41 protein-coding genes (1 of these 41 only partly in view) are annotated in these 49190 nt (G+C 54.7%); 21 read left to right on the top strand and 20 right to left on the bottom strand.

The window, feature by feature from the left end:
• Window positions 1-184: 184 nt before the first annotated feature.
• Entirely contained in the window at window positions 185-1174 is a 990-nt protein-coding gene (gene moaA, locus JUJ53_RS13780) for a GTP 3',8-cyclase MoaA (protein ID WP_204152602.1), read from the bottom strand.
• Window positions 1175-1845: 671 nt separating this feature from the next.
• On the opposite strand from moaA, the gene JUJ53_RS13775 reads away from it, so the two are divergent.
• Complete coding sequence (locus JUJ53_RS13775) at window positions 1846-2049, top strand: hypothetical protein (RefSeq protein WP_204152601.1); 204 nt, start codon at window positions 1846-1848, stop codon at window positions 2047-2049.
• 185 nt (window positions 2050-2234) lie between these two features.
• Here the strand turns inward: JUJ53_RS13775 and mutS are convergent, their stop codons facing one another.
• Window positions 2235-4865 carry a DNA mismatch repair protein MutS gene (gene mutS / locus JUJ53_RS13770; protein ID WP_343327957.1) on the bottom strand — a complete coding sequence of 877 codons (2631 nt, stop codon included), beginning with the start codon at window positions 4863-4865 and terminating at the stop codon, window positions 2235-2237.
• 607 nt (window positions 4866-5472) lie between these two features.
• Here mutS and JUJ53_RS13765 point away from each other — a divergent pair.
• Together JUJ53_RS13765 and JUJ53_RS13760 are read left to right on the top strand one after the other, a co-directional pair.
• Window positions 5473-6837 carry a gluconeogenesis factor YvcK family protein gene (locus tag JUJ53_RS13765; RefSeq protein ID WP_204152599.1) on the top strand — a complete coding sequence of 455 codons (1365 nt, stop codon included), beginning with the start codon at window positions 5473-5475 and terminating at the stop codon, window positions 6835-6837.
• Window positions 6838-6955: 118 nt separating this feature from the next.
• Complete coding sequence (locus JUJ53_RS13760) at window positions 6956-8341, top strand: TIGR04283 family arsenosugar biosynthesis glycosyltransferase (RefSeq protein WP_343327954.1); 1386 nt, start codon at window positions 6956-6958, stop codon at window positions 8339-8341.
• Window positions 8342-8367: 26 nt separating this feature from the next.
• On the opposite strand, the gene JUJ53_RS13755 is transcribed toward JUJ53_RS13760, so the two are convergent.
• Together JUJ53_RS13755 and JUJ53_RS25120 are read right to left on the bottom strand one after the other, a co-directional pair.
• Window positions 8368-9090, bottom strand: coding sequence for a 16S rRNA (uracil(1498)-N(3))-methyltransferase (locus JUJ53_RS13755; RefSeq protein ID WP_204152598.1), 723 nt, complete (start codon window positions 9088-9090; stop codon window positions 8368-8370).
• Between the two features lie 6 nt (window positions 9091-9096).
• On the bottom strand, window positions 9097-9222 hold the full coding sequence (locus JUJ53_RS25120; RefSeq protein WP_275415769.1) for a hypothetical protein: 126 nt from the start codon (window positions 9220-9222) through the stop codon (window positions 9097-9099).
• A gap of 356 nt (window positions 9223-9578) precedes the next feature.
• Here JUJ53_RS25120 and JUJ53_RS13750 point away from each other — a divergent pair, with 356 nt between their 5' ends.
• A complete protein-coding gene (locus tag JUJ53_RS13750) occupies window positions 9579-11102 on the top strand; it encodes a DUF3370 domain-containing protein (RefSeq protein ID WP_204152596.1) in 1524 nt (507 codons plus the stop codon).
• A 230-nt stretch (window positions 11103-11332) separates the two neighbouring features.
• Here JUJ53_RS13750 and JUJ53_RS13745 read toward each other — a convergent pair whose 3' ends face one another.
• The 7 genes from JUJ53_RS13745 to JUJ53_RS13715 all read right to left on the bottom strand — a co-directional run bounded on the left by JUJ53_RS13745 (window position 11333) and on the right by JUJ53_RS13715 (window position 19962).
• Window positions 11333-11980, bottom strand: a complete 648-nt coding sequence (locus JUJ53_RS13745) for a class I SAM-dependent methyltransferase (protein ID WP_204152595.1) — start codon at window positions 11978-11980, stop codon at window positions 11333-11335.
• A 25-nt stretch (window positions 11981-12005) separates the two neighbouring features.
• Window positions 12006-13571, bottom strand: a complete 1566-nt coding sequence (gene kaiC, locus JUJ53_RS13740) for a circadian clock protein KaiC (protein ID WP_204152618.1) — start codon at window positions 13569-13571, stop codon at window positions 12006-12008.
• A 290-nt stretch (window positions 13572-13861) separates the two neighbouring features.
• Window positions 13862-14176 (bottom strand): circadian clock protein KaiB, encoded by a 315-nt coding sequence (kaiB, locus tag JUJ53_RS13735; RefSeq protein ID WP_204152594.1) that lies wholly within the window; start codon window positions 14174-14176, stop codon window positions 13862-13864.
• 152 nt (window positions 14177-14328) lie between these two features.
• Window positions 14329-15234 (bottom strand): circadian clock protein KaiA, encoded by a 906-nt coding sequence (locus tag JUJ53_RS13730; protein ID WP_239125043.1) that lies wholly within the window; start codon window positions 15232-15234, stop codon window positions 14329-14331.
• Window positions 15235-15517: 283 nt separating this feature from the next.
• Window positions 15518-17248, bottom strand: coding sequence for an ABC transporter ATP-binding protein (locus JUJ53_RS13725; RefSeq protein WP_204152593.1), 1731 nt, complete (start codon window positions 17246-17248; stop codon window positions 15518-15520).
• Between the two features lie 33 nt (window positions 17249-17281).
• Complete coding sequence (locus JUJ53_RS13720) at window positions 17282-19060, bottom strand: serine/threonine-protein kinase (RefSeq protein WP_204152615.1); 1779 nt, start codon at window positions 19058-19060, stop codon at window positions 17282-17284.
• A gap of 371 nt (window positions 19061-19431) precedes the next feature.
• Complete coding sequence (locus tag JUJ53_RS13715) at window positions 19432-19962, bottom strand: GIY-YIG nuclease family protein (RefSeq protein WP_204152592.1); 531 nt, start codon at window positions 19960-19962, stop codon at window positions 19432-19434.
• Between the two features lie 297 nt (window positions 19963-20259).
• On the opposite strand from JUJ53_RS13715, the gene JUJ53_RS13710 reads away from it, so the two are divergent.
• Both JUJ53_RS13710 and JUJ53_RS13705 read left to right on the top strand, forming a co-directional pair.
• The gene (locus tag JUJ53_RS13710; RefSeq protein ID WP_204152614.1) at window positions 20260-21402 is read left to right on the top strand and encodes a hemolysin family protein; all 1143 of its coding nucleotides are present in this window, start codon (window positions 20260-20262) and stop codon (window positions 21400-21402) included.
• 77 nt (window positions 21403-21479) lie between these two features.
• Window positions 21480-22211 (top strand): WecB/TagA/CpsF family glycosyltransferase, encoded by a 732-nt coding sequence (locus JUJ53_RS13705; protein WP_343327953.1) that lies wholly within the window; start codon window positions 21480-21482, stop codon window positions 22209-22211.
• A gap of 129 nt (window positions 22212-22340) precedes the next feature.
• On the opposite strand, the gene JUJ53_RS13700 is transcribed toward JUJ53_RS13705, so the two are convergent.
• Window positions 22341-24317 carry an adenylate/guanylate cyclase domain-containing protein gene (locus JUJ53_RS13700; protein ID WP_204152590.1) on the bottom strand — a complete coding sequence of 659 codons (1977 nt, stop codon included), beginning with the start codon at window positions 24315-24317 and terminating at the stop codon, window positions 22341-22343.
• A gap of 562 nt (window positions 24318-24879) precedes the next feature.
• Here JUJ53_RS13700 and JUJ53_RS13695 point away from each other — a divergent pair.
• From JUJ53_RS13695 to JUJ53_RS13685, 3 genes are all read left to right on the top strand, one after another.
• Window positions 24880-26466, top strand: a complete 1587-nt coding sequence (locus JUJ53_RS13695; RefSeq protein ID WP_204152589.1) for a rhomboid family intramembrane serine protease — start codon at window positions 24880-24882, stop codon at window positions 26464-26466.
• 196 nt (window positions 26467-26662) lie between these two features.
• Window positions 26663-27232: a pantetheine-phosphate adenylyltransferase gene (gene coaD, locus JUJ53_RS13690; RefSeq protein WP_204152588.1), complete on the top strand. Its 570-nt coding sequence runs from the start codon at window positions 26663-26665 to the stop codon at window positions 27230-27232.
• Window positions 27124-27831, top strand: a complete 708-nt coding sequence (locus tag JUJ53_RS13685; RefSeq protein WP_204152587.1) for a hypothetical protein — start codon at window positions 27124-27126, stop codon at window positions 27829-27831. Before coaD ends, JUJ53_RS13685 begins: the two co-directional genes overlap by 109 nt.
• 180 nt (window positions 27832-28011) lie before the next feature.
• On the opposite strand, the gene JUJ53_RS13680 is transcribed toward JUJ53_RS13685, so the two are convergent.
• Entirely contained in the window at window positions 28012-28797 is a 786-nt protein-coding gene (locus JUJ53_RS13680) for an RNA polymerase sigma factor SigF (RefSeq protein WP_204152586.1), read from the bottom strand.
• A gap of 526 nt (window positions 28798-29323) precedes the next feature.
• On the opposite strand from JUJ53_RS13680, the gene JUJ53_RS13675 reads away from it, so the two are divergent.
• A complete protein-coding gene (locus JUJ53_RS13675) occupies window positions 29324-29728 on the top strand; it encodes a hypothetical protein (protein ID WP_204152585.1) in 405 nt (134 codons plus the stop codon).
• On the opposite strand, the gene JUJ53_RS13670 is transcribed toward JUJ53_RS13675, so the two are convergent.
• Complete coding sequence (locus JUJ53_RS13670; protein WP_204152584.1) at window positions 29725-31194, bottom strand: ATP-dependent DNA helicase RecQ; 1470 nt, start codon at window positions 31192-31194, stop codon at window positions 29725-29727. The two genes, JUJ53_RS13675 and JUJ53_RS13670, sit on opposite strands and share 4 nt — an antisense overlap.
• A 275-nt stretch (window positions 31195-31469) precedes the next feature.
• On the opposite strand from JUJ53_RS13670, the gene JUJ53_RS13665 reads away from it, so the two are divergent.
• Window positions 31470-31685: a hypothetical protein gene (locus JUJ53_RS13665; protein ID WP_204152583.1), complete on the top strand. Its 216-nt coding sequence runs from the start codon at window positions 31470-31472 to the stop codon at window positions 31683-31685.
• Here JUJ53_RS13665 and JUJ53_RS13660 read toward each other — a convergent pair.
• Entirely contained in the window at window positions 31682-33613 is a 1932-nt protein-coding gene (locus tag JUJ53_RS13660; RefSeq protein ID WP_204152582.1) for a tetratricopeptide repeat protein, read from the bottom strand. The two genes, JUJ53_RS13665 and JUJ53_RS13660, sit on opposite strands and share 4 nt — an antisense overlap.
• A gap of 436 nt (window positions 33614-34049) precedes the next feature.
• Between JUJ53_RS13660 and grpE the strand changes: the two genes are divergently transcribed.
• The 7 genes from grpE to trxA all read left to right on the top strand — a co-directional run bounded on the left by grpE (window position 34050) and on the right by trxA (window position 41989).
• Window positions 34050-34826, top strand: coding sequence for a nucleotide exchange factor GrpE (gene grpE / locus JUJ53_RS13655; protein WP_204152581.1), 777 nt, complete (start codon window positions 34050-34052; stop codon window positions 34824-34826).
• Window positions 34827-35148: 322 nt separating this feature from the next.
• Complete coding sequence (dnaK, locus tag JUJ53_RS13650) at window positions 35149-37116, top strand: molecular chaperone DnaK (protein ID WP_204152580.1); 1968 nt, start codon at window positions 35149-35151, stop codon at window positions 37114-37116.
• Between the two features lie 229 nt (window positions 37117-37345).
• Window positions 37346-38494: a molecular chaperone DnaJ gene (gene dnaJ / locus JUJ53_RS13645; protein WP_204152579.1), complete on the top strand. Its 1149-nt coding sequence runs from the start codon at window positions 37346-37348 to the stop codon at window positions 38492-38494.
• Window positions 38491-38754 (top strand): sulfurtransferase TusA family protein, encoded by a 264-nt coding sequence (locus JUJ53_RS13640; protein ID WP_204152578.1) that lies wholly within the window; start codon window positions 38491-38493, stop codon window positions 38752-38754. The genes dnaJ and JUJ53_RS13640 overlap by 4 nt, the downstream gene beginning before the upstream one ends.
• Window positions 38751-39875 (top strand): small ribosomal subunit biogenesis GTPase RsgA, encoded by a 1125-nt coding sequence (gene rsgA / locus JUJ53_RS13635; protein ID WP_204152577.1) that lies wholly within the window; start codon window positions 38751-38753, stop codon window positions 39873-39875. The genes JUJ53_RS13640 and rsgA overlap by 4 nt, the downstream gene beginning before the upstream one ends.
• A 101-nt stretch (window positions 39876-39976) precedes the next feature.
• A complete protein-coding gene (gor, locus tag JUJ53_RS13630; RefSeq protein WP_204152576.1) occupies window positions 39977-41350 on the top strand; it encodes a glutathione-disulfide reductase in 1374 nt (457 codons plus the stop codon).
• Window positions 41351-41665: 315 nt separating this feature from the next.
• Complete coding sequence (gene trxA / locus JUJ53_RS13625; protein WP_204152575.1) at window positions 41666-41989, top strand: thioredoxin; 324 nt, start codon at window positions 41666-41668, stop codon at window positions 41987-41989.
• Window positions 41990-42330: 341 nt separating this feature from the next.
• Here the strand turns inward: trxA and JUJ53_RS13620 are convergent, their stop codons facing one another.
• Together JUJ53_RS13620 and ureC are read right to left on the bottom strand one after the other, a co-directional pair.
• Window positions 42331-43671: a HAMP domain-containing sensor histidine kinase gene (locus JUJ53_RS13620; RefSeq protein WP_204152574.1), complete on the bottom strand. Its 1341-nt coding sequence runs from the start codon at window positions 43669-43671 to the stop codon at window positions 42331-42333.
• A gap of 88 nt (window positions 43672-43759) precedes the next feature.
• The gene (gene ureC, locus JUJ53_RS13615) at window positions 43760-45469 is read right to left on the bottom strand and encodes an urease subunit alpha (protein ID WP_204152573.1); all 1710 of its coding nucleotides are present in this window, start codon (window positions 45467-45469) and stop codon (window positions 43760-43762) included.
• A gap of 286 nt (window positions 45470-45755) precedes the next feature.
• Between ureC and JUJ53_RS13610 the strand changes: the two genes are divergently transcribed.
• The gene (locus tag JUJ53_RS13610; RefSeq protein WP_204152572.1) at window positions 45756-46148 is read left to right on the top strand and encodes a hypothetical protein; all 393 of its coding nucleotides are present in this window, start codon (window positions 45756-45758) and stop codon (window positions 46146-46148) included.
• Between the two features lie 75 nt (window positions 46149-46223).
• On the opposite strand, the gene JUJ53_RS13605 is transcribed toward JUJ53_RS13610, so the two are convergent.
• Window positions 46224-46634, bottom strand: coding sequence for a DUF1257 domain-containing protein (locus tag JUJ53_RS13605; protein ID WP_204152571.1), 411 nt, complete (start codon window positions 46632-46634; stop codon window positions 46224-46226).
• A gap of 126 nt (window positions 46635-46760) precedes the next feature.
• Window positions 46761-47444 carry a DUF6629 family protein gene (locus tag JUJ53_RS13600; RefSeq protein WP_204152570.1) on the bottom strand — a complete coding sequence of 228 codons (684 nt, stop codon included), beginning with the start codon at window positions 47442-47444 and terminating at the stop codon, window positions 46761-46763.
• Window positions 47445-47700: 256 nt separating this feature from the next.
• Here JUJ53_RS13600 and JUJ53_RS13595 point away from each other — a divergent pair, with 256 nt between their 5' ends.
• Window positions 47701-48081, top strand: a complete 381-nt coding sequence (locus tag JUJ53_RS13595; protein WP_204152569.1) for a type II toxin-antitoxin system RelE/ParE family toxin — start codon at window positions 47701-47703, stop codon at window positions 48079-48081.
• A complete protein-coding gene (locus tag JUJ53_RS13590) occupies window positions 48078-48401 on the top strand; it encodes a transcriptional regulator (protein WP_204152568.1) in 324 nt (107 codons plus the stop codon). Before JUJ53_RS13595 ends, JUJ53_RS13590 begins: the two co-directional genes overlap by 4 nt.
• Before the next feature lie 109 nt (window positions 48402-48510).
• Here JUJ53_RS13590 and JUJ53_RS13585 read toward each other — a convergent pair whose 3' ends face one another.
• Window positions 48511-49190, bottom strand: the 3' portion of a protein-coding gene (locus JUJ53_RS13585) for an AAA family ATPase (protein ID WP_204152567.1). Its footprint extends 922 nt past the window's final position; only the last 680 of its 1602 coding nucleotides appear in the window; its start codon lies beyond the right edge, outside the window; it ends in the stop codon at window positions 48511-48513.

Genomic DNA, 49190 nt, shown 5'->3' with positions numbered 1-49190 from the left:
TAGCACTCAAACCCCATAAACGGCTCTATTTTCAGCGTGGGTTTCATGCGCTATCCCTGTTGCAGCAAGACTTCTAGGGACGTTGTCACCCGTTCAGTCGGGGATCTTGGCCCCAGTTTAAGAAACATCGGGGATCTTGGCCCCCAGTTTGAGAAACAGGGGATCTTGGGCTCAGGTCTGTCACTTAACCGCCAATTTGAGACATGGTGCGGCTATAGCGGCCGGTGGTGCCCGATTCCCGTTGCTTGTAGTTAATCTCGGGTTTGTAGTCCACCAGGGCCTGCACCTGATCCCGCAGATGCGCTAGGGGAACGCCTTCACGGAGAGCAGTGCGTAGGTCAAGCTGCCCGGTTTCATTCAGCAAACAGGGGCGCAGCCAGCCGTCGGCCGAGAGGCGCATGCGATTGCAGCGATCGCAAAAGCATTCCGACATTTGGCTAATAAACCCTAGCGTGCCCTTGGCTCCAGGAATTTGGAAGATATCTGCCGGGCCATTGCCTCGCACTGCGCCATCGGTTAATCCCCAGCGATCGCGGATGCGCTGCCGTAGTTCTTCGGAAGCCACCCAGCCTCGGTGTTGAAACAGATCGCCGTTGCCGATGGGCATAAATTCAATAAACCGTACGTGCCAGTCCCGATCGATGCTGAGGGCTGCTAAGTCCAGCACTTCATGGTCATTGAGTCCTGGAATCACCACCACGTTCAGCTTGAGGGGGCTAAAGCCCACCCGATGGGCCGCCAAGATGCCATCCCACACCTGCTGCCAGCGCGATCGCCCCCGGTTACCAATAATCTGATCAAAAATCTCCGGCGTCAGGGAATCGAGGCTAATGTTTACCCGGCGCAATCCCGCCTGGTAGAGATCCTCGGCCAAGTCGGCCAGCAGAAAGGCGTTGGTGGTCAGGGCCAGATCTTGGGTGTCGGGCAGGGAGGCGATCGCCCCCACCAGATCCACCACCCCCGGTCGCAGCAGCGGTTCGCCGCCCGTCAGCCGAAAGCGGGTGAAGCCAGCGGGGATAAACACCTGGGTCAGCAGCGTCATCAGTTCATCGTTGGTCAGCACATCTTGCTGTAGCGCATACTGCAGGTCTTCGCCCTCGGGCATACAGTATTGACAGCGGAAATTGCACCGGTCAATCAGACTAATGCGCAAATAATCAATCACGGGACTCATGGGCAATACTCGTGCATAGAACTCAGGCGATCGCCCTTCCCTCACGGGAAATCTCAACGGCGACATCCAGACCTTAGCGCCTTGGACTGTTTTGATGCTAGCGGATTCACGGACGGATCACACGCCCAAGGGCTGATATAGAGCCTGTCTGGGGCAGTTGATGGGCTAATCTCTATCACCGTAGCGCTTCTGCGTTTTCTACGGGCCTGCCCATAGTGGCGGGGGCATGACCTGATGGCCAAGCCTCAGAATTTCCACGGAGAGATGTCGGCATGGTTCACAAGAGCCCGAAGTCGTGAACTCTCATGATCGTAGGATTACGTATATAGCGCCTAAAATGAGTAACTAATAATACTTTGTATGCCCGTAGAATCGATGGAGTAATGCTGCCGTAGCTGCCTCAATTTTAAGGAGGGGACAGGGGCGATCGCCCCTCATACGGATCCTGAAGAAATTCGGTAGAGTGGAGCTACGGAATACGGAGCAACGGATTGCAACCTTAGAGTACAGAGCGCGTTTAGCCTAGACAGGTTGAATGCGTTCGTTTCGCTGTGACGAATATCACAGGTTCTTTGTATAGAGATCACAAAGATTTGGTATAAAATTGGGCACACTATAAAGGAACGGTGAAGCCCCTCCGCTTCAGTTGTGTCTACCGCTGTGAGTGACCTATGCAAAGTCAGCTGAGTCTACCCGTTTCCTCCCTTGAGGACGTCATCCGTCGCATCTTTGAAACCCATCGCATTACCCGAGCCGATCAAGAGCAGCTCATGGCCTTGATGTTGTCGAAGTCGGCGCTGAGCGATATTGACAAGAACCACGTCAACCGCATTTTTGATGGACTAAGTAGTGGGCTAGTGCGTGTGATTGACTGAGCCAGCGGCTCGGTCAGCGCCTGAGTTAAGTCGATGGACTTAACTCAATGAACTTAATTCAATGAAGCTGAGTTGCCAGGTTTCGATGCCGCCCAACCCTCTTCATATCGCTCAACCCTCTTGGTATAGGGATTTGAGCATGAAGCAGAGCTGAAATGCTTCAATGGTTACGCCCTCCTGCTTAGCTAGGTATCTGCTCTGTAGACGGCTTGTCCGTCAGATGTCAAACCTTGAGATGATTGGGGCGATCGCCCAAAAATATCCAGTTGTTCAATCGGGGTCGCTTCTTTAACCCGACGACGCTTCCGAGGTTCCGGCGCGTCGGTTCCCTGGCGCAGACCCACGGCAATGTGGGAATGCTGTTCGATCTGCGCCATGACTTGTTTTGCCCGTTGAATCACCGACGGGGGCAGCCCCGCCAAGCGTCCCGCCTCGATGCCGTAGGAGCGATCGGCTCCGCCGGGGCGCACCTGGTGCAGAAAAATGATCTGATCCGGCATTTCCTTCACCGTCACCTGGTAGTTGGCTACGTTGGGCTGTAAAGATGCCAGTTCGTTGAGTTCGTGGTAGTGGGTGGCGAAGATGGTGCGGGACTGCAGCTCGGCGGCTAGGTGTTCGGCCACGGCCCAGGCAATGGACAACCCATCAAAGGTGGCCGTACCTCGGCCAATTTCATCCAGCAGCACCAAGGATCGCGGCGTGGCGTGGTTCAAGATATTGGCGGTTTCGTTCATTTCTACCATAAAGGTCGATTGCCCCGTGGCCAGGTCATCCACCGCCCCCACGCGGGTGAAGATGCGATCGCAAATGCCTAAACTCGCTGTCCGGGCCGGCACGAAGCTACCCACCTGGGCCATGAGCTGGATTAAACCGACCTGCCGTAGATAACAGCTTTTGCCGCTGGCATTGGGGCCGGTGAGGATAATTAAATCTGGGGCGATCGCCTCTGTGGGCAAGGATGCATCAGCCGGGCGATCGCTGCCTAGGTGGCTGGAATTGGGCACGAAAAATCCCGCCGGGAGCGACTGTTCCACCACGGGATGGCGACCGTCCTCGACGTAAATAATCCGATCCTCGCGAATCTCCGGGCAGCAATAGCCTTGATATACCGCCACATCCGCCAGACCCACCAAAGCATCCACCGCCGCGATCGCTTGGGCCACGGCACGAATCGCCTCTGCCTCCGCCGCCACCTGCTGGCGCAGTTCCACAAACACCTCATACTCCAAGCGGTTCAGGTCATCTCGGGCGTTAAAGATCCGCGATTCCCGCTCCTTGAGTTCCAGGGTGACGTAGCGCTCTTCGTTGGTGAGGGTCTGCTTGCGAATGTAGTCATCGGGGGCCTGGTCTGCCTTGGATCGCGATAGACCCAGGTAGTAGCCAAAGGTTTTGTTGAACCCCACCTTCAAATTCGAGATGCCCGTACGCTGCCGTTCGGTGACCTCAAGCTGGGCAATCCACTGCTGATCGGCCTCCACCTGCTGTCGCAAGCTATCCAGCCGCGCGTCGATGCCCGGACGAATGAGGTTGCCCTCGGTGAGAGACAGGGGCGGATTGTCTTGCAGGTGCGATCGCAAGATCTGACCCAACTGGTCTAACTGGGGCGGCACCTGCTGCAGCGCTGTTAGATATGACGACTTGGCCGATGCCACCACCGCGGCCAGATCCGGCAGCTTTTCCAAGGATTCTGCCAAGGCCACCAAGTCCCGCGCGTTGGCCGTTCCCGACCCGGCTCGGCCAGTGAGCCGTTCAATATCGTAGATTTGCTTCAGCAGCACCTGCAGGGTTTGCCGCAAACTGCCGCGATCGCACAGTTCTTGAATCGTGGCTTGGCGATCGCGAATGGCCGTCCCATCCAGCAGCGGTTGCAGCAGCCAGCGGCGCAGCAGTCGCCCGCCCATGGAGGTCACCGTGCGGTCTAGGGCCCAGAGCAGGGAGCCGGTATAGGTGCCGTCCCGCGCCGTTTGGGTAATTTCCAAATTGCGACGAGTTTGATGATCCAGCACCAAAAATTCCGTCAGCGCATAGGTACAAAGCGGCTGTAAAAGTAACGGATTCTCCTTCTGGGTATCTTCTAAATAGTGCAGCAGACCGCCCGCCGCCCGTACCGCAAGGGGAAGATGGTTACAGCCCAGCCCTTCCAGCGATCGCAGGCGAAAGGTTTGCAGCAGCCGTTGGCGGGCCTCCTGGGTTTCAAACGCCAGTTGCGATCGCAGGGTATAGCAAAACTGCCGGGGTAGACAGTCGGGTAAGTGGGGCGATGATTGTCCCGGTCGCAGCAGGCCGCCTAGATCGGGCGCATTGGTGGGCACCAGCACCTCGGAGGGCTGCAGCCGCATGAGTTCCTGAGCTAACTGATCTAAGTCCTGGGACTGGGTGGTGAGAAATTCTCCGGTAGACACATCGGCGTAGGCCAGCCCCCAGTGATTGCCCGCGATCACCACTGCCGCCAGGAAATTATTCTGCCGCGCCGTCAGCATGCCCTCTTCCAGCAGCGTCCCCGGCGTAATCACCCGAGTCACTTCCCGTTTCACCAACCCCTGGGCCAGGGCCGGATCTTCGACTTGATCACAGATGGCGATCGCAAACCCTTTTTCCACCAACTGGGTGCAGTAGCGTTCGAGGGCATGGTAGGGAATGCCGGCCAGGGGAATCCGTCCCACATCCTTCCCGGCATCTTTGCTGGTGAGCACCAGTTCTAGCGCTCGGGCAATGGTGATCGCATCTTGGAAAAAGGTTTCAAAAAAATCCCCCACCCGATACATCAGCAGCGCATGGGGATACTGATCCTTGGTTTCCGCATACTGACGGAACATCGGCGTAAACAACTCCCGGTCTACCTGCCGATAGTCGCTATAGCGCACCGTATGTTTGAGCAACCGCTCTGGCAAGTCCACCGCTTGCTCTGGGGGCAGGTTTGGGAGAGGCTCGCTGGGTAGCTCTGGACTCGATGGGGGGAACGGCTCACTCATGCGACGAATACCTGAAAATGCTCACAACCCTGATTGCTGGGTCTACTTAACAGCTTAAAGCAGCCCGGGGTCGGCGGGGGGCGTTTCCAAGTATTCCAGGAAACCCGCAGTTGCACAGTACCGCTTCGGGGCCGCTGTCTAGTAGGATTTACCCATTAGTTGTTCTATGGTTAGGCATTGCGCAATACGTTCCTCGTGGGAGGGGGTTGCTTAGCATGAATAGAGCTATGTTCTCTTCCAAACACCGCGCGTTGATGGTGACCGGGCAAGAGTTCACCGGAGCTATGCGGATTCTTCTCCTTTCGCTCTGGAAAGTAACGATAACAGAGCCGCTGCTTTCCTAGCACCATCGTGGCGATCGCAAGTTTAGATGGGGGATTGAGTCCCTAGGGGGCGATCGCCTGTTGTCTAGTAGTCTTTTCAACCGTTGCGTTGAGGTTGCGAATCTCGAATGTCCACTGCCAATCGCTGGAAAAAAGCGCTGACCATGCTTCAGCAAGAATCCCGTTCCCGTACTCCGCATCGGGTTAGTCGGTGGTTCCAGTGGCTGGCTCCCGGTCTCTTCGTCAAGCGTTGGCTGATGTTGAGTGTGGCGGGGGTGCTGCTAGCGGCCTTGGGCATTGCCATCTGGACGAAACGCACGCCGGTGTTTTACATCACCCGGTTCATTGGCGATGCCCTGGATTTCATTACCGACTGGGTGCCTAGCTACATCAGTGGCCCCATGGTGATCTTGATTGGGGTTTTACTGGTCTTTTTGGGGCAAATGCGAACCCTGGGGGCGATCACCGAAGTGCTGATGCCCAATGGGGATGAAGAACTAATTGAGGTGCTCACGGCCCATCGGCGTTTACAGCGCGGCCCCAAAATTGTGGTGTTGGGCGGCGGCACGGGATTGTCCAACCTCCTGCGGGGGCTGAAGATTTACAGCGCTAATATTACGGCCATTGTCACCGTGGCGGATGATGGTGGTTCCTCTGGTCGGCTGCGGCGGGAGATTGGCGTGTTGCCGCCGGGGGATATTCGCAATTGTTTGGCGGCCCTGGCTGATGAGGAAAAGTTGCTGACCGAGCTATTCCAATATCGCTTTCGGGCTGGGGATGGGCTGGTGGGCCATAGTTTTGGCAACCTGTTTCTCACGGCCATGAGCGAGGTGACCGGAGATTTAGAGCAGGCCGTGGCGGCCAGTTCAAAGGTTCTGGCGGTGCGGGGGCAGGTGTTGCCCGCCACCCTCAGTGATGTGGAGCTTTGGGCAGAATTTGCCGATGGTCGCATCATCAAAGGGGAATCCAATATTCCCGAAGCCGACGGTAAGATTATCCGCGTGGGCTGTATTCCCGAGAATCCGCCTGCCCTGCCCCGAGCCCTGCAGGCTATTCGTGAAGCCGACTACGTGATTATTGGGCCGGGTAGCCTCTATACCAGCGTGATTCCCAACCTGCTGGTGCCCGACATTCGGGAGGCGATCGCTTCCCTGACGGTGCCGCGTATTTATGTGTGCAATATCATGACCCAGGCGGGTGAGACCGAGGGCTATACCGTGGCGGATCATATTCGCGCTATCGATCAGTTGTGCGATCGCCCCTTGTTTGATGCCGTTTTGGTGCATCGCAAAACACCGTCCGCCGAAGCGATGATTCACTATGCCCAAGAGCGATCGCATCCTGTGTACTTCGATCGGGAAGAGGTGATTCACCTAGGACGGCGGGTGGTGATGGCCAATGTGATGGCCGAGAATCCTCAAACCCATCGGATTACCCATGATAGCGATCGCCTTGCCCGTGTCTTACTGCGCTGGTATGGTCGGATGCAATGATGGTCAAGATCCATAGGCTTAGAGCAGGCGCTGGATCGAGACACCGTGACGGCGTTAGTCCTGCGTCAAAACTTCGGTATGCCCCTGATGCCTTCCCTGATGTTTGAGGAGTATCTGCGTGAGTTTGCCTCCCCATTCGCAATTACCCCATCAATTACCCGATCTGCACCTGTCTCAGCACCTGATTGTCTTCACGCGCTACCCCGTGCCCGGTACGACGAAGACCCGCCTGATAACGGCTCTGGGGGCTGAGGCGGCGGCCGATCTGCAGCGGCAGATGACCGAGCATACCCTACGGCAGGTGGCTCGCTGGCAAACTCGTTATGGTGTTCCCTTACTCCACAGAACCGTTGATGTGCGCTTTAGCGGGGGCGATCGCTCTCAGATGGAAGCGTGGCTGGGAGCGAGCTGGCGGTATACCTCCCAGGGCGAGGGGGATTTGGGCGATCGCCTGCAGCGGGCTTTTGCCGATTCGTTTGCTGCGGGAGCCGATCAGGTGGTGGCCATGGGCATTGACTGTCCTCAGTTGACGGCCCAGCAGTTGGAGCAGGCTATGCAGGCCTTGGCGGATCACGATCTGGTGCTGGGCCCGGCAACCGATGGTGGCTACTACCTCTTGGGTTTACGGCGTCCTTGCCCGGAGGTCTTTCAGGAGATTGCCTGGAGTACCGACAAGGTTTTGCAGCAAACGTTGGCCATTGCCCAGGGGCAGAACCTGCGGGTGGCCACCCTCGCACCCCTGAGTGATATTGACTATCCCGAGGATTTGCCCACTTGGTATGCGGTGCGCGATCGCTCGGAGCCTGCTAAGACAAAGACGCTATCGGTGATTATCCCGGCCTTAAATGAGGCGGCAACGTTGCCATCTGTCCTGCAAGCGGTGCAGTCGGGGGACGTGGTGGAGGTGATTGTGGTGGATGGCGGCAGTCAGGATGACACCCTAGCGATCGCTCGCCAGCAGGGGGCCATTGCTCTGCAGTCTGACCCCGGTCGGGCGCGGCAAATGAATCAAGGAGCCCGTCTGGCTACGGGAGATGTGCTGCTCTTTCTCCACGCCGATACCCACTTGCCGCCGCAGTTTGACGCCGAAATCCGCCACATGCTCAGCGATCCTACCATTGCTGCGGGAGCCTTTACCTTGGCGATCGATGCACCGGGAGCGGCCCTGCGCTGGGTGGAGCGGGGGGTGCGTTGGCGATCGCGGCGGGGCTTGCCCTATGGTGATCAGGGACTGTTCCTGCGCGCCGAGACCTTCCAACAGGTGGGCGGTTTTCCCGATCTGCCGCTGCTGGAAGATGTGGCTCTGGTGCGCCGGCTGCGATTGCTGGGTCGAATCGCGATCGCTCCCCAATCTGTCCTCACCTCCGGGCGGCGCTGGCAACGGCTAGGCGTGGTGCGCACGACGGTGTTGAACCAGGTGATTGTGCTGGGGTACATGGCCGGTATCTCCCCCGATCGCCTGGCCCGCTGGTATCGAGGTCGTGGCCGATCTCAATCGAACTAGCGGTGCTGGGCTAAACGTTTTGGACTCTATAAACTCTCGTCCTCTAGCACCGCTGTGAGAATCGAGAGGGCCACCAGGGGAGCGGTGATTGCCCGCAAAATATGCCGCCCTAGGGACACCGGTTGGTAGCCGCAGGCGATCGCTTCCTGTACTTCTGCCTCGCTCCAGCCGCCTTCGGGGCCCACGGCGATCGCCACATCCTGTAGGTTCTTGCAATCCCGCTGAGCCACCGATAGTAAAGAAGGGCGATCGCCCCGTGCGGTGCAGATATAGCGATGGCTGGCTGTGGTTGCCCCTAGAGCCGCGATCGCCCCTTGGGGATCCATGACCATGGGAATGTGCTGCCGCTCCGACTGCTCCGCTGCTTCTTGGACAATCCGCTGCCAGCGATCGAGCTTTTGGGCGCTGGGTTTGAGCAGGGTGCGATCGCTCTGTACCGGCACAATCGTGGAGACGCCTAATTCCGTGGCTTGGCGCACAATGTCGTCCATCCCTTGCTTGGGCATGGCCATGATCAAAGTGATGGTGGCGCTAACGTCTGCGGCAGCGGGCAGAATCTCTAGCATGTTGGCCCGAAAGCCATCCTGGATTTCTGCTAGCCACCACTGGCTGCCGTCCATGGCAATGAAGCGATCGCCCACCTGGAGCCGCAGAACACGCTGCAGGTAGTGGCCTTGGGCATCGGTGAGCTGAATGTGATCGTCGAATTGTTGATTGGGGGCGATCGCCACCCGTTGAAGCTGTGCCACCCGACCCTACTCCCAAAATGGAACCATCCGGATGATGGCGCTGACGCTAAGAACAACAGAGAGTTCAGCAATCATTGCCTGATTCCAGGGAACACTGAGCCAAGAGGCAGCGATCGCGGTTGTGCTTGCCATAGGTTTTTCCAATATGTGGCTGAGAAGATTTCTGAACCTAGAAACATTTCTGTTACACAGGTTAATGGTATTGTGAAAAACGGCATATCTTTGGTGAAACCCAACCATCTGCAACCCAGGGATCAGGAGCAACTGTATAAGATCAGAGACTGCTCCAAGCCAGTGGAACGTCTTTCTGAGTCTTGTGTGGCTCATTGCTTTGCTCAAGTCCGCTCTATCATTCATGTCCCCGATCGATTTGCCCGCCGCGATTGACCCTTGGTTATCAGTCGTTTGCTAGGGTTAATGACCTGGCCAATAGTGAAGGGTTTGGTTCCTATACGTGCGCTTTGCGCTGATGTTTGATGACGTTGCCTATGCTGACAGTTTTACCATTTTTAGTCGCCGCACAACTCACCTCCCCAGCGCTTGTAGCTGAAGTATCAGCCGCCCGTCCGGCAGCCCAAGAGATTCTCCAGCCCCAACAAGAGATTCGTCCTCTGCCAGGGCAGCTAGATAGTACACCCGTGTTTAACAGCAATAGCCCTGAACTGGTGCAAACCGAGGGTATTTTGCTGTCTACCTTCCCCCCTGACAACATGCAGGTGGCCACGGCTCACCTCAACTATCCCCTCAGTGGACGCTTCGATATTTTTGCCCACCACATTGCTCGTGGGCTCACCCCTGATGATAATCGCACCTTGTTTCTGGGCATTTTGGTGCATAATCCAGAGTCCCAAGCGGTTACCCTCGATCTACTGCAGGCGGTTAGCTATCTGAGCCAAGATGCACCGTTTTATGACTTGCCGTCCTATGTGGCGAATCCCCTAGGGCGCACCTTTTCGGGCCCCGGTAGCCGCACTGCCAATGATATGCTGCGGGGCAGCCGTCAAGACCACTGGCAGCCGAGTGTGCGTATTCCAGCGGGGCAGACCTACCTATTGGCCAACCTACCGATTCCCCTGCGGCGACTGTCGGTGGCCACCAATGGCACCTTGCCTCCGGGGCAGGTGTTATTACCCCCTCGCCAGATTGAAACAGCAGCAAGCAACTCTACTCGGTCAGCATCAACCCAGGCCTCGGCATCGCCGCCGGTGCCGGCCGTGAGCCGTCCTTTGCCCACCAATGGGCGATCGCTGCAAATCCATGCCAGAACTGATGGCGATGTCTATGTGGCTAGCCTGGCCATGTATGCACCCTTGACGGCGGATGGCAATGAGCGAGTGCCAACCTTGGCGGAATGGCAGTTGCTGTTAACCCAGCGGGGGCTAGCTGGGCCGCGAGATCTGGCTCCGACACCTCCTGAGACCCAAAACTTTAGCCGATTTTTCTATGGACGGGTGTCTGGTATTGCTCAGGGCTCGGAATGGAAGGCAGACTTGTCCGATGATGTGGGTGGCAATACGCTGACAATTCCCGGCACGGGTCAGCGCCTATCCTATGTGATCAACACCGTTGATCACAACACCTTTGGGACGGGGCAAATTCAAAGTGGCGCAATGCTCGATCGCTATTCTGACACCGCCTATCGCTCCCATGGGAACTATGGCGTTAAGTATGACCTCAGCCTGCCCCTATATAACCCCACGTCTGAGACTCAAACGGTTGCGCTAGCACTGCAAACGCCGCTGCAAGATGAACAGGCCAATGGCTATCTACGGTTTCGGCAGCCCCCTGATGAGCAAATCTTCTTCCGGGGTACGGTTCGCTTAACCTACATTGACGATTTTGGGCTGCTGCAAACCCGCTACCTCCACCTTGTGCATCGACGGGGGCAAGCTGGAGAACCCTTGATCCAACTGCGGATGCCACCGGGCGATCGCCGCGCTGTGAACCTGGAATTTCTCTATCCTCCCGATGCTACGCCACCCCAAGTGTTGACGATTCACACCCTGGAGTGATGGTTGCTCTGGGAGCGATCGCTATTCCCTCAGCGATCGCTCTGATGGGCTCAAATTTTTCCTCATCCCCCAGATCCTTTGCTCACAAAGGGGTGAATCAATGTAGGGATACTTTCAAAGCCCCTCTACCGACCTGGGAGAGGGGTTGGGGGTGAGGGTCTGTAGCCACCAGTCAACCAAGCGATCGCTCCTCCTTGGGTGATCAAGTCTCTAGGGGGTCATCTATGGGATCAGCCTGCATCAGGCTTGCGGCCCCGCACCACCTGCAGGCTCCCGCCAGCATAGAGCTGTTGCCCAAGTGTGGTGGCATCCACTTCAAACCCTTGCTGCTTCAGCATCTCTGGCAGATCGAGGCGCAGCAACTGCCAGGCGGTTTCTGTTTCAAACACCCACAAAAAAGCTGCCAAGCCCGGCCAAAGTAGGGGATTGTGGGGGCGATGGAAGTCCACAAGGGTAAACACCCCGCCGGGCTTGAGGACTCGATAGACTTCGGCGATAATCTGCTGCAACGAGTCAAGCTGCATCTCGTGCAGGGCCACGCTGGTCTGCACAAGGTCAAACTGGTGCTCAGCAAAGGGCATGGCCTCGGCCCAAGCTTCCACAAAGGTGGCGTTGGGTACGTTGACTTGGGCTTGTTGAATCGAGCGCGGTGAGGCATCTAGCCCCACCACATGGGGCGATCGCTCCACCAGAAACCGAGTGGTCTGTCCGCAGCCACAGCACAGATCAAGGATATGAGTTGCTTCTGTGATCTCTAGCCCCTCTAGGGCGAGCTGGCGGAACCTGGCTTCGCCCCCCACTGTGAGCGCCGCTAAACGAGCGATCGCGTCATAAAACCACGGATAGCGATAGCTCCAATCCCGTAGAATAGTCGCCATTTAAGCGTTCCTCAGCCGATTGGGCTTACAAGTCGTCATCGGAGAGATCGGGCTGGAAGCCTTGGACAATCCGCGATAGTTCGCTCTTTTCGTCCACCGAAATCCGGCTAGGCGACCCGCTGATAATCCGCTCAAAGTTGCGGAACGAGTCTTTAATTTCCGGCCCTTGATCGGTGATGGTATATTCTCGAATGCCCTTATCGTGCCAAGATCCACGCATCTTGAAGACGTTAATGGCTCGGGCCATTTCACCGCGAATTTCCACGTATTGCAGCATCAAGATGGTGTCTGTAATGGTGGAAATATGGGAGTCAGTGATGGAATTGGAGCCCATAAACTGGTCGGTGGTATTGGTGAAGAAGCCGGTAATTTCTTCTTGCTTGGCAAAGCCCGTAACGCCGATCACAAACTGCCGAAACGCATTATTGCTAACCCCGCGCGCTAGGGCAGAAAGGGAGTCGATGGCTATCCGAGAGGGCTTAAATTCGGCAATTTCAGACTTGATGATCTGTAGGTGATCTTCTAGCCCCGTAGATTCGGGATAGGCGCAGAGAATCTTCAGCAGCCCTTTGCGCTCTAGTTCCTCAAAGTCTGTGCCCCAAGAGGAGGCATTGCGGGAAAGCTGGGCCCGCGATTCTTCGTAGGCAAACAGGAGAGCCCGTTCATTTTGGTTGCAGCCGTCCTGCAAAAATTTACTGACCAACAGGGTTTTGCCGGTTCCCGTTGCGCCGGTGGCCAAAATAATCGAGTCTTTGAAGAAGCCGCCGCCGCACATTTCGTCTAGGGTCTTCACGCCCGACGATACGCGGACATTGGACGATCGCTGCGTTAAGCGCATGGCTCCCAAGGGGAAAATGCTGATGCCTTGATTGGTAATGGTGAACGGATATTCTCCCTTCATGTGGGTGGTGCCCCGCAGCTTGAGAATTTCTGCCGTGCGGCGACGGCGTTCGCCTTCGAGGGCGTTGCGCAAAATCACCACGTTGTCGGACACAAACTCTTCTACCCCAAAGCGAGCGATCGGGCCATATTCCTCAATCCGCTCTGTGGTCATGATGGTGGTGGCTCCCACCTGCTTCAGCCTGGCTACGAGGCGGAAAATTTCCCGACGAACCACGGAGGCGGCGTCATATTGTTGGAAAACCGCTGTCATGGAGTCAATCGACACCCGCTTGGCTTTATATTTACGGATGGCGTACTGGATGCGTTCAATCAGGGCGGAGAGGTCAAAATTACCGACAATATCCTGCCCTTCTGGATCGGGAGATGCGTCTAAAATAAACAGCTTTCCTTCATCCACAAAGTGCTGTAGATCCCAACCAAAACTAGCGGCATTTTTAATGATGTCGGCTGGCGATTCTTCGAAGGTGACAAAGACTCCAGGTTCATCGAAATAGATCATGCCGTTGTACAAAAACTGAACGGCAAACAGCGTTTTTCCGGTACCGGATGTACCACTGACCAGAGTTGTACGACCGACGGGGAGACCATCATGACTGATGTCATCAAACCCTTCGATCATGGTATGGATTTTTTGAACACTGGCTAGCTTTCTGGAGCTGCTTTTAGGTGGGACTGGATTGTCTGCCATATCTGCCATAGTGTTATGAAAATATAAAAAATTGGTTTTTGAGTCAGGGCATGGGTATGCCGGGAAGCTAGGTAGAAAAGCATATCCAGCCGTCGATGGGGGACGCGATCGCCCTGTCTAAGATCGCTCTAGGATAGGCCCCTAATGTCCCCGTTTCATGATGCTTGGTGGATAGCCCCTGGTGTACGGAAGGATCCACTCTAAGGCGTGCGTTGATCGAGCCCAACGGCCAGGCCATTGTAGGACTGAGGCTGTTGGACTAGTTGAACGCGCCGTAGAGCAGAATAGCATCAGTAATTTGCTTCGTCGTCCCGTAGTTCTTCATACAACAAATCCAAACCAATTAAAACTTTTTCTCGATCCGATAAATCGCCAATGATTTTTCGAACCGGCGGGGGCAAAATTTTAGCCAAGGTTGGGGTCGCCAGAATCTTGTCCTCTTCCGCTAACTGAGGGTTTTTAAGGACATCAATAACCTTGAGGGCATAAACACCCTGAAACTCCTTTTCCAGGATATTATTGAGGGTTCTCAACGCCCGAATGGAGTTGGGCGTGTTGCCTGCAACATAGAGTTTAAGAACGTAGGTCTTTCTTAGGGGATTCATGGAACCTTAGGGGATTCATGGAAGGAACTCAACGAGGCTGCCATGCTTGTGGCTAGCTGCAAGCATGACCCTGTGTTGAGGCTAGACGTTGGACATCATTGAATCAGCTATCAGAAGCCAAGCACGACTGATGGAGGAATTCATGGAGGAATTCAGGAATCTCGTGGAATGGAGCGACGATACATTTCACACAGATGGGCGATCGCATCAATCAAAGTCAATCGATAATCTAGCAGGATTTCTTCACTACGACCCTCTAATTTAAGATGCTTGGCAAAATCATCCATCAACTTCATGTGAATTTCGACAATCTGGGATACCGAAACATCAGCAAAGAAAGCCATGTTCACGAAGTTATCAATTTTCTCGTTGAGATCCTTCATCTCTGGTGAAAAATACACCAGAATGATCTTTCGATAATCGTCCTTAAGCTGACGTAAGAAATCTTTTCGCTGCGGTGGCGGAAGATTACGCAGAAAGTTCTTTGGATTTCGCTTATAGTACACCCCCAAGTATCCCAGACGCTCCTTTAACTTTTCTGCTAACCGCCGCTGTTGGGGCATCAGCACCATCGGATGGTCTGCAATCAGATAATCATCATCTGTCCCATTGTCTCCCTGTCCCTGCTGCCCTGGAGACAGCTTTAGGAATTTACCGATGGCTTGATCGATAAAATGCTCTAGCTGCCCTAGCTGCGTCAAGGTGATGCGCAGAGCTGCCTGGTGGTAGGGGTATTCGCGGGATGGCTTGCCCTCTAACGATGCTACAGCTCTAGCCACCGCTGCTTCTGGATTGGTCTCATAGCTCCCCACTTCTAGGATGATGATGGGCAGGAGGATGGAGCGCTTTTGCAGCATGATCAGCAACTGCTTAAGCTCAGGATGATCTTCAAGGATCAAGCAGTCAATGCCGTAGCGTTGCTGGTCGAGAAAATCCACGAACTGATCGTCTGCCTCAAACTGAGTCAGGCTGTGGGGGGTTCCTCTAAGAGATTGCAGCAGGGCTTCTGCCAAGGTGCCGGTCTTGAGGAGGGTGCAAATCGAGAGCTTTGAGTGCAAGACGTCTCTAACCGAAGAGCGCAACAGGGACGAGGGTAAACCGTCAGTCAACAGTTTAAGTTTTTTTTAGATTCATGTGCCAACTACACGATGCTTAATATTCTTAAGTTTTGTAAACCCCTGCGCCGCAAAAAAAATCCCGGCGACAAGCGTACCGGGGATGTCATGACTAACTACAATTGCTTGGATGCATGGTAGCAAGTTCATCTTGAGCGATTTGTAACCTATCTAGCAAGTCATGCAACATTATGGGCTGCGCTGGGATTCTCGTCGGCTGGGGTGGCTAGGAGGGGCTGAACTGCTGGGCATAAAAGCGGGCATAGCGATCGCCCTGTTCGAGCAGAGCCGTATGGCTGCCCGATTCCACCACCTGACCCTGTTCAATCACCAAGATGCGATCGGCGCGGCGTACGGTGGCTAGGCGGTGGGCAATGATAAACACGGTGCGGCCCTGCATCAGGCGCTCCAGCGCTTCTTGCACCAGCGCTTCTGATTCAGAATCGAGGGCGGAGGTGGCTTCATCGAGGATGAGAATGCGCGGATCAAGCAGGACAGCGCGGGCAATGGCAATCCGCTGCCGCTGACCACCGGAGAGATTAATGCCCCGTTCACCCACCCAGGTTTGATAGCCATCGGGAAACTGGCGGATGAATTGATCGGCGTTGGCGATCTGGGCGGCGGCTTCCACGGCCTCTAGGGACACTTGGGTTTGTCCGAAGGCGATATTTTGGGCGATGGTGCCGGAAAAGAGGACGGTTTCTTGGGGGACGATGCCAATTTGGCGGCGTAGACTGCGCAGGGTGACGCTTTGGATATCGATGCCATCAATCAAGATTTGACCCGATTGGGGATCGTAGAACCGGGGCAGCAGGTTCATCAACGTGGTTTTGCCGGCTCCTGAGGCTCCCACAAGGGCGATCGCTTCCCCAGGTTTCACCTCTAGGCTCAGGTCTTGCAGGATGGGCTGGTCGGGCTTGTAGCCAAAGGTAATGTGACGATACTCGACCCTGCCGTTGACCACGGGCAACACCTTGGCAGTGGGCAGTTCCACCACCTGGGGCTGGATGGCGAACAGTTCAAAGATGCGATCGACGGAGGCTTCCCCTTGCTTGAACTCGTTGTAGTTGCTGGTGGTGATTGAAATCGGGTCGATCAACAGCGCTACGGCGGCAATATAGCTAACAAACTCGGCTCCGGTGAGATTGTTGGTGGAAATTTGCCAGCCGCCCAGCAAAAACAGCAGTAGGACGCTCATGGCTTCGAGAAATCCCACCACGGGAAACTGAATCGCCTTGAGGCGCTCGGCGGAAAACTTGGCCCGGCGGTTGCGCTCGGCTTCTTGGGCGAAGCGATGGATTTCGTAGTCTTCGGCGGAAAAGGCCTGAATCAGCCGAATGCCTGAAAAGACCTCGGTGAGCAGGGCGGAGAGATCGGATACGCGGCTTTGGCTGCGGCGGGAAACGATCAGCAACTGTTGCCCAAAGCCGCCGATCAGGACGGCCATCAGGGGAGCGATGATAAAGCTAGCCAGGGTGAGCTGCCAGTTGAGATACACCATGTAGCCCAGCACCACCACCAGTTGCAAGATGCAGGGAATGAACTGGTGAAAAACTTTGTTGATCACTTCCCCAATGCGATCGATATCCTCCGTCAGCCGATAGCTGAGGTCGCCGGTTTGGGAGGTCTCAAAGTAGCTGAGGCTGAGGCTTTGGAGATGGGTGAAGATCTTTTTGCGCAGATCAAAGGCGATCGCCAGTGCCGCTTTGGCCATCAGAGCATCTTGCCCAAACTGCACCAAGCCCCGCACCAAAAACACGATCGCACTCACGGCTGCTAGGTGAGCGATCGCCCCTACCTCACCCTGCCCAATGAGATTGGCAATTTCCCCCGCCAGCCAGGCCAACAGCGGCCAAAACACCGTAAACGCCAAGGTACAGGCTAGGGCTTGGGCGATCGTGCTGCCGTGGGGGCGCAGGTAGGGCAGGAGTTTTCGGTAGTTGGAAGGAGGTTTCAATCCGGCATCCACAAATCAGTATCGTGATTCAGCTTACTGGATAGAAAAGCCCTTTTGGATCGTTTCGCTGTCATTGCTGCTGTCTGGGAGTAGGATCTCAAAGTTGACTTGATAGTCACCGGTGGGCCAGGTGCCGCTTTCAGGAGCCGGTAGGCGTGTCCAGACGTAGTCAATCGCCTCGTCGTCTTTCACCACGGAAATAGTATCGATGTCGGTGGCCTCGCCGGCCTCGCCGCCCAGATATCGCCATGTGATGATGATTTGGGTGTCTATGGGCACGTCTAAATCGGCGCTGATCAAAATAGATGGCGTCTTGGTCGGAATCTGGGAGCGATCGCCATCACAGACAGTTTCTGGTTCGGGTATCGCACAGACTTGCAGGTTGGTTAATCCTGCTGCTTCGGTGACGCTGGGCGGCGGTGTTGGCTCTGTGGGCGGGACGGGTGGATCGGGGAGGGTGGGCTCAACCGGCGTTGCTTCGTCCGTCACCGCGCTGTCTGTATCGGGCAGTTGGGACCCAATGACTGCCAGGAGGATGATCAAGCCCACCATGCCGCTCCATGTAGCGATGCCGCCAATGGCCCAAGCCCGTTGGTTGGCCTTAAACGCTTCAACACTTTTCCAGCCTCGGCTCTTCCAGGCCCATTCGTTGCCCTTGGCTCCCAACAAACCGCCAACAACTAGCCAACTGAGCCCTACGGTAAACCAGGATGTCCAAGCCAGCAGCCCCCACCACACCTGGTTGTTGAAACACCAGATGCCGGGGAGGAGAAACGCGCCCCAGTTCCAGCCAGGCACCTCCGGCGGCAGGGGTTTATCCTTGCCCACGGCCATGCTATCGATCGCCTCTGGCGCTTCCGAGACCAGATCTCTGGCGGGGGGCGATGGCCTCGACGAAGGGATGACCGTGGGCGGCACCTCTGATGCAGATGTTCCGGGGAGGCGATCGCGGATCTCGCCAGCTTGGACGGCGGTGGCCGGGTCGCTGCTGCTACCTTCCAAGGCGTCTAGCATCTCGGCTGCTGTGGCATAGCGATCGCGTGGGTTATATTGAATCGATCGATTGAGGCTATCAATGAGTGTCTGACTCACGCCCGGCGCATCATGCTGCCACACCACATCTCCCGTGCGGGGATCAAGATCGAGATCCTGGGGTGGCTTGCCCGTGAGCAGGTAGATCATGGTCAACCCCAGGCTGTAGAGATCGCTGGAGTAGATAGCGCGCCCCGCTGCCTGCTCGGAGGGCATGAAGCCTGGCGTACCGATGACGATAGAACTGGTGGCCTCGCCTTCCGAGTTGACCACCGTGCCCATGGTTTCGCGCACGGCCCCAAAGTCGATCAGCACCGGTTTTTGATCCTGCGATCGCAAAATAATGTTGTCGGGTTTAATATCGCGGTGAATAATTTGGCGACTGTGGACATAGTCCAACACCGACAGGAGACTCATGAGAATGCTGCGAACTTGGGCTTCCGGCAGTCGTCCCTGCAGTTTCACCTTTTGGCTTAAGGTCATCCCTTCGATCCATTCTTGGATCAGGTAAAACCGGTCATCTTCATTGAAATAGGCATAGAGCTGGGGAATTTGCCCGTTGACATTGCCCAAGCTTTCCAGAATGGCCGCCTCTCGATGGAAACGTTCTTGCACCAGCCGATAAATGTCTGGGTTGTTCTCAATCGGCTTCAGTTGCTTAATGACACATTTCCGCCGAGACGGCATCTGGATATCTTCGGCGAGCAGCGTGGTGCCAAACCCTCCAGCTCCGAGGGTTTCTAGGACTTGGTAGCGATTACTCAGCAGCGTTGACGACATAGGACTTCCGGTGTGGCTCAAGGGTTTCAGCAAAACAGGGCGATCGCCCACGGACTGCGGGACTGGTCAACCGATGGCAAATGTCCACCCTTCAATCCTGCTCAAAGCCTAGCACTGCCTACCCCCTTCACGATCATGAGATGGTCGCGTTTTAGTAGGTTGAGGTGGGTTGGTGCAGTGGGATCACGCTAGGACATACGTTCTAGGACGTTCATTCGGCACTAAGTTGGGGGCAATTCACGATAGCGATCCACTACATAGCGATCTCCTACGTTGAGATCTAGGTGAAATCTATCGTGATCTACCGATCGCTTCGTCGGGATTTAGCAATCTCAGCGATCGCCTTGAGATCTGTTTGAGATCTATGAGATCTATTTGAGATCTAACAGTCCCTCTTCCTTCAATTTCGGATTAAACCGCAGGGAGGCAGTGACTCCACGCTCAGCCAGTTGGGCCAGAACCTCTTGCTCGACCCGTCTGGCCACTTGTTTGAGCAACCGAGGGCGATCGCCCCCATCACCTTTAGCCAGAGCCTGCTGCTCCTCCGGCGTCATCTGGGCTGCCGCATCAATGGGCTGAGTCCAGCGATCGCTGGCGGTATGGGCGGGGCTGTTGGGAACTTCAGCCAGCCAGGCCTGGCGAATGTCTTCCAGAATGGAGCGACTTGGGCGATCGATACACTGCACCTTCACCCAGTAGCACTGCTGGGGCTGGCGCACTATATGCTGCACCAGGCTTAGGGCTACATTGCGGGAGTAGCCGACAAACTGTAGGGTGCGATCGGCGTCAAAAATGGCATAGACGCCAATTTGATCCGCAAGAGTATAGGACAACTCTCCGGCATCGGTGAGGTATGGGATAAAGTCAAGATCCGCAAGGCGAATCGGTTGAGTCTCGGACATGGGTACCAACCTACGTACATCACGGGGCTACACTCAGAGGCGATCGCCACCTTGGTCATTGTCTCCGAAGTCTTCCCCCGGCACCTTGAACCTTAAGATGTGTACACAACCTGCAATTTCTTGGCTCGATTGGTCAAGATGAAAAGACTTCTAGCCCGATGCTCCCAAGGACGGGATCTTCAGGGCTAGTGTAGCGACGCCTAACCCTGCGTTAGGCTATGCTGTGAATCTCGAAATTGGTTGATGTTGTCCACTCCATACTATTCACTAGTGTCCATTGAGGCGATCGCCCCTTCCATGGTTTCCCATACTCCCGTGCTGCTAGCTGTCACCCCGCTATTAGGAGAGGTGTGGCTCGATATCTTGGTGTTGGTCATTATGCTGGTGCTATCGGGTTTTTTCTCAGGGTCAGAGACGGCGATCACCGCGCTGGATAATCTGAAGCTGCGGGCTCTGATTAAGGATCAGGGCGATCGCAACGGCATGTTCACCTTGGTGTTGGAAAATCGAGCCCGGTTTATCACCACCTTGCTGGTGGGCAATAACCTGGTCAATAACTTTACGGCGATTCTCACCAGCAACCTGTTTGCCATCTGGTTGGGCAGTGCCTCGGTGGGCGTGGCCACGGCAGTCGCCACGTTGCTTCTCCTCGTCTTTGGTGAAATTACGCCCAAGTCCTTGGCCATCAACAACGTTTTGCCCTACTTTAAGGCGGCTGTTCGCCCCATTTATCTGCTGTCTAAACTGCTGAGCTTGTTTGGGATCACCTATTTTCTAGAAGCGATCGCTCAATATATGATTCGCCTCGTCCAGGGCACAGCGGTGCAGTCGGGAGAATCGGTGCGCGATCTGCAGTTGATGATCGAGGTGCTGGGCGGCAAAGGGCAGTTGGATTTGGATAAACACCAACTGCTGAATAAGGCCCTGATGCTCGATCGCCTCAAGGCCCATGATGTGGTGAAGCCCCGCATTGATATGCGCACCATCTCCCATGAGGCTAGCCTGCAAGACTTGGTGAACCTGTGCTTGGAAACCGGATTTTCGCGAATTCCAGTTCAGGAAGAATCCAAGGATCAGATTGTCGGCATCGTTCACCTGAAGCGCGCTCTGCAAGAGCTGCAGTCCCTCAAGCAACAGCAGCAACAGGATGGCCCAGTGATGCTAGCCACCGAACCGCCGGTCTATGTGCCAGAACTCAAGCGGGTGGCCGATTTGCTCAAGGAAATGCTGCAGCAGCGCCTTCACTTAGCGATCGTGGTGGATGAATATGGCGGCACCGTGGGGCTGATTACCCTCGAAGATATTTTGGAGGAACTGGTGGGCGAAATCTACGACGAAAGCGATTACCCCACCCGAGTGATTCTTGATCGCCGCCGCCAGCCCGAGAGCGGCCGTCCCTCCGTGCTGCGAAAATTCTCTCGATCTCCCCGTCAGCGCTAGTTGCAATCTCGTCCACTGCGCCCTAAGTTTAGGGTGGTAATGAATCAATCCTCCCTATGCTGGATGTGTCTGACCCTGTGATCCCGCAACCTTTTACGATTTTTGATCTGCCGCTCCATTTGCTTGATAATTACACCGATTGGCTGATAGCTCAAATCCAGCAGCAGCAAGGGGTACATGTGGTCACCCTCAATGCTGAGATGTCGATGCAGGCTGATACCAATCCTGATCTCGCTAACGTGATTCAGCAGGCAGAACTGGTGATTCCTGATGGAGCTGGCGTGGTGCTCTACCTACGGCTGCGGGGCAAGCGAGTGCAGCGCTGTCCTGGTATTGAATTAGCTGAATCCCTCATTCGGCGATCGCCCGCTGTTGAGGGAGAAGGTAAGGCCGCCTCTCTATTCTTTTACGGTGGTTCACCGGGGGTGGCGCAACAGGCCGCCGATCAATGGCAAAGCCAACTGCCCTCCTTGGCGATCGCTGGAGTGCAGCATGGCTACCTGAGTGCTGATGAATATCAGGACTTGTGTGCAACCCTGGCAGCGAAGCAACCGGCGATTATTTTGGTAGGACTGGGCGTGCCTCGGCAGGAATTTTGGATCCATGAGCATCGCCATCTCTGCCCCCAGTCCATCTGGATCGGCGTGGGCGGTAGTTTTGACATCTGGGCGGGAACGAAAACCCGTGCTCCCCAGTGGCTGCGCGACAATCACCTGGAATGGACTTATCGGCTCTATCAAGAACCTTGGCGCTGGCGGCGCATGTTGGCCTTACCAAAATTTGCCTGGCGAGCCCTGTGGCATGGCTAGACTTGGGAGGCTACACCCGCCCAGGATCACGCCCAAAACTAGGCTGGCTGAGCGAAGCCGTTTGTCCTGAGGACACTACGCCACCGTGAAATGTCTCCCGAAGGGAGAAAGCCAAACCCATCCAGACATCTATTTTTCTAGAAGCTGCTCCAGCATATCGGGCGATCGCCGTCCGATCAGCCAATAGGTGGGCATTTGACCAATACCCTTGATAAAAATTTCCCCCCGACTTTCAAAGACATATTGATGCTTGATGAACTCGTAGGTTTTGGGCGTGACTTGGATGCGACCCGGTTCGCCCCGAGACTCCATGCGAGACGCCACGTTGACGGTATCGCCCCATAGGTCATAGCTAAATTTCTTGGTGCCGATCACCCCTGCCACCACAGGGCCAGTGTTCATGCCAATCCGCAGTTGGAAGGGATCGCCATCCGGGGTCTTAAACTGACGGATGGCCTCCTGCATATCGAGGGCCAATTCAGCGATCGCTCCGGCATGGTCGGGGCGGGGACTGGGCATACCGGAAACTGCCATATACTCATCCCCCACGGTTTTCACCTTTTCCAGTCCGTATTTTTCCACAAGACTGTCGAAGGTCGAAAAAATTTGGTTGAGCAAATCCACCAACTCTTGCGGGGAAATGCGGCTGGCCAACTGCGTGAAATTAACTAGGTCGGCAAATAAAACAGTTACATCTGTAAAACTATCGGCGATCGTGCGGGGGCTACGCTTCAATCGTTCGGCAATGCGCTGAGGCAAAATATTCAGCAGCAAGCGTTCACTCCGCAGCCGCTGCACCCGCAGTTCTCGCTCAGCCTCTTTGCGATCGGTCACGTTGGTAATCATGCCTTCGTAGTAGCGCAGCACCCCTTCCGTATCGCGCACGGCCCAGATATTTTCGGATACCCAAATCACGGAGCGATCGCGGCGATAAACCTGGGACTCGAAATCTGGCACCGAGTCGTAGCGCTGCATATAGGCAGATAGTTCAGCCTGGCGCTTGGGTTGAACGTAAAGCTGTTCGGGCGAGATGACCGACTCCATAAAGTCTTCCGGCGAGTCGTAGCCCAAAATCTGGGCGAAGGCAGGATTGACGCCTAGATAGTGGCGATTGGGTGCTAGTTGATAAATCCCTTCAATGGAATGTTCAAAAATGCTGCGGTATCGTTCTTCTACCTGGCGCAGGGCCGACTCGGCCTCCAGCCGTTCAGACAGAATGATATCGCAAACATCAATGCGCTCTTGAAGCTGTTGATTACGGAGCTCCAGCTCATGGTTGGTGGACTCTAGCTGGGCCACCATGGTTTTGATCGGGGTGATGTCACGGAAGGTGAGGGAAAAGCCGTCACCGAGTTTCGTAGCCACAAGCTGGAACCAAGCCGGGTGCCCTTGGCGATGGTGGCAAAATTCTCGATCGAGCGATCGCCCGGTTTCCACAACTTCTACAAACCAGTCGAAGAGCTCATGGGTATTGACGTTGGGAAGTTCGTCCAGGGCTGATTGTCCAATCAAGGCGTCTCGGGATTTACCGACCCAAGACGCGGCAACTGGGTTGGCCACCACCCACTGAAAATCAATGATATCGCCCTGATCGTCTCGCACGGCCTGAAAGGCCGCGACGCCATCAATGGAGCTATTCAGCACGCTAGACAGCATGGCCCGCGACTGGCGCAGGATTTCTACGGTTTGTTGATGGTGGTTAATTTCGTCTTGCAGTCGCAGTCGCTGCTGCTGGAGCGTTATCTGGAGCGCTAGGCGAGCCACCACCTCTTCAGTTTGAAAGGGTTTGGTGATATAGTCTGCCCCACCGACCTGGAAGGCTTTCACCTTATCTGTAGCGTCATCTAGAGCGCTGAGAAAAATGATCGGGATAGATTGTGTGCTCACAGATGCTTTGAGGTGTTGACACACCTCATACCCCGACATATCTGGCATGGTGATGTCCAGCAAGATGACATCCGGTAGGGCTGCCTCAACCGCTGCGATCGCCAAAGCTCCGTTCAGAGCCTTCCGAACCTTGTAACCCTGCTGGCTTAGAATATTGGAGAGTAACCGTAGGTTATCCGGTTGGTCATCCACAATGAGGATGTCAGGCTTGTCAGTCATAGGGCGGTTACCATCTCGCGCAAAGGAACTATGACTTGAGTCACCTTCCTGCAGACCATCAGTATAGGGTTGTCCGGCATGGCAGGGTATGTGCGGCACGACAAGATCAGTAGGAAAAAAAGCAGATCGCATGAACGCTGCACCGACAATTGAGGGTCAACATCAATGAGTACTACCCAGGACGATCAACCAGACCTGCCTGCCAGGATGGAAAGATACCTGGTTGTGGTGGTTCCCTCTATTATGGATAGTCGTAGTACGGATAGTCATCGTACAGGTAGTCGTAGGTCAATCCTTGGAAGACTATCGAAGACTATTCAGAATGACCGTGCAATAGACTAGAGGGGGGCGATCGCGAGAATCCTGGTTCGATGATGGTAGAGACAATGGGTCACAATTAGGAAATGCGATCGCCATCATTCTACGAGATTCTACGAACCGTACAGATTCGCTCAGGATATCTCGCGAAATTATTTACGTAGGCATAGCTGTTAGGGGCTTGCTGTCTTAACTGTAAGGGGCATCGTTGGCAGTAAGCACGGATCGTTGATGTTTTTGAGCTATGACTCCAACCCATATCGTAACCTGGACAGTTTGTCTTTCCCTCCTTTCCTTGCTCCTGCGCTCGGTGTGGCTTTCCCAAGGGCGCGATCGCGGTTGGATCGCGGTATGTGTGGGCATTCTGTTGGCCATTGTGGCGACGTATAGGCTGGCTCCAGCCTGGGTGGGCTGGGTGGCTGGCGGTTTATGGTTGATATGGGTTGCCATTCCCCTTGTGGGCATGAAACAGGTGATGACCTGGGTGGCCCAAGAGCGGTTTCAGACGGCTCGTCCCTTAGCCCATCTTTTAGGCTGGCTTCATCCAGCAGACGGCTGGCCTGATGTGGCCTCCGTTCTCCATGCCCTGACCCTAGCTCAGCGGGGACAGGAGGAAGAAGCGGCAACGCTCATTCGCCAGCATTCTGCCTCGCGCCATGCCCTGGCCTCCATCGCCCCTGCCTTGCTCTATAGCAGTCATAGCCGCTGGCAGCGGTTACGCCAGTGGCTGTCCCAAATTCCGACGGCAGCTCTGCATCAAAGTCCTTGGCTCATGCTCTACAGCTTGCGATCCCAAGGTGAAACCCAGGATGTGCTCACCTTGGTGAATGAGTTTGAGCGGCTGCAGCCCTGCTTAGAGCGCTATGGTAGTCCATCTCAGATTAACCACGCCCGGCTCTTGGTTTTGGCGTTTACAGGACAGGTTGAGGCTGTGCAGGCTCTTTTTCAACGCGGGCTGGTGCAGGATTCAGCCAACGGGCAAGCCTTTTGGCGGGCCACGGCTCAGTTTGCTGCTGGCCATGATGCGATCGCCCAAGACACCCTCAAAGCGATCGCCTCCCCGTCTCCGGCCTTGGCCCATGCCGTTTGCTGGCGCTTGGCCCATCCGCCTGCCATTGGGTTGCCGGTCGCTGCCGCCAATTCCGCGCTGCTGCAGCAGATGATGCTTGATCTACAGCATGAGCATGATTATGGTCTGCGCCTCACCCCTGCCCATCGGGCTAGTCCCATGACCGCTATGTTGATTGCCCTGAATCTGCTGGCCTTTGGCCTAGAAATCTGGGCGGGGGGTAGCCAGAACCTAAGTGTGCTCTATCGCCTAGGAGCCCTGGTGCCTCAAGATGTGATGGCAGGAGCTTGGTGGCGGCTGCTGAGCGCCATGTTTCTCCACTATGGCTGGATGCATCTAGCGATGAATATGCTGGGGCTGATGATTCTTGGCGCGTTTGTAGAAGCTCGGCTGGGCCTCTGGCGTTATGGCATAGCCTATGTGCTGACGGGAGCTGGCTCCATGGGCTGTGTCACTCTGGTGGCTTGGTTAAACGATACGCCACCTCAAATTGCCGTAGGGGCATCGGGGGCGATCATGGGCCTGATTGGCATGATCGCTGCCATGCTGCTCTACGGCTGGCATTATGAAAAGTCTCGCTTGGCCGGCAAGCGCCTGCGCTTGGTTCTAGCGGTGATTGGCCTACAGGTTGCCTTTGATCTCAGTACGCCGGGTATTAGCGTGATAGGACATTTTTCGGGCTTGGTGCTGGGCTTTTGCCTGGGGCTCATCTTAGGGCGATCGCCCCAGGTGCAGGCTCCTCCAACGCCCTATGTGCCCTAGAAGGCAATCTGGGGAACCCTCGAAACGGGATTAAAATGCCTTGATGGATCGTCTTGCCTGTCGTGGGCATGAGGGGGGCGATCGCTGCCTGATGATCTATTTTTTTGTCTTCGAAGCAAAATAAGCCTGAGCGGAGAGTGGCCCTGTCCGATATAATCACCCTAACTGCTCTGATTCATCAGGGATCCACTGAATCGTGATTGCAATTTACCCAGGCAGCTTTGACCCCATCACCCTCGGGCACCTCGACATTATCGAGCGCGGATGTCAGCTTTTCGAGCGCGTGATTGTGGTGGTCTTAAAAAACCCAAGCAAAACCCCGCTATTCAGTGTTCAGATGCGATTAGAGCAAATCCGTCGTGCTACCCGACATCTCAATAATGTCGAAGTAGATAGTTTTGATGGATTAACGGTCACATATGCCAGAATGCGAAGTGCTGGGGTGCTGCTTCGAGGCCTACGGGTTCTTTCGGATTTTGAAAAAGAACTGCAGATGGCTCATACCAACAAAACCCTCTCTGATGAGATTGAGACGGTTTTTCTCGCAACCTCGAATGAGTATAGTTTCTTAAGCAGTAGCCTTGTGAAAGAAATTGCTCGCTTCGAGGGGCCGATTGATCATCTTGTCCCTCAAACTGTTGCTCTGGATATTCGCAGATGTTACGACAAGACTCCGAATTCGTCAGCACGGATCGCCATGCCTCCAACCCAGCAGGCGGACACGCCCTCAATGGAGGCGGCCCCGTCGCCCCCCCCGCACGGATAGGAAATGTGGATATTCAGCAAGAGCTCAACAAGCTAGAAGACATGCTGCTTGATAGTCCACGGCTGCCCCTGAGCCGCTGGACGCTGGTGGATGAAGAGCAGCTTCTCGATCAGTTAGATTTACTGCGCATCCACTTGCCGTCCGCATTTCAAGACGCAAAAGATATCATTCGTAACAAGGAAGAGATTCTCCTAGAGGCAGAGAACTACGCCCAAGACATCGTCGAGGCGGCGGAGCGACGGGCAGCGGAGATTCTCGATGAAATGGGCTTGATTCGCCAAGCTGAAATGGAAGCTCGGCAAATTCGCCAGCAGATTCAGCAGGAATGCGACGTCATCCATGAACAAACCATGCAGGAAGTGGAGCAGTTGCGTCGCCAAATTCAACAGGAAGTGGAAGAGATGCGCGTGATGGCGATCGCTGAATGTGAGGAGATTCAGCGCGGAGCCGATGACTATGCCGATCGCGTCTTGCGGGATATGGAGCAACAAATGGCCGACATGATCCGCGTCATTCGCAATGGACGGCAGCAGCTCCAGCTTGATCCACCCTCTGGCCATCCACCCCATAGTGCAGGGGAAGGGCGATCGCACCGTTAGAGGGTGCTTGGCAGCGCTCAACAGCTCTAGATCATCGCTACGCACGGTGTCTCAGCACCAGAAGATCTCCTAGCGAAAAAAAGGACGCTGCTCCGAGGAGGTCAGCGCCCTTGCTTTGATGTGTTTCGCACAGGTTGTCTACAGGAAACTAGCTTTGACCGCTCGGTGGCGGATGGCGGTCTAGGGATCGGTTTGCAGCACTTGGGGCTGGAGCAGCGCTACCATTTGCTCAAGACCCCGCTGGATGCGGCGAGTCACCGTCATCGGGCTGACGCCAATGCGCTCAGCTACTTCTTTACGGGACAAATCGTTGAAGAAGACAAACTCAATGGCCGCGCGGGTTTTTTCTTCAAGCTGGTTGAGGGCTCCCTGGAGTTGCTGCCGATCTTCCTCTAGGCGCTGCAGGGTTTGGTAGTGGGTATCGGGCAGGGTATCTCCCAGGGTGATCTGCGCATCCATTTGCTGGCAAACCATGGCATCAAGGCTGAGGGGCAGCCGGTTCTTCGCCGCGATCTTAATTTCCCGCCATTCGTAAAGAGAAACGCCGAGCGCATTGGCGACTTGAGCATCGGTGGGTTCATGACCCAAAATTTTGGTGAGGGTCAACCGCACGCGCTGCCCTTCTTTCTGCATATCTTGAAGGCGGCGGGGCACTTTGACCGCACTGCCGCGATCGCGAAGGAAGTGCAGCATCTCGCCCCGAATATAGGGCACTGCAAAGGAGCTAAAGGCACAACCTTGGGTGGGGTCAAAGCGCTCAACGGCGCGAATGAGACCGATATAGCCAATTTGTTCTAGGTCTTCGTAGGGTTCAGAGCATTGATGGCTTACCCGATGGGCAATTTTACGGACTAAGCCAGCATTCAGCCGCACAAGTTTATTGCGAATCACAACGGATGGGTTGTGCTGATATGCCATCAACAATTCCATGCTGCGGGAGCGAAGAGAAGATTGAGTAGCTGTCATCTGAGACATACCTTGCGTCCGATTTAACCTTATTCTCGATGGAGAGACGGGGAGCTACCATCGTTATTCCACGGGAGTCAAATGCTGTGGGCTTTGGAGGTTCAGCATAAACACTGAACCATTTCAAAAATGGCTAAGTTAATCCAGGAGAATGAGGGCTATCACCCCCCTCGACAAAGGGCGATCGCATCAGTGTTTTCAGCGCCTCTGCGGAGACTCTCCGTGCAAATCCTCAGGAGCATCAAACGGTATAGTTTTGTAACGGGATGTTGATTGGTCTGGATGGAGCAGAAGCAAAATTCATCAGGAATGGATCATCTAGTACCGCAAGATAGAAGAACGAAGATAGAAGAACGAAGATAGAAGAACGAAGACAAAAAAAATGCAAAGAAAGTCCAGGGAATACAAGGGCTCCTGCTTTAGCAGCTAGGCGGGTTCCGCCTCAGAGTACTAGGCGGATGAGTATCCCCGTGCCACCTGCTGCTGAGACATGCCACACTAAGGCAGAGTGGTCAGATCGCCATCCATGAGACATGCCTTGTTTGTGATCACATCTGGGATCATCCTTGCGGTTGCCCTGCAAGCCAAGCAGCCCACCCTTCGTCTGGTCGCAGCAGGTTTGGGAGCTGGAGGCTTAGGGTTTACCACGATGAGCATGGTGCTAGCAGCGGAGCGCCAGCGAAAGCAGCAGGCGGCCATGGCCCAGTCCTACCTAGATTTTTTACAGCGTTTGCAGGATGTGCCGGCTGCACCCCGATCCCAGCGTCCCCGTGCCTGTCGTGGCTGTCAGCACTACCACGGAAAGGTGTATGGAGGGCAGCGGTTGATCTGCGGCATGTATCCCTATGGTGTAGAGGGTGATGTATGTGCAGACTGGAATGGGGGCATTCAGCCTAATCCGCCCGCCCTCGGTGATGATGCCTTGAGTTAAGACTGGCGATCGCAGCGATCGCAATGGCCACACCGAGCTACTTGCCCTTCAGTTGCGCCAAAGGCCTGGAGCAGGAAGTGCCAGCGGCACTGGTCTGTGTAAAGATACTGACGCATCTTCTTGCTGGCTTGGGGCAAATGCACCGGCGTGGGCTGAGTGGCCTGAAGGCGGTAGTGGAAGGGATCGGGCCAGACGAGCTTGCCTTGACGATGCAGTAAAGCCAGGGCCATGGCGGCATCGGTGGACGACTGTTCTACGGATCGCACCGTTCCTGCGGATGGAATTTGGCGGATTAAACTCTGGGCGGCGCGCTCCTGCTGGTGAAGTTGCTGCTCGAAGCCGCGCTGTCGCTGGCGATCGCCTGGATCCAGCCAGGCGGTGGGTTCACTCACCAACATCAGCGCCTCGGAGTCTTGCCCATCGCGCCCAGCTCGGCCAATTTCCTGCACATATTCTGAGAGCAGAGCTGGGGGATGGAAGTGGGCAATCCAGCGCACGTTGCCCTTGTCGATGCCCATGCCAAAGGCGGATGTGGAGACAACGAAGGGCAGGCTGCCGGATAGCCAAGCGGCTTCAATGGCGCGGCGATCGCTGGCCGGTACGCCAGCATGGTAGGCGGCGGTGGCATAGCCTTGCTGTCGCAGCCAGTCGGCTAGCTCTTCGCCCTCCTGGCGCGATCGCACATAGACCAGACCGGCTTGATCGGGGTGGGCTTGGATGAACTGCAGCAAGCGCTGACGGCGACCCCGAGGCGTCCAGGCAATATGGACGGAGAGATGTAAATTGGCGCGGTAGGGGCTGAGGCGAAAGGCGTTGGGGTGCTTGAGACCCAGCCCTTGCTCAATGGCCTGCTGGGTGAGCGGGTCGGCGGTGGCGGTAAAGGCAGCGATCGCCATATGGGAGCCGGGAGGTTTATGGCGCAAGAGGCTGGAACGTACGGCTCCCAGCCGCTGATAGGCCGGGCGGAAGGTTTCTCCCCACTGGGCTAGGCAATGGGCTTCATCGACGACCAAGGCATGGATAGGCAGCGTGGGCTGGCAGAGCCGCGACCAGACTTTCTCGCTGAGCAATGTTTCGGGCGATAGGTACAGCAAGCGCAGGCGACCGCTCTCCAGCTCCCGCAGCGTCTGCGCTTGGTGCGATCGCGGCAGTTGGCTATGGAGGACGGCGGCGGGTTGCTTGCGGCGACGCAAGTCCTGTACCTGATTTTCCATCAGGGCAATCAGCGGCGAGATTACCAGGGTCAACCCTGGTCGAATGAGGGCGGGCAACTGAAAGCAGATGGACTTGCCACCCCCGGTCGGCATGATGATCAGCGTGTCGTGCCCCGTCAAGAGGCTTTCAATAATGTCGGCTTGGGGTGAACGAAAGTCGTCATAGCCCCAAACTTTGCGGAGAGCTGCTCTTAGGCGCGATCGCAGCTCTAGATTGGCAGTGCTGGGTTGGTTTGAATAAACAGAATGCATCCCTGACCTGATGAGCGATCGCCTTTAGAATGCCCAGGCAGGTTTTAGCCGTATCAACTCAAACATGCTTTCTGTAAAAATCAGTATTATTTCTGCCTTTCCGTAAGGGAGATGGCCGGGGTGTAACGTAACAACTAGATGTCCAGCCCTAGGGGATCGCCATGGCTGAGAATCTGCGGGATTTTACTGAACTTTGCCCTGGGGGCGATCGCCATCCGGACGGGATTTTAGAGGGTTCGTATAGGGGACTAGAACGACTAGATGGATAAACTACCATGCATATCGCCCAACGTACCCTGCTTCTTGGTCTCGCCGTAACCGGTCTTGTGGCTACGCTCCAAGCGTCAGTTCCTCAAGCCTTCAAGACTCAGTCTTTGATCCCTGATTCGGAGGTGATCTCAAACCATGACAGCGAAACCGTCTATCGTGGTAGCGGTCGCCGAGAAATTCTGGCGTTTCCCGGCGGCGATCGCCTCGTCCAAGATTCCTAGTCCTGATCTAGACTGCTGGTGTCTTGCTCGGGGAGTGGATTGCTAGTCTCCCGCGCCTGGAGCTGTCTGATTTGATACTGAGCATCCTCGTAACAGCGAGTTCGCCCAGCATCTAAACACAATTTTGCCGCCTGCTGAAAGTCATCGAGCGCTGCCGCCAGATTATTGTCTGCGGCATAGATGCCAGCCCGATCATAGTAGGCAAAAACATGATCAGGATTGCGCTGAATTGCTTCGGTATAGTCGGCGATCGCCCCCATTCGATCGCCCAATTCGTACCTTGCTAATCCCCGGTTATAGTATGGGTCAGCATCTAGGGGATCAAGACGAATGGCGATGTTGAAATCTTCGATCGCGCCCCGAATATCTCCAATCCGCCGCCGTACGAGTCCACGATTTTGATACGCCAAAACAGAATTAGGCTGGAGGCGAATGGCCTGGCTACAGTCGGCGATCGCTGACTGATGTTCTCCAATATTTGAGCGTGATAGGCAACGGTTTAAGTAGGCGGCGGATTGGTTGGGATCAACCTGTAGCGCTGCCGTATAGTCAGCGATCGCGCCTTGGTCATCGCCTAGATCAGCACGCACGCTGCCCCGATTGACATAGGCATTGCTCATATTGGGATCTTTCTGAATGGCTTCGGTGTAGTCGGCGATTGCCCCTTCGCTATCGCCCAGCCCAAACCGAATATTGCCCCGTTGGTAATGGAAATTGCTGTTGTCAGGGCTTAACTGGATTGCCTGGCTAAGGTCTTCTAGGGCCGCCTGAGTATTTCCCATGCTCTGATGGAGCATACCGCGGTCATAAAATGCTTGACCGCTGGGCTGGAGAGTAATGGCCTGCTCATACTGCGCCAGCGCCTTGTCGGTGGCTCCCGATTGCTGATAGTTTGTAGCCCGCTGCAGCGATCGCTGAGCCAACCACCGCTGGGGAATCTGACTATACATGAGGGCGGCAACCCCAAGAATAGCAATGATCCCCAGACCTAGAGGACGCATCCAGTTCATGGAAGCGATCGAGGTACGGGGGCGCTCCGCTGCCTCGTCGCCCAGGCTGGCGCTGGCTCCAGGGGCCGTCTCCTGACGACGTAGCCGCTGCAGGTCATTTAAAACATCAGACACAAGCTGGTAGCGTTGATGCACCGCCGGACAGACCATGCGATCGAGAATCTCGGCCAGTTCATCGGACAGGTTGCCCTGGTCACGCCAGAGGATCTGAGGAGACTTGGATCCATTGGTAGCTGTGGACGAGTCTCGCAGCTTCATGAGATCTAGGCTCGATAGTCCCGTAATCGCCTGAATGCCGATCATGCCCACGGCATAGATGTCGCTACTAAACTGAAGTTGGCCTTGGGTTTGCTCCGTAGGACGGTAAGTCGATGCCTCTCCCAGCAGTGGAGACGAGGGAGGCGTTTGCGATCGCATGACCTGCGTACTAATTTCATGGAAGATGCCAAAGCCGATCAAGACCCACTGCTGGTCAGACTCTCGGCGAATTAGGTGGGCTGGCTCAATGCAGCGATGGATCACGCCCCAGCTATGAACCGTCGCCACAATATTTAAAATGTCATGTAAAAGCTGGATGACCGATCCCTCGTCCCAAGGACGCCCCTGGGCAAATAGGTCACTGAGGGGACGTCCCTCAATATATTCTTCGATGATGTAAAAGCCAGCGGCTTCTTCAAAGAAATCTAAAATTTTGGGGACTTGGGAGCAGGTGAAGTTGCTCAGCGTCTCTGCCTTTTTTTTCAGCAGCACTGATACAAAGCGTTGTGTTCGAGGGTTCCGACTCGCAATTTGCAATCGCTTTACGATACAGGGCAATGGCTGTTCACCCTGGGTATCTTCAGCCAGGTAGGTTTGCCCAACCGCATTCGATTTTAGAACCCTAATAAATTGGTAGCGTCCACCCAAAAGTTGGTTCATGTCCCCTATTCCCGGCGTTGAGTCGATTATGGCATAGCCACGGGGGTAGGGTGTCATTCGTGTAGGGCGTCATGAGGTATGGACGTCAGTAACAATACGAGCTTGCCTGATATTGTCCCCATCACCCTGAACGGGCGAAGTGATGAATGACGGGGTTGAGGATCTCTGTTGAATTCCCGCTTGAGCACTGCCCCAGCCACCTTGCGTTTTCGTGGCATGGCCAACAAACTTGCACCATAAGAGATTGGGTATCACAAGATTTATGATCTAACCTAGACTAAGGCCGATGGTCTCAGGGTTAACTTAGGTATAACTAATGAAGTACAACCCAGTACAGCTTAGTTCTATCTATAAATACAACCTAAGATACAACCTATGGTTCGCTGAGATTCATCACCTAAGATTGGCATAGTTCACAATTGGGAAGTAGCGTGCAATGGGCGACGAAGAGAAGCAAGTTGACAACGGATCAGACACAATCATCAACCCCTCCGATGGCGATCAGGAGTATGACATTCCTGTCGTCACGAGTATTGATGATTTGCCCGACGAGATGGACAGTGATTCTTCACCCTCAGAATCTCTAAACCCAGATATAGCTTCCTCCGATGAGGCTATTGGCGTAGAAGATGCTCCAGGGGGCGATCGCACTGCCAGTGAACATGCAGCTATTCAAGCGTATGAGTCTAAAATTGCCGCCCTCGCCCAAGAGGTAGAGTCATTGAAGGCACATATTGAAGATCGCAATCTTCAATATGTGCGATTGGGTGCAGATTTTGAGAACTTCCGTAAGCGCACCAGCAAGGAACGGGAGGAACAGGAAGAACGGGTGAAATGCTCTACAGTAACCGAGTTGCTGCCTGTGGTTGACAACTTTGAGCGGGCGCGATCGCAAATTAAACCCCAGACGGATGCCGAAATGGGGATTCATAAGAGTTACCAAGGGGTATACAAGCAACTCGTCGATTGCCTGAAGCGGCTTGGGGTAGCGCCCATGCGGGCAGAGGGCGTTCCCTTTGATCCCAATCTGCACAATGCGGTCATGCGCGAGCAAACCGATGCCTATGAAGAAGGGATCGTCATGGAAGAACTGATGCGGGGTTACCAACTGGGTGAGCGGGTTCTGCGCCATGCCATGGTGAAAGTTGCTGCTGCTCCTGACCCCGTGATACCCTCAGATGAAAACTCTGAAGCCCAAGGGGAGCAAGAATAGAGTAAGGTTGGGCAACCTAGGAGCGATCGCCCCTAATCAACCCGATTAGTCTCTATACATCTCTATATATACGACGTGGGGATCATGGGTGAGCGCCTTGCCGCCAGTCATGACCCGTTGAGCCATCTTGGTTTTTCTGGTCAGTTGGATTGTGGGATAAGCCTTTGCAAATCAACCCGTTCAGGACGGATATTGCTAAGGTTGATTGAATTTTCAACAAGTTGCGGAATACTAAGTTCCAGACACAGGTTGAAGCAGCAAGCGCGACTTGCCCATCATTCAGACTCGTGTAATCACTTGAACGCATTCAGAGCCTCTAGCCATGGGAAAAGTAATCGGTATTGACCTGGGTACAACCAACAGTTGCGTGTCTGTCCTAGAAGGGGGTCAGCCCGTCGTGATTTCCAACTCTGAGGGTGGTCGGACAACCCCAAGCATTGTGGGGTTTGGTAAATCAGGTGAGCGACTCGTCGGGCAACTTGCTAAGCGTCAGGCTGTCACCAACGCAGAAAACACGGTGTTCAGCATTAAGCGATTTATTGGCCGCCGATGGGATGACACCGCCACAGAGCGCAGCCGGGTGTCTTATACCTGTGTCAAGGGCAAAGATGACACGGTGGATGTCCAAATTCGTGGACGTACCTACACGCCCCAGGAAATCTCTGCCATGATCCTGCAAAAACTGAAGCAGGATGCTGAAAACTACTTGGGCGAAGAACCCACCCAGGCTGTCATCACCGTGCCCGCCTATTTCACCGATGCCCAGCGTCAAGCCACTAAAGATGCTGGCACCATTGCGGGGCTAGAGGTACTCCGGATTATCAATGAGCCGACGGCGGCGGCCCTGTCCTATGGTCTTGACAAGCAGGATCAGGAACAGAGTGTGTTGGTGTTTGACTTGGGCGGTGGCACCTTCGATGTGTCTGTGCTCCAGCTTGGCGATGGGGTGTTTGAGGTCAAGGCTACTGCCGGGAATAACCACCTAGGCGGGGATGACTTTGACAACGCAGTCGTCTGCTGGATGATTGACAGCTTCCGGGAGCAGGAAGGCATTGACCTGTCCACCGACAAGATGGCCCTGCAGCGGCTGCGGGAAGCGGCGGAAAAGGCCAAAATCGAGCTATCCAACATGATCAACACCTCGGTCAACCTGCCCTTTATTACGGCAGATGACACGGGGCCCAAGCATCTGGAAACGGAGCTGACCCGTGCTAAGTTCGAGGAGCTGGTGGCTCCCTTAGTCCAGAGCACGATTGACCCGGTGGCCCAAGCCCTGAAGGATTGTGGCCTATCGCCCGATGGCATCGATCGCATCATTTTGGTGGGCGGCTCGACCCGCATTCCAGCGGTACAAAAAGCCATTAGTGACTACTTTGGTGGAAAATCGCCCGATCGCTCCGTCAACCCGGATGAAGCCGTGGCCTTGGGGGTAGCGATTCAAGGCGGGGTGCTAGGCGGTGAGGTGAAAGACCTGCTGCTGCTAGACGTGACGCCTCTTTCCTTGGGCATTGAAACCTTGGGCGAAGTGTTTACCAAGATTATCGAACGCAACACCACCATTCCCACCAGCAAAACCCAAACCTTCTCGACGGCAACGGATGGGCAAACCTCGGTGGAGATTCACGTCCTTCAAGGTGAACGGGCGCTTGCCAAGGACAATAAGAGTCTGGGTAAGTTCCAGTTGACCGGCATTCCGCCTGCGCCCAGGGGCGTGCCCCAAATTGAAGTGGCCTTTGAAATTGACGCCAACGGCATTTTGCAAGTGGCAGCTCGGGACAAGGGCACAGGACGAGAACAAAGCATTCGCATCTCCAACACCGGCGGGCTGAATGACGCTGAAGTGGAACGGATGCGCCAAGAAGCAGAACTCTACGCCGAAGACGACGATCGGCGGAAGAAGCTGGTCGAGCTGCGCAACCAGGCTGATAACCTCTTCTATAGCTACGAATCAACGATTCGTGACAATGCCGAGTTTATTGATGACGGGCTGAAAGCGCGGGCTGCGGAGCGGGTGGCGGACTTGAGGGCAGCGATCGCCGATCGCTCCATTGCGGTAGAGGTGATGCTAGAACGCCTAGATTCCTTGCAGCAAGCTCTGTTTGAAATTGGATCCTCGGTCTATCAACAGGCTAACTCTGAGGACAGTTCCAATACATACACCCCAGACTATGAGCCAGTGGGTGGCGGGCTGAATGGAGCGACGGAACAGGATGATGATGTAGAAAGTTTTGATGAGTTCGATTTTGAGCATGATGAAACCGTGACAGCCGATTACGAAGCCATTGACTAGGGCGATCGCGGTTAGATTTATTCACTCATCCCCGAGTCAACCATGGCTCAGCAGGGAATGGGTCGATTATGATAGACACTAGCGTTCTAAAATGACTCTAGCTACTGCTATCTAGCTATGCTCTCTGGCGATCGCTAGCAAGGCTTAGTGGATCAAGCAAGGCAGGGCATGGGTTACATCAGCCTTAGCGCATATTGGCAACCGCGTTCATTTTCAGAGACATCCCTTTATGGCTCGTGATTATTACGATATACTCGGCGTTTCTCGCAGTGCAGACAAAGAGGAACTTAAGCGTGCCTATCGGCGGCTAGCCCGAAAGTATCACCCCGACGTCAACAAGGAAGATGGGGCCGAAGAGCGCTTTAAAGAAATTAACCGCGCCTATGAGGTTCTCTCTGAGCCAGATATCCGGGCGCGCTATGACCGCTATGGAGAGGCTGGAGTTAGCTCTGGGGCCGGTATGGGTGCTCAAGACTTCAGTGACTTCGGTGGTTTTGCCGACATTTTTGAAAGCTTCTTCAGCGGATTTTCGGGCGGTGGCCCTGGGCCAGGGCAGCCTAGTGGCCGGCGTCGCAATGGGCCGGTGCGCGGCAATGACCTGCGCCTCGATCTGAAGCTAGAGTTTCGGGATGCGGTGTTTGGCTGCGATAAAGAAATTCGCATCAACACCCTAGAAACCTGCTCCGTTTGTAGCGGCAGTGGGGCCAAGCCTGGCACTCAGCCGAAAACCTGTTCCACCTGCGCTGGTATGGGTCAGGTGCGGCGCGCCACGCGCACACCCTTTGGTAGCTTCACTCAGGTATCGGTTTGCCCCACCTGCAGCGGCAGTGGCCAGGTGATTGAGGAGAAGTGTGACGCCTGCGGTGGCAAGGGCCAAAAGCAAGAAACCAAGAAGCTCAAAATTACCGTGCCCGCTGGGGTCGATACCGGCACCAGTCTACGAGTGCCTTCCAAGGGTGATGCGGGGCAGCGCGGCGGCCCGCCGGGAGATCTGTACGTACACCTCTTCGTCAATGAAGATGCAGAGTTTAAGCGAGACGGCATCAACATCTTGTCAGATGTGAAGATCAGCTATCTCCAGGCCATCCTAGGCTGCAATATTGAAGTGGATACGGTGGATGGCAAGCATGAGGTGGAAATTAAATCGGGTACCCAGCCCAACACGGTTTTAGTGTTGGAGGATAAGGGGGTGCCTCGCCTAGGTAATCCGGTGAGTCGGGGCGATCATCTGCTCACGATTTTGGTGGAAATCCCCAACCCCAGCCGTCTACCGTCGGAGGAGCAAGACCTTCTGGAAAAATTGGCCAAACTCCATGGCGAACGCTTTGGCAAAGCCAGTGGATTTGAACGGTTCTTGGGAGGCCTGTTCCGAGGATGAGTCACGCGTCAGCCCCAGATTCTAGTACGGAGCATCGTCTTGACCTTCGAGGGACGCCCTGTCCCATCAACTTTGTGCGCACCAAGCTATATCTGCAGAAAATAGCGCCGGGCGATCGCTTAGAAGTATGGCTTGATCCCGGTGAGCCGATTGAACAGGTGCCGGATAGTCTACGCATGGAAGGCTATGTGGTCGAAGCCATTGAAGAGCGCGCGGATTTCTTTCGGGTGACGGTGCAGCGACCCTTAGACCTCGCATGACGGATGTATCCCTGGGGGTGGCTTCCTCCCCTGATCTGTTGCGATCGCCCCCTTGGACAGGAACGGTGATTGCTACCCAGGCCAACTACTACCAAGTGCGCTTGGATCAACCGCCTGCGGAAGAGTCGGCGATCGCCCCGCACCTCCTGCTCTGCACGCGCCGGGCCCGGCTGAAGAAAATTGGTCAGCAGGTATGGGTGGGCGATCGGGTGGTGGTGGAAGAGCCGGACTGGCAAAATGCTCGGGGAGCGATCGCCCAGGTGATGCCGCGCCAGACGGAACTGGATCGCCCCCCGGTGGCCAACGCTAGCCACATTTTGCTGGTGTTTGCCTTAGTGGAACCGACCCTGGATCGGCTGCAGTTGAGCCGCTTTTTGGTGAAGGCAGAATCCACTCAGCTTTCCGTGAGCCTTTGTTTGAGCAAAGCTGATTTGGTGCCGATTGAGCAGCAGCAGCGTCTGAGCGCAGATCTACAGGCCTGGGGCTACCATCCCTTAATGATCAGCAACTACACCGGTCAAAATCTTGATCCCATTCGAAGACAACTGCGCGATCGGATTACGGTGATTTCTGGGCCGTCTGGCGTGGGTAAATCCAGCTTGATCAACCAACTGATCCCCAGCGTCGATCTGCGGGTGGGGGCGGTATCTGGCAAGCTGGGGCGAGGGCGGCATACCACCCGTCATGTGGAGTTGTTTGAGCTGCCCAGTGGGGGATTGTTGGCGGATACTCCCGGTTTCAATCAGCCCGACTGGGACTGTACGGCTGTTCAACTGGCCCGCTGCTTTCCAGAAATCCGCCAGCGCTTGGAGCAAGCCTCCTGTCAATTTAGCAATTGCCTCCATCGCGATGAGCCGGACTGTGCGGTACGGGGCGACTGGGAACGCTATGACCACTACCTCACCTTTCTCGACGAGGTGACCCAGTATGAGACGGCCCAGGAAAAGCTAGGAGACGGGGAGTCAACGACTAAACTGAAGGTAGGGGAAGACGGACAGGTGACCCATGAACCCAAGCTGTCTACCAAGAAATATCGTCGTCCATCGCGCCGTGCTCAGCACCAAACCCTGCACCATCTCTGCGGTAACCTGCAAGATTTGACCTTGGATGAAGAAGACTAGAACCCTTGCCCACTGCCGCATCCCCATGGCAGATCGTTGGCAACAGGACAGGATCTGGGCTCTGAATGCCCCATTGGCTTACGCATATTAGGAGGATAACCATGGTATATGACTACGATCTATTTGTGATTGGTGGCGGTTCGGGCGGGATTGCAGCAGCTCGGCGGGCAGCACAATATGGAGCGAAGGTGGGGTTAGCAGAGAGCGATCGCCTCGGCGGCACCTGTGTGAATCGGGGCTGTGTACCCAAGAAATTGATGGTCTATGCCTCCCACTTTCCCTCCCAGTTTGAAGAGGCACAAGGCTATGGCTGGAGCCCGGTGCAGAGCACGTTGGACTGGAACCACATGATCACCGCTGTGAACAACGAGGTGACGCGCCTGAATGGCATTTACCAGCGCATGTTGGACAACTCCAAGGTGGATCTTTTTGATGCCCATGCCCAGTTCATTGATGCCCATACCCTCAAGGTGGGCGATCGCACGGTCACGGCAGACAAAATCTTGATCGCGGTGGGCGGCAAGCCTGTCAAACCCAACATTCCTGGTATTGAACATGCCATGACCTCCGATGATGTGTTTCATCTGAGTGAACAGCCTAAGCATGTAGTGGTTTTGGGTGGGGGCTATATCGGCTCAGAATTTGCCTGTATTCTCCATGGTCTAGGAACTCAGGTCACCCAAATTATCCGAGGCCCGATGATTTTGCGCGGTTTTGATAGCGATCTGCGAATCGAAATTCATCAGGCGATGCTCAACCACGGCATCACCCTTGTGCATAGCTTTAGCGTCCTGAGTATCGAGAAAACCGAGCATCGTCTGCGGGTGCAGGTGAGCGGCAAAATCGGTCTAGGCGAAGACGAGGAAGAGTTTCAAGAAACGGTGATCACCGATGTGGTGAGCTTGGCGGCCACCGGTCGTCGTCCCAACTTATCTAACCTAGGTCTAGACAACACCAAGGTTGAGGTGAAGCAAGGGGCGATCGCCACTGATGCCTATAGCCAAACGGCAGAACCCAATATTTTTGCCGTGGGCGACTGCACCGATCGCATCAACCTTACCCCTGTTGCCATTAACGAAGGACGCGCCTTCTCCGATACCCAGTTTGGCAACAAGTCGCGCACCATGAGCTACGACAACGTACCCACCGCGATTTTCACCACCCCGGAAGCCGCCACCGTGGGGCTGTCGGAAGCAGAAGCTCGGGAGCAGTATGGCGATGGCATCACCATCTACCGCAGTCGTTTTCGCCCCATGTACTACACCTTGGCGGGCAAGGAAGAAAAAACCTTGATGAAGCTGATTGTGCATACCGAAAGCCAAAAGGTGCTTGGGGCGCATATGGTGGGCGACTATGCAGCGGAGATTATCCAAGGGGTAGCGATCGCTGTGAAAATGGGCGCAACCAAGGCCGATTTCGATGCCACCGTGGGTATTCACCCCAGTTCTGCCGAAGAATTTGTCACCATGCGTTAGAGGTTGGTAGCAAGATGGTCGATCATTTGTCAACCAGCACCCTAAACGATGTGTGATGACCCACTGGAAAAGCTATAGGCATCTCCTATAATGAAATTGGCGGAGACGCAAGTTTCCGTTCACTCCTCACACCACACTCCGCCTGGACAGTATGTTCAGGCGGTTCCTCTTGATCGGTGGTGCATTATAGGTAGACCCCGTTACACACCTTCTGTTTTCAGGGAATCGTAACCTTCGATACATCCCTTGAACAACAATGCACAACACCCGCTATGATAGAATCGTTGAAGGTAGTGTAGGCAAGGATTTTCACGAATGTCAGCAGCCGCACAAGTTACAGACGCTAGTTTTAAAGACGAAGTTCTAGAAAGCGAACTTCCGGTATTGGTTGATTTCTGGGCACCCTGGTGTGGCCCCTGCCGGATGGTGGCTCCCGTGGTAGACGAAATCTCGGAACAATATGCCGGACAAGTCAAAGTTGTTAAAGTCAATACTGACGAAAACCCCAGTGTAGCTAGCCAATATGGCATTCGCAGCATTCCCACCTTGATGATTTTCAAGGGCGGTCAGCGCGTTGACATGGTGGTTGGGGCTGTTCCTAAAACCACGTTGGCGACCACCCTCGAAAAGTACCTCTAATCTGAGGTCATCGTTGGTGGACAACGCTAATGGTTCCTAACAAGCTTGGGATATCAGGGTCTTTTTAAGGCTGAATAGCACTCTAGGGCTTCATTCCCACAATGGAGCCCTTTGCTTTTGTTGGGGGGGCGATCGCTCTCCCAATCTCCATGCTCATCAGCGCCGTCCGTTTGGATCAGGCAAAGAACGCCATTTCATAGTCCTTGAAAGTTCTCAAAAGTCCTCGAACGGCTTCTGGGCTAAGCCTCGTGAGCTCCAGTTCAGCTTATACGGCCCTGCCTTTCCTGGTTTCTCTTAACCCGAACTGAGGTTGAGACAACGAAATCTGGCCGGCTGACAGCCTACGCCAGTTCCTCCGATCGCTCTCCTTGGGGTAGAAAAACGGTGACGCGGGTGCCCTGCTGCGGACTGCTGTCGATGGTAATCGTGCCGTGGTGGTTTTCGACAATCACCTGAGCGATCGCCAGGCCCAACCCCGATCCGGCCGACTGGGGGCGATCGCCATCACTGCTGTGGGTGCGGGCTGGGTCAACCCGGTAGAACCGATCAAAGAGATGGGGCAGAGCGTCAGGTGGGATGCCAATGCCGGTATCCTGGACGACAATCTCCAATCCTGGTAGGCCATGGCGCGATCGCCCCTCTAGGGTGACCTGCACCTGGCCGCCGCTGGGGGTGTAGCGAATGCTGTTGCTGATCAGGTTGGTGAAGAGACGACTCAGCTGATCGCGATCGCCCCGTAGGCAGCGGCTAGCTGGACTGGGTTGGGCATCGGGCTGGGTTAGGTGGAGGGCGATCGCCTTTTCATCTGCCATGCTGTGCTGTTCTTCCAACACTTCGGTGAGCAACTCCCCAAGCTGGATCGGGTCTTGCCGCAGCGTCACCAGGCTACTGTCTTGGCGAGCCAGGAACAGCAGGTCATCCACCAGTCGCCCTAGCCGCCGGGTGAGCCGTTCTACCACCTGGAGCTGCTGCTGCTGCCATTCGGGATCTGGATCCGTCAGCGCCGCCTGCACATTGGTTTGAATCACGGCGATCGGGTTGCGCAATTCGTGGGATGCATCAGCGGTGAACTGCTTCAGTCGTTGGTAGGAGTCGCGCACGGGGGCGATCGCCAACCCCGACAGCAGCCAGCCAATGGCCGCCACTCCACCCACCATCAAACTGGTGCCTAGGCTCAAATCCACAATCAGCCGCCGCGTGGGCTTGGTCACCTCAAACCAAGGATGACTCACCCGTAGATAGCCCAACACCTGCCGCCCCTGCTCAATCCGCTGGGTCACCTGGCGCAGTACTTGGTCGCCGCTCAGATGCACCGTCTCACCCTGGGGATTGAGGTGAACTGGAATCTGGGGCTGGCTAGCAAAAGTAGACCACAGCAGATCCCCCGTAGGACTGAACCATTCCAGATCAATATGGTCATCCTCCACCGTATCGGCATTGTCGCGAAAACTCGCCTCTAGGTTGACCTGATACTGACGCGGCGCAAGGGGATTGTCTTGGGGCATGGCTTCAATCACCAGCGATCGCCCGATAATTTCCACCACATGGTTGAGGGTATCGTCCACCCGCTCCACCAAGGTATTGCGCACGTAGACGTAAAACCCGGTGGCAAACAGCAGCAGCAGCACCGCTGTCACGGTGGTATACCACAGAGCTAAACGACGGCGGGTCGCCTGAAACATGCCATACTCCTTGGCGCTATTGGGCGCTACGATCCTGAGTATATCGTTCCTGCCAACGATTAAGAGAGCAGCGATCGCCCCCGAGGGCTTAAAACAGGAAGTAACGCTGGGCCATGGGAAGCACCTCCGCCGGTTCACAGGTGAGCAACTCACCATCGGCCCGCACTTCGTAGGTTTCTGGATTCACCTCCATCACCGGCTGGTAGTTATTCAGCTTCATATCTGCCTTGCCCACATTACGGATATTCATCACCGCCACCGCTGGTTTTTGCAGCCCAATCTTACCTGCAATGCCTTGAGCCACCGCCGCCTTCGACACAAAGGTCAACGACGTCGCCGCGATCGCCCCCCCATAGCTGCCAAACATCGGCCGCATATGCACCGGCTGGGGCGTGGGAATACTGGCATTAGGATCGCCCATCTGGGCCCAAGCGATCGCCCCGCCCTTAATCACCAATTCTGGCTTCACGCCAAAGAACGCCGGTTTCCACAGACAAAGATCCGCTAACTTACCTTCCTCAACTGAGCCAATTTCATGGGCAACGCCATGGGTGAGCGCCGGGTTAATCGTGTACTTGGCCACATAGCGCTTCGCTCGGTGATTATCATTGCGATCGCTATCTTCCGACAATGGGCCGCGCTGCACCTTCATCTTATGGGCCGTTTGCCAGGTACGGATAATCACCTCACCTACGCGTCCCATGGCTTGGGAGTCGGAAGAAATCATGCTAAAAGCACCCAGATCATGCAAGATATCTTCAGCAGCGATCGTTTCTCGGCGAATGCGCGATTCTGCAAACGCCACATCTTCAGGAATGCTGCGGCTCAGGTGATGACAGACCATCAGCATATCTAAATGTTCTTCTAACGTATTCACCGTGTAGGGACGGGTGGGATTCGTCGAAGAGGGCAATACATTAGACTCGCCACAAACCTTGATAATATCCGGCGCATGACCGCCCCCAGCACCCTCCGTATGGTACGTGTGAATCGTTCGTCCCTTAAAGGCAGCGATCGTATCTTCCACAAAACCAGCTTCATTGAGGGTATCGGTGTGGATGGCGACCTGGAGATCATAGTCCTCAGCAACGCTCAGACAGGTATCGATCGCTGCCGGAGTGGTTCCCCAGTCTTCGTGAAGCTTCAGCCCGATCACCCCCGCCATCACCTGCTCAATCAATCCTGGCTGCTGAGCGCTGTTGCCCTTACCCATGAAGCCAAAGTTCAGCGGAAAGGCATCCGTTGCCTGCAGCATTCGCCAAATGTGCCAAGCGCCAGGCGTGCAGGTGGTGGCATTGGTGCCGGTGGCCGGGCCCGTACCACCACCGATCATCGTCGTTACCCCAGAAGCGATCGCTGTCTCAATTTGCTGGGGACAGATGAAGTGAATGTGGGCATCAATGCCACCCGCCGTGAGGATCATGCCCTCGCCAGCGATCGCCTCCGTCCCTGGCCCGATAATAATGTCTACGTCATCTTGGATGTAGGGATTGCCAGCTTTGCCAATTTTGTAGATCCGTCCATTTTTGAGACCCACATCCGCCTTGACAATGCCCCACCAGTCCAAAATCAGCGCATTGGTGATCACGGTGTCTACCGCACCCTCCGCTGTGGAGATGGGCGATTGTCCCATACCATCGCGGATCACCTTGCCGCCGCCAAACTTCACCTCGTTGCCATAGGTGGTAAAGTCCTGCTCCACTTCGATAATCAGAGCCGTATCAGCCAATCGGATGCGATCGCCTACGGTGGGCCCGTAGGTTTCGGCATAGGCGCGGCGATCCATGCGATAGCTCATAGCACTCCCTCAATGTTGACATTCATGGGCGATTGTCTCAGGGGTCTGGTTTACACCGTTGTACCCTAGGACACTAACTCGCAAAGGGTACCACAGAGCGATCGGCTTTTGACAGGTGTTGCTGAAGGTTAAGGCGATCAGGCTGCATCCGACATTCGAAGTGACCTTTAGAGGGTTCTTGAACATTAGACATGCGCTCCATGCATAACCACTGAATCCTCAACCGAAGAGTGGGGTATCGGCATTTGTATACATCTGATGAAAGCATTTTTATCGGGGAGCACCTATGAATACACTAGGTACAATAGTACTTGCTGGGCTAACAGCCACACTTATCTCTATGGCTGCCACCAAACCCAGTGAAGACGACTATATTCAACATGCAACGACTGTTATTCCGCCAAAAGTTTGTGCGGACTTAGCCCTCAGAGCAAATCCTTCCATAACCAGACAGAATGTGATTCAGACTTGTGAGAATGCAGAAGATATTTCTAAGTTTTTTTTAGATATACTTCCATTTCCCTTACGTAGATTTCTCGATAGAGGGCTCCAAAATTTTGTGACCAATAATTCAGGTTGTAAGGATTATTTTGTATTGCAGATATGTTCCACAGATTTGTTAGTCTATGAACATAAAAGTCTGGCGGTTTTTGGCCGATTGATCGACCTAGATCCTTAGCCCTACCTTCAGATTAGGCAGTCCCCCGGTTGACCATCCTTAACCAGAATAGCTAGATGCTGAGCGATGTCTGACTTACTGCCAGCGACCCACCACAAGACGAATCGTGCCATCAGCCAGCGTTTCTTCCTCTTCGATCGCAAATCCTTGGGCAGGGGCGATCGCTTTTAGATGATGGTAACCATAGCGCTGGGTGAGTTGATTGAGCCAATCTTGACCATAGTCATGGCCGCGATCGTAGTCAGAAATAATTGCTTGGTAGGTGCCGTCATCTTGGCGCTTGAAGCCAAGGTCGTTACTGAGATGGCCAAGATACTTGCGGCGAACGATCACCTCAGCGGTTTGCGATCGCCGGTCTCCTTGGTAGCCATACAGCGACTGGGCGGTTGTGTGATGTTCCACGGTGCGGAAACCGAGGTCTGCCAAGGCTTGCAGGAGAGCATCAGCACTCTTAATCTGAGTCTTAATAGCGGAGAAGTGGGACATGGATTTATGGCGGGGTTCATTAGCCCTATGCTAACTCAACACCTCGAAGATCCTGTCATGGGTCATGGTGTTGAGTTCATGCTCTGAAACCAAAACTATATCTAAGTGCCTAGCTTGTCTCATCGTCTACCCTTCTTCCGCCGGAAGCGATCGCTCTTCAGCAATGTCTTGGTAAAACAGATAACCTACATAGAGCGACGCCACTGCGGCAAAATAACACCAGACAGAAATTGAAGCTGCACTAAAATATCGCGCCACGATCACCAATGCTCCAAGGACTAGCCAGCCTAGTCCCTGCACGGCAGACTGATTCACCAACAGTAATGGAGCTACGATAGTGGAAATGTAGAGCAATCGCCCTAGAGCTTCTAAGATAGGAGAAGACGTCAGATCTTGGAGTTTATAAGCGAGCCGCTCCTGGACAGTCACGGTCAGCCAATCGGGATTGAACGCTAACGGTACCAGGAAATAGGCAGCTAAGAGCATCCCAAGCAGGGTCATGATCTGCCAGAGTCGCCTGAAGCGCGATCGCGTTTCGAGCATCCAGGCCATAAACGGTGTCCAGACCAGCCAAAAACCATGGGAAAAGAAGATAAATCCCGTAGCCGCCGCTGTAAGCATGGCTGAGTTATGGGCATCTATCCCCAGCCACACGATGCCTTCAATAGCCTGCTGGATGCCAAAAGCCAGTGGGAAGGCAGCTAGGGGCAAATAGTGGCGATCGCTTTGCCAGGCTTTGTTGATACACCACCCGCCAATGGGCAGTAGCGCTGCGCTGATGGTGAAACTCGCGGTTGCAGAAAAGCACATGGCTCCACTCCTCATACATTTAGCTCAGCCCGTTGCTGAATAGCGGCATAACGCCACAACATTTTACATAGAGTTTCGGATCCTGTAGCTAGAGGTTTATCTCCTGGTTCAGTAATACCAAGAAACCACTATTCAGCAATGCTTCTTTTTTGACCAATAGTAACACAAGTGTTACTATTGGTTGCATATACATATTATTGTTATTACTTAAGTCTATTTGAAATCTGGTTCATCAAAAAAAAGTAAAATTTTGACTATGGATGTTCGTGAGTACTTGAGAGAAGATGGTTCAAGTCCATATCAAGAATGGTTTAATCGTTTAGATGGTTTAGCAGCAGCGAAAGTGACAACTGCTCAGAAACGCCTAGAACAAGGTAATACATCTAGTATCAAATGGTTTGATGGCATTGGTGAATATCGGATTGATTGGGCCCCAGGATACAGAATCTACTTAGTTCAGGATGGGAAACAACTCATTGTCCTGTTTGGAGGAGGCACAAAAAAAGGACAACAGTCAGATATTGATCAAGCCAAAAAGCTATACCAAGACTATAAACAACGAAAGAAAGAAGCGAGAAAATCAGCAAGCCAGGGCGAATCGAGCAAGAAGCAAAGAAAAAAGAGAGCACAGCCATGACACTCACAAGAGACTCCAGAGAAACCGTCCATGCACGACTTCAATATGACTCTGAATTTGCGATCGCACTCCTGGATGAAGCGGTCTATCTCTTCCTCAACGGTGAACCAGAAACAGCAAGACTCATTTTAAGAGATCTCGTCAATGCAACAGTAGGTTTTGAACATCTGGCAACTGCAACATCTAAGCCCAGCAAAAGTCTTCACCGGATGTTATCTGCAAAGGGTAATCCCACGATGGATAATCTCACAACTATTTTCAATGTTCTTCGTCAGGAACTGCATGTAGACATTAGAGTCCAGACGGTTCCTTGTATCTAAAGCCACGTCTCTGATCGAGTGCTACAGAGAACTGACACACAACTAGTCAGAAAACGCCTAGAGTAAGCGTTCGAGCATCTATCCGAGGGGGCGATCGCTTCCCTATCCCTCACTCCCGCTCCGAGGAATCAATGCCGCGTTGAGTGGCATAGCGGCGCAGTTCTGCCATGAGCTGGCCATCCTTCGAGGCCGTTCTGGCTCCGGCTTCCGCTGCCCAGCGCTTTAGGTGTTCGATTTGGTCACGGGCGATCGCGGCTAGGGGTACGGTTTCCTCGATCGCCAGCATAATATCTTCGGTGGTGAAGTCTCGACGCTGACCGTTGACCACTTGACTGTAGCCTCGATGGACGCCGTCGATGATCACCTGTTCAATTTCTGCGCCGCTGAAATTCTTGGCTTGACGAGACAGAAGGGCTAGGTCAAACTCCCGAAGGCGGGTGGGACGCAGTTTTTGCAGATGCACTTTGAAGATATCCTGGCGCTCGGCTTCGGTGGGTAAGTTGAGGAAGAAGATTTCGTCAAAGCGTCCCTTGCGTAACAGTTCGGCGGGCAGAATTTGCACATTATTGGCCGTCGCCACGATGAAGACTGGGCTGGTTTTTTCCTGCATCCAGGTAATTAAGCTACCGAAGACTCGCCGACTAGTGCCCGAATCGCCATCAGCACCGCTGGTAATATTGCCGAAGGCTTTGTCGATTTCATCAATCCATAGCACACAGGGAGCGATCGCTTCCACCAACTGAATCATCTGCCGCACCCGGCTTTCGCTCTCGCCCACGATGCCGCCAA

It is taken from the genome of Leptolyngbya sp. CCY15150, assembly GCF_016888135.1.
GTDB lineage: Bacteria > Cyanobacteriota > Cyanobacteriia > RECH01 > RECH01 > RECH01.
This window is presented reverse-complemented; position numbering and strand designations above follow the sequence as displayed.

What these genes read in the sequence shown, in the direction of transcription:
- moaA (WP_204152602.1), bottom strand. Translation starts at nt 1,174, where the DNA reads ATGAGTCCCGTGATTGATTATTTGCGCATTAGTCTGATTGACCGGTGC.
- JUJ53_RS13775 (WP_204152601.1), top strand. Translation starts at nt 1,846, where the DNA reads ATGCAAAGTCAGCTGAGTCTACCCGTTTCCTCCCTTGAGGACGTCATC.
- mutS (WP_343327957.1), bottom strand. Translation starts at nt 4,865, where the DNA reads ATGTTCCGTCAGTATGCGGAAACCAAGGATCAGTATCCCCATGCGCTG.
- JUJ53_RS13765 (WP_204152599.1), top strand. Translation starts at nt 5,473, where the DNA reads ATGTCCACTGCCAATCGCTGGAAAAAAGCGCTGACCATGCTTCAGCAA.
- JUJ53_RS25120 (WP_275415769.1), bottom strand. Translation starts at nt 9,222, where the DNA reads ATGGCAAGCACAACCGCGATCGCTGCCTCTTGGCTCAGTGTTCCCTGG.
- JUJ53_RS13750 (WP_204152596.1), top strand. Translation starts at nt 9,579, where the DNA reads ATGCTGACAGTTTTACCATTTTTAGTCGCCGCACAACTCACCTCCCCA.
- JUJ53_RS13745 (WP_204152595.1), bottom strand. Translation starts at nt 11,980, where the DNA reads ATGGCGACTATTCTACGGGATTGGAGCTATCGCTATCCGTGGTTTTAT.
- kaiC (WP_204152618.1), bottom strand. Translation starts at nt 13,571, where the DNA reads ATGGCAGACAATCCAGTCCCACCTAAAAGCAGCTCCAGAAAGCTAGCC.
- kaiB (WP_204152594.1), bottom strand. Translation starts at nt 14,176, where the DNA reads ATGAATCCCCTAAGAAAGACCTACGTTCTTAAACTCTATGTTGCAGGC.
- JUJ53_RS13720 (WP_204152615.1), bottom strand. Translation starts at nt 19,060, where the DNA reads ATGTCGTCAACGCTGCTGAGTAATCGCTACCAAGTCCTAGAAACCCTC.
- JUJ53_RS13715 (WP_204152592.1), bottom strand. Translation starts at nt 19,962, where the DNA reads ATGTCCGAGACTCAACCGATTCGCCTTGCGGATCTTGACTTTATCCCA.
- JUJ53_RS13710 (WP_204152614.1), top strand. Translation starts at nt 20,260, where the DNA reads ATGGTTTCCCATACTCCCGTGCTGCTAGCTGTCACCCCGCTATTAGGA.
- JUJ53_RS13700 (WP_204152590.1), bottom strand. Translation starts at nt 24,317, where the DNA reads ATGACTGACAAGCCTGACATCCTCATTGTGGATGACCAACCGGATAAC.
- JUJ53_RS13695 (WP_204152589.1), top strand. Translation starts at nt 24,880, where the DNA reads ATGACTCCAACCCATATCGTAACCTGGACAGTTTGTCTTTCCCTCCTT.
- JUJ53_RS13685 (WP_204152587.1), top strand. Translation starts at nt 27,124, where the DNA reads ATGTTACGACAAGACTCCGAATTCGTCAGCACGGATCGCCATGCCTCC.
- JUJ53_RS13680 (WP_204152586.1), bottom strand. Translation starts at nt 28,797, where the DNA reads ATGACAGCTACTCAATCTTCTCTTCGCTCCCGCAGCATGGAATTGTTG.
- JUJ53_RS13675 (WP_204152585.1), top strand. Translation starts at nt 29,324, where the DNA reads ATGAGACATGCCTTGTTTGTGATCACATCTGGGATCATCCTTGCGGTT.
- JUJ53_RS13670 (WP_204152584.1), bottom strand. Translation starts at nt 31,194, where the DNA reads ATGCATTCTGTTTATTCAAACCAACCCAGCACTGCCAATCTAGAGCTG.
- JUJ53_RS13665 (WP_204152583.1), top strand. Translation starts at nt 31,470, where the DNA reads ATGCATATCGCCCAACGTACCCTGCTTCTTGGTCTCGCCGTAACCGGT.
- JUJ53_RS13660 (WP_204152582.1), bottom strand. Translation starts at nt 33,613, where the DNA reads ATGAACCAACTTTTGGGTGGACGCTACCAATTTATTAGGGTTCTAAAA.
- grpE (WP_204152581.1), top strand. Translation starts at nt 34,050, where the DNA reads ATGGGCGACGAAGAGAAGCAAGTTGACAACGGATCAGACACAATCATC.
- dnaK (WP_204152580.1), top strand. Translation starts at nt 35,149, where the DNA reads ATGGGAAAAGTAATCGGTATTGACCTGGGTACAACCAACAGTTGCGTG.
- dnaJ (WP_204152579.1), top strand. Translation starts at nt 37,346, where the DNA reads ATGGCTCGTGATTATTACGATATACTCGGCGTTTCTCGCAGTGCAGAC.
- JUJ53_RS13640 (WP_204152578.1), top strand. Translation starts at nt 38,491, where the DNA reads ATGAGTCACGCGTCAGCCCCAGATTCTAGTACGGAGCATCGTCTTGAC.
- rsgA (WP_204152577.1), top strand. Translation starts at nt 38,751, where the DNA reads ATGACGGATGTATCCCTGGGGGTGGCTTCCTCCCCTGATCTGTTGCGA.
- gor (WP_204152576.1), top strand. Translation starts at nt 39,977, where the DNA reads ATGGTATATGACTACGATCTATTTGTGATTGGTGGCGGTTCGGGCGGG.
- trxA (WP_204152575.1), top strand. Translation starts at nt 41,666, where the DNA reads ATGTCAGCAGCCGCACAAGTTACAGACGCTAGTTTTAAAGACGAAGTT.
- JUJ53_RS13620 (WP_204152574.1), bottom strand. Translation starts at nt 43,671, where the DNA reads ATGTTTCAGGCGACCCGCCGTCGTTTAGCTCTGTGGTATACCACCGTG.
- ureC (WP_204152573.1), bottom strand. Translation starts at nt 45,469, where the DNA reads ATGAGCTATCGCATGGATCGCCGCGCCTATGCCGAAACCTACGGGCCC.
- JUJ53_RS13610 (WP_204152572.1), top strand. Translation starts at nt 45,756, where the DNA reads ATGAATACACTAGGTACAATAGTACTTGCTGGGCTAACAGCCACACTT.
- JUJ53_RS13605 (WP_204152571.1), bottom strand. Translation starts at nt 46,634, where the DNA reads ATGTCCCACTTCTCCGCTATTAAGACTCAGATTAAGAGTGCTGATGCT.
- JUJ53_RS13600 (WP_204152570.1), bottom strand. Translation starts at nt 47,444, where the DNA reads ATGTGCTTTTCTGCAACCGCGAGTTTCACCATCAGCGCAGCGCTACTG.
- JUJ53_RS13595 (WP_204152569.1), top strand. Translation starts at nt 47,701, where the DNA reads ATGGATGTTCGTGAGTACTTGAGAGAAGATGGTTCAAGTCCATATCAA.
- JUJ53_RS13590 (WP_204152568.1), top strand. Translation starts at nt 48,078, where the DNA reads ATGACACTCACAAGAGACTCCAGAGAAACCGTCCATGCACGACTTCAA.